Source organism: Salinispora cortesiana, assembly GCF_000484695.1.
Lineage (GTDB): Bacteria > Actinomycetota > Actinomycetes > Mycobacteriales > Micromonosporaceae > Micromonospora > Micromonospora cortesiana.
This window is the reverse complement of record NZ_AXVR01000042.1, coordinates 1-43,893: the sequence shown is the minus strand read 5'-3', so window position 1 is coordinate 43,893 and position 43,893 is coordinate 1. Positions and strand designations below refer to the sequence as shown.

The following is a 43,893-nucleotide window of genomic DNA, read 5'->3' as shown; positions in this document are numbered from 1 at the left end:
TCCCAGTCGTCCTTGTGGTCGCGGTGGTCCTTGTGGTCGTAGTCCTTCTTGTGGTCGTAGTCGCCCTTGTAGTCGTGGCGCTTGTCGTCCCAGTCCTTCTTGTCGTCCCAATCGCCCTTATGGTCGCGACCCTTGTCCCGGTCGTGCGCTGGCTTGAGCTTGACCTTGCCGGTCACCTTCGACCAGACGTAGGCGTGCTCCTGCGGCGTCGGGCAGAACTGGATCAGCTTGACCTCGTGGCCGGCCTTGACCTCGTGTGGCTTGGCTACGACCTTGCCCTCATCTTTACGGTGGTGATCGTCCGCGACCGCGATTCCCGGTGCGCACACGAGCAGGGAGGCACCGCCGAGGGCCGCACCTGCCACGACCTTCCCGAGCAGCTTCTTTGCCATAACGTGCGTCACTCCATCCCCTGTTGTCCTGAACTCGGCGACAACCGAGCTAGGGCAGACGTTAGTCCGTTTCACAACTTATGAAGGGGAAATTTCGCCTTTCCCGCTTTAGGGGTTATGTAGGGGTTGGTGGCTTGCGGTCTTGACTGACGGGTGTAGGCCCTTCCTGTGTTGCGGCGCTCTTGTTGCTGCTCGAGTCGGTGGAAGGGGTTCGGTCGGCGCGATCCCGTCGAGGGATTGCGATGGAAGCGCTCCCATGGGAAAATCGACCTACATGGTGAGCCGCACCACGCAGCGGCAGGGGCGTCGAGGGCAACCGGTTCGCCGGGCGATCATCCTGCCGATCCGACCGACCTGCTTCACAGCTCTGCAAAGACCACCACCACCCGGTCCAGGACGGCCCCGGAAGCATCCGCTGGCATCGGTGGCTGCCCACGTCGGCATTCACCGGGTCAGTAGGCCGGGCCGTCCGCGGAACGGTCTCGCCCAAGGAGATCTGTGGCATGAATGTGTGGAGAAGACTCGCCGGCCCGCGCCCGTCCCTCGCGCTGGCTGGCGCGGGCATCCTGGTCGTAGGTGGGTTGGTGACCCTGCCGGTCACCATGGCTCACGCCGCGACCCAGTGTGAGGTCTCGTATACCACGAATGACTGGCCCGGCGGTTTCACCGCCTCCCTCAGTATCAAGAACACCGGGGAGGCGCTCGACGGCTGGACGCTTGGCTTCACCTTCCCGAACAGCAGCCAGCAGGTTGTGCACGGCTGGTCGGCCCGGTATAGCCAGTCCGGGCAGAACGTCACTGCCCAGAATGAGTCGTACAACGGTTCGGTAGCCAGCGGCGCCACCGTTGAGATCGGCTTCAACGGCTCGTGGAGTGGCAGTAACCCCAAGCCGGTGTCGTTCACCCTCAACGGAGTGGCCTGCATCGGCGGCGGTGGCCCCACCACGGCACCGCCGACGACCCCACCTCCCACCACGGCACCACCGACGACCCCACCACCCACCACCGCGCCTCCCGGAGGCCGAGTGGACAACCCGTACCTGAACGCGGTGGGCTACGTGAATCCGGAGTGGAAGGCCAAGGCCGAGTCAGTTCCGGGCGGTGACCGGGTGTCGAACACGCCGACCGCCGTCTGGATCGACCGGATCGCGGCCATCGAAGGCACCGACGACAGTCAGTCCAACGGCCCGATGGGCGTACGCGATCACCTGGATGAGGCGCTGAGCCAGGGTGCGGACTACATCCAGTTCGTCATCTACAACCTGCCCGGTCGGGACTGCGCTGCGCTCGCCTCGAACGGTGAACTGGCGCCGGACGAGTTGCCTCGCTACCAGGCCGAATTCATCGACCCAATCGCGGCGATCCAGAGTGACCCGGCGTACCAGGACCTCCGGATCATCAACATCATCGAGATCGACTCACTGCCGAATCTGCACGCCAACACCGGCAGCAACCCGGGTGCCACTCCGACCTGTGACCTCGTCAAGCAGAACGGCGCCTACGTCAACGGCATCGGCTACGCGCTGGCCAACCTGGGTGCGATCAGCAACGTCTACAACTACGTGGACGCGGCCCACCACGGCTGGATCGGTTGGGACACCAACTTCAGCCCGGTCGCCCTGCTCCTGAAGGAAGCCGCTACCGCCTCCGGCAGCACGGTCGATGACGTGCATGGCTTCATCGTCAACACCGCCAACTACTCGGCACTGCGCGAGCCCTACTTCCAGATCACCGACACGGTCAACGGTCAGACGATCCGCCAGTCCACGTGGGTGGACTGGAACCAGTACGTGGACGAGCTGACGTTTGCGCAGGCATTCCGGGACGAACTGGTTGTGAAGGGCTTCGACTCGGAAGTGGGAATGTTGATTGACACCTCCCGCAACGGCTGGGGTGGCAGCGCCCGACCAGCTGGCCCCGGACCGATGACCGACGTCGACAGCTACGTCGACGGAGGCCGGGTTGATCGACGAATCCACGCCGGCAACTGGTGCAACCAGTCTGGCGCGGGCCTGGGCGAGCGGCCGCAGGCCGCGCCGGAGCCGGGCATCGATGCCTACGTCTGGGTGAAGCCGCCGGGTGAGTCGGACGGCTCCAGCGAGGAGATCCCGAACGACGATGGCAAGGGCTTTGACCGGATGTGCGACCCGACGTACGAGGGCAATGCCCGTAACGGCTTCAACCCCACCGGGGCCCTGCCCGATGCGCCGATCTCCGGTGCCTGGTTCCCGGCGCAGCTCCAGCAACTCATGCAGAACGCCCACCCGCCGCTGTCCTGATTTTGGCGCCCAGCCGCTGGGGTTGTGAGGCGCTTGGGCGGCGGGTTCCCCGAGTCCCGGACCCGATCAGCTCGATCGGGTCCGGGGCGCCGGCGGCTACGTGGTCAGGGGACCGTACGTTCGATCGCCGCCCGGCCCTTCTCGACCAGGTCTCGGCGGGCCCGCTCAACATTCTCCGGTGTCAGGTCCTGACCGCGTGCCGCCACCAGATCCTCCGGCTCCCACGGCTGCTCCGCTCCGGTGTGGACGGCGTCCCCACCGGCTCCGGCGCCGTACGGGTCGCCAAGGAGGTCCTCGGTCGACGCGCCGCCGTCGGCCTGCTCCCCAGCGGCGGCGAAGGCGGGGGTGTTCCGGTCGCCACCCCCGCCGGTCATCAGCTGGGGGACGCCGGTGTCGTCCTCGACCGCCGCAGCTGCCTCAGCGCTCTCCTCCAACGGTCGGTACCGGTCCCGATCGGTCATGGTGTCGCCCTCCCGTCCGTACGTGCGCTACCTTCCCGCGTACCCCGTGCATCGGGTGCCATGCCACCCGCATCGGGCCGTTGCTCGGCGGCGGAGCCGACGGCCTGGGTCGCGCCGTCCCCCCGCTGTTCGCGGTGGGTCTCAGCGGTGGGGGGCTCGGCAGCTGTCGAAGCTCGCTCGGCCCGTCGCTGCACCCACCCCGGGCCACCGCGGAACTCGGCCGTCGGGTCCGCCCGCCAGCCTTCTCGCGCAACGTCAACGGCACCGTCGCCGGGCCGGGCGGTTGATTCGTCGCGCACGTCCGGAGCCTTCTCTGCCCCGCCGGCCAGCGCGGACGCGGCGACCGCCCCGCCCACCGAGGGCGCACCGAGGGCGCTCGGGACCGGACCCGGCCGGTGGAATTCGGGCCGGTCGTCGTCCCGGTCCCCGTCCACGGCGACGCGCTGGTCGTTCTCGTCCACGGTCGTGGGTCGACCACCCTTCGGTCGTGCTGGTACGGCTGCGAAGGGTGCGCCCTCCGGGCGTTCGGTGTCGGCCTGCTGCTCGTCCTGGCGCATTCTCGTCTCCTCAACCTGGCTCCTCCGCTGCCTTGGGTATTCCCACCTGAGGCAGCTCATCAATCCCGGTCGGGCGCACTTTTCGGTGCCGCGTCGAGGAATCGTTCATTATGGTTGTTTGCTGACAAAGAAGCCGGACAGCGGGAAAGCGGACGGGCGACGCATGGAGGTCCTAGCGTCGAGGGTGGCCTTCCGGGCAGGGTGCCATGGCTGTGCTCTTTCTGCTGGCGGTGGAGCGGACGTTGGCCGTTGCGTCGCTCGGGCGAACGGTTTCCGTCCTATGTGTTCGGGACCGAGACGGGCGGTAGTGGAATTGGCGTGGATTCCGTATCCTGCCCAAGGCGACCGTCGATGACGTCCTGGCCCGACTTTGGGGCGCGCTCCGGCGGGTGCTGTCCGGCCTGCGCCGGCGTCCCCCGCAGCTCCCACCAGCTGGACGAGGTCCTGATTGAACACCCACGACTGGCCGATCCGCTCCAAGCTGACCGCACTGGTCGTGGCGCCGGTGTCCGCGCTCATCGCACTTTGGATCTTCGCCACCACGCTCACGTTTGGGCCCGCGCAGAGCCTGCTCTCCGCCCGCACCCTCCTCAATGAGTTCGGGCGGCCCGGCGAGGCGGTCGTTGCCGAGCTGCAACGCGAACGTCGCCTCTCGGCTGTGTACCTGGCTGCCGAGTCCGCCGAGGTTGGCCTCGACGAACAGCGGAGGCACACGGACGAGGCGATCGCCGAACTGCGTCGTCGAGCTGCCGGTGATGACCTTCGGGATGCCACCAGCGACCTGTTGGATGTTCGGTTGGACCGCCTCCTCGTCGCCCTGGACGCGCTGCCGGCCGGGCGTGGTCAGATCGACCGGAGGGAGGTGGGCCAGTCCGACGTTGTTGATCTCTACAGCGGAATGGTCTCGTCGGCCTTCCAGGCCTTCGCGGCGCTGTCAGCGCTGCCGGACCCGGCGCTGCACCGGGAGGCGTTGGCGGTAACCGCGCTCGGCCACTCCCGCGAACTGCTCGGTCAGGCCGATGCCCTGCTGGCCGGAGCATTCGTCTCAGGTGGCATGGCCGAGGGCGAGCGCCGGAAACTCGTGCAGACGATCGTCAACCAGCGCTTCCTCGCCGATTCGGCGGTAGCCGACCTACCGGCGGCGGAACGTAGCGCGTATCAGCAGCTGACCGAGCAGGCGGAGTTTCGCCGACTGGATCAGATGCAGGAACTCCTGATCGAGAACTCCGCCGATCAGCTGCCGATCGTGGCTGCTACCTGGCAGGCCGACTACAACGCGGTCCAGCAGGCGATGCGGGACTACGAGTTGGACCAGGCCGATGGCTTGGCCGATCGGTCGAAACCCCTGGCCATACGCGTTTTTCTGCTGCTCGCGTCCGCCGGGTTGCTGGGTCTCGTCGCAGTCGTGGTCTCCCTGGTGGTGGCGGTTCGGGTCGGCCGTTCCCTTGCGAGCCGGCTGGCCGGGTTGCACACCGTACTCGAACGGGCGGAACGCCAGCTGCCCGAGCTGGTGGCGCGGATGCGTCACGGTGAGACGGTGGATGTGGAACGGGAGGCGCCGTCGGTCGATTTCGGTACGGACGAGATCGGCCAGCTGGGGCGTGCCTTCACCGAGGTGCGGCGGACCGCTATTCGGTCTGCCGAGGATGAGGTGAAGCTGCGCCGTGGCCTCAACGAGGTCTTCCTCAACATCGCCCGGCGTAGCCAGGGGCTGGTGCACCGCCAGCTCACCCTGCTCGACCGGATGGAGCGACGCGCCGAGAACCCGGACGAACTGGCGGACCTCTTCCAGGTAGACCACCTTGCCACCCGGCTGCGGCGGCACGCGGAGGACCTGGTGATTCTGGCTGGCTCGGCTCCGAGCCGGGGCTGGCGCAACCCGGTCGCCATGGTCGACCTGATTCGGGGGGCGCTCTCCGAGGTTGAGGCGTACAAGCGGGTTGACATCGGCGGCGTGCAGTCGGCGGGCCTCGTCGGCCGGACCGTGGGTGACCTGATCCACCTGCTCGCCGAGTTGATCGAGAACGCCACCCGGTTTTCGCCACCAGGGACCCGGGTCGAGGTCGCCGGGGTGCGCAGGGCCGACGGATACATCTTCGAGATCACCGACCAAGGCCTCGGTATGAGCACCGATGCCTTGGCAGACGCCAACTCGTTGTTGGCCTCGTCGCCCGAGTTCGACCCAACCCGGACCGACCGGCTCGGGCTCTTCGTGGTGGCCCGGCTGGCCGCCCGGCACGGGGTAGGAGTCCGGCTGCGTCGGTCCGAGTCGGCTGGTCTGACCGCGGTTGTTCGTATCCCGGACGAATTGGTCGCCGAGGAGCCGTTGCCCTCGGGTCTGGCCCCCGGTGCGCAGGAGTGGTTGGGATCTCCGGCAGCCCGGTGGGAGACACCGGGTCGGCTGGCCGCAGGGTCGGAGCCGTTGGTGCTCGCCGACAGCCCGTCGGTCCCGACTGCCGGCGAGTCGGCCATGGCCGATGTCGGCCCGGCACCAGTCGAGGTGGCCGGCGAGATCGATGGGCTGCCGCGGCGGGTCCGGCGTCGCCCGGGGGCGGGACCGCGGAGCCGGGTGGGTGCGACGGTGCCGCCCGCTGGCGTCGCTGGGGAGCCGGGGCAGGAACGACTGACCAGGCCAGAGCCGGCGGGGGCAGCCGGAGCCGGCGCGCACGGCGGGTCTCACTCCACGAACGGTCCAGACGTGGCGGCCACCGAGGCCCGGCGGTCTGGGCCGGCCGTGGATGGGCCGACGGTGCAGCAGCCAGCCGTGGGCGGTCGGCAGTCACCATCGTCGGAACCGACCCCCCGCTCACCGGAGGAAACCCGCCGGATCATGGCGGAGCTACAAGCCGGCACGACGAGGGGACGTCGGGTTGCCGCCGCCCGAGTATCAATGTCCGAGGCCGGAACCGGCCCTCGGTCGATCGATCCGTCGGACGATCTCGAATCCCCGACCGCAACTGAGAGGGACGCGTGATGCTGCAATCTACCAGGCAGAATGTTGATCTCGACTGGTTGCTCGACGAACTGGTGGAGCGGGTGCCGCCCGCCCGGCAGGCGGTGGTGCTCTCCGCCGACGGGCTGCTGCTGGGGGCCTCCGCCGGGCAGGAACGGGACGACGCGGAGCACCTGTGCGCTCTCGCCTCTGGCCTCTCTAGCCTGGCCCGGGGCACGAGCCGGCATGTGACCGGTGGTCCCGTCCGGCAGACTGTCGTCGAGATGGAATCGGCATTTCTGTTCGTGACCACGGCCGGCCAGGGCGCCTGCCTCGCTGTGGTTAGTGATGCAGACGCCGACATCGGGCTGGTGGCGTACGAGATGGCGATGTTGGTGACCCGGGTGGGCGAGACGATGAGCATCCCGGCTCGGCCAACGGCGGGCACCGGCGATGTGGGCTGAGTCCGGCACGCCACATGAGTGGCTGGACGCCGACGCAGGTCCGGTGGTGCGCCCCTACACGCTGACCGGGGGGCGCGTGCGGGCTGCCGGCGGCTTCGACCTGGTCGCGTACGTCCTCGCCGACCGGAACGCCCAACCCGCCGTACATCTCGACCTGCACCCCGAGCACCGGCGGCTGGTGGCGCTGGCTGCCCGGCCGGTCCCGGTGGCCGAACTGGCGACCGGCCTCGACCTGGCGGTTGGCGTCGTCCGGGTGCTGCTCGGTGACTTGGTGGACCGAGGCCTGGTGACGGTCCACCAGCCCTCGGCCGGCCCGTACCTGCCCGACAACGACATCCTCAAGGCGGTGGTCAGTGGACTCCGTGCGCTCTGAACTCCCAAGAACCGGTGCCCACATCCCGATCGCGCTCAAGATCCTCATCGCCGGGGGTTTCGGCGCGGGGAAGACGACGCTGGTGAGCGCCTTGAGTGAGGTTCGTCCGCTCCAGACCGAGGAGATGCTGACCGACGCCGGGATCGGCACCGACGATCTCGCCGGCGTGGAGGCGAAGTCCACCACCACCGTGGCGATGGACTTCGGTCGAATCACCATCAACGAAGATCTCCTGGTCTATCTCTTCGGCACGCCGGGACAGGATCGGTTCTGGTTCCTCTGGGATGAGTTGGCCTTCGGGGCGTTGGGCGCGGTGGTGCTCGCCGATACCCGGCGACTGGCCGACTGCTTCCCGTCCATCGGCTACTTCGAACAGCGGGGTATTCCGTTTGTGGTCGGGGTCAACTGTTTCGACGGGGCCCGCCGGTTCAGCCTGGAGACCGTACGCGAGGCGTTGGACCTGGACGCCGACGTGCCGATGCTGCTCTGTGACGCCCGGGAACGGCAGTCCGCCAAGCAGGTGTTGATCGCGCTCGTCGAACATGTGGCCCGGCAGCATGGGGAGCGGGTCCCGGCCTGACCCGTGTCAGCCGGGGCGGGCACCCGCCTCGCCGCGGGTGAGCTACCGGCCAGCGTGGTGGCCGGCTCCGGGCGTGGAGCCCCGCGGTGGCGTTCCGGTGTGCTGCGCCGCGGCGTGGGCGAACCTCTGGTTGGATCGGAGGAGTCGGCGCGGAGGGTGGTCCGGTGGCGGTTCAGGGTGCGTTCGTCTATCTCGGTTGTTACACGGCGGGTGCCGGGGGCCGCGGCGAGGGGATCGTCGTCGCCCAGCGGGAGCCAGATTCGGGTGCGCTTATACCGCTCGGCACGGTCGCGGTCACCCCGGCACCGTCGTTCCTCGCCCGGCATCCGGACCTGCCAGTCCTGTACGCGGTCAACGAGGTGACCGACGGCGGGGTCAGCGCGTTTCGAGTCGCCGCAGACGGGGATCTCACCACGCTGGGCAGCCGGCCCACCGGTGGCGCCGATCCTTGCCATCTCGTGGTCGCCGACGATGGTCGGCACCTCTTCGTGGCCAACTACGGCGACGGGAGCGTGACGGTGTTTCCGCTTGACGGGCAAGGGGTGCCCGGGGAAAGCACCGACCTGGTCCGGCATGAGGGCCACGGTCCGGACCCACAGCGGCAGGAGCGGGCGCACACCCACATGGTCGCTTCGGGCGGAGACGGAGGGCCGCTGCTCGTGGTCGACCTCGGGACCGACTCGGTCTACCGGTACGAGCTCGATGCCGTGACGGGGCGGCTACATCCGCGGGTTCCACGGGTGCGCACCGCCGCTGGTGTCGGGCCCCGGCATCTGGCCCGTCATCCGGATGGACGACGCTGCTGGCTGGTCGGGGAGCTGGACGGCTCGGTCCTGGCCGGGGAGGTCACCACGGACGTCTCCCTGCGCTTGAGTGGCCGGGTTGCGGCCAGCGGGCGGCCGGGGCAGGTGCAGCCTTCGGAGGTCGCGGTCGGGCCGGAGGGGAGGTTCCTCTACGTCGCGAACCGGGGTGTCGGCACGATCGCCGTCTTCGCACTCGACGGCGAGCTGCCGGTGCTGGTCGACGAGGTGGACTCCGGCGGGAAGTGGCCCCGGCACTTCGCCCGGATCGGCGCCAACCTGTACGTCGCGGACGAGCGGGCCGACCTGATCAGCGTGTTCCGGGTCGACCCGGCGACCGGTGTGCCGGCACCGGCCGGTGAGCCGGTGCGGGTCCCGAGCCCCACCTGTGTCCTGCCCTGGACAGAGCGTCCGAACGCATCGCGTTCCCTGTCTCACGGAGCGTAGTTGAAGCTGGGGCCGGCGGTTGCGTCTGCGTAACTTCGTCCGAACGGGCGTAGCCGTTGCTTGGCCGGGTCCGGAAGATGGTCCCGTGTCTCCAGGCCGCCATCGCATCCGATCGAAGACCCGCGCCGCCGGTGTCGCCGCAGCTGTCGGTGTGCTTTTCATTGCTGCTGGTGGATATTTCGGCTACCGGCAGCTGGCCTCGCCAGGCTGCTCCGGTCGGGTCGAGCTGGCGGTCGCGGTCGCGGCGGAGCTGGCGCCGGCGGTTGACGCCGCGGCGACCGAGTGGGAGAGCGAGGGCGCGGCGGTTGACGGCACCTGCGTTGAGGTAAGCGTGACCGCAGCCGAGCCGGTCGAGATCGCCGCCACCGTCGCGACCAAACACGGTGCCATCCTGGCCGGGGTGGGCCGGGTCAGCGGCGCCGCGGTTAGCCCGGATGTCTGGGTGCCCGACTCGTCGGCATGGCTGCTCCGGCTGAAGAGCGGTGGCGCGACCGCCTTCGACCCGGGTAACGGAGCGTCGATCGCCCGTAGCCCGGTGGTCGTGGGGGTGCCCGAGCCGGTTGCCTCCCGGCTCGGCTGGCCGGCGCAGGAGCTCACCTGGTCTGCGTTGGTCGGCCAAGTCAACAGCGCTGAGCCACTCAAGGCCGGCACCGTGAACCCGACCCGGGATGCCGCCGGCCTCTCCGGTCTACTCGCGTTGAGCGCCGCCGCCGCGGCGGTTGGGGGGGACGGGCAGGCGGCGACTGTCGGCGCGTTGCGTGCGTTGTCGGCCAGCAGCGCGGAGCTGCGCCAGGAACTGCTCGCACAGTTCCCCACCTCCGCAGATGCCACCACGCTGGCCGGTAGTCTCGGCGCGGCGGCGTTGTCTGAGGAGGATCTGCTCTCCTACAACGCGCGGAAGCCGGCGGTGCCGCTGGCCGCGCTCTACCCCAAGCCGGCGGCGACACCGTTGGACTATCCGTATGCGGTGCTGCCGGGTATCGGTTCGGCCAAGGTATCGGCTGCCCGGATGCTGTTCGACGTGCTCACCACGGCCAGCTTCAAGGATCGGTTGGCGTCGTTGTCGCTGCGGGCGCCGGATGGTACCTGGGGTGCCGGTGCGCCCGAAGGGGCGTCGAGCCCGGCGGCCGATGATGGCAGCGCCACCGTCGAACTGGATCCACTGGCGGTCGAGCGAGCGGTCTCCAGTTGGTCGATCGCCACCCAGTCCGGCCGAATGCTCTGCGTCATCGACGTCTCCGGCTCGATGCGGGAACCCGTGGCGAGCGCCAACGGCGCGAGCCGTCAGCAGGTCACCCTGGAAGCCGCGGGGCGTGGGCTCCACCTCTTCGATGACAGCTGGGAGATCGGGCTGTGGGAGTTCTCGACCAACCTGGGCAGCGGGCGGGACTACCGGCGGCTCGTCGAGATCGGTCCGCTGAGCGGTCAGCGGAACGAGCTTGAGGCGGCGTTGACCCAGATCCAGCCGACCCGGGGTGACACTGGTCTTTTCGACACGGTGCTCGCGGCGTATGAGGCGGTCCAGGAGGACTGGGATCAGGGGCAGGTCAATTCGATCGTCCTCTTCACCGACGGTAAGAATGACGACGACAACGGCATCAGCCAGCAGCAACTGATCGCCGAACTGGAGCGGATCAAGGACCCGGAGCGGCCGGTACAGGTGGTTCTGATCGGGATCGGCGCGGATGTCAGCAAGGCCGAGCTGGAGTCGATCACGAAGGTCACCGGCGGCGGCTCCTTCATCACCGAGGACCCGACCAAGATTGGCGACATCTTCCTGAAGGCCATCGCGCTGCGCGATACGGACTCCTGACCCGAGGCTCAGCATCGAGTCCGCCGCTGGCGCCGAGCCGATGCGGCGGGCCGGAGTCGGCTGGGCGGCGGCCGCGCAAAGTGACGGCAATACGTCGGAAAGAATCCGTGTCCATAATGCTCGGGGCAGGATGTCGTTGTTCCGGCGGGAACCAGGCCATCCTTGGCTCGGACCACCGGGCCGTTCTCCGGCCGTGACCACCGGGGGCGAGGTGAGGTGGGGAGGGGTCGGTGAACTCGGCGACGCTGTTGACCCCCGGCCGGTCAATGGCGGGCGGCCTGTCTCCGCCGAGGACGCGTGCCGCCCTGCGATCCTACCTCCGGGCCCTGTTGGTGCTCGACACCGCGGTGCTGAGCCTCGCCGTTCTCGCCGGGTACCTCGCCGGCTTCAGCATCGGTTCCCTCGACGCCATCGAGCTCCCCCACATTCTGTTGGCGCCCGGCCTGGTGCTGGCGTGGCTGGTCTCGCTCAAGACGTTTCGCTGCTACGACGATCGGGTCGTCGGCTATGGTGCCGACGAGTATCGACGGGTGAGTGTGGCCAGTCTGCGCCTCGCCGGGGGGATTGTGATCGCCGGCTGGGTCCTGGACGTCGGCGTGCCCCGGGGCTTCCTCGTCACCTCCTTCGCCGCCGGCGTTGTCGGGCTCGTGCTGGCCCGCTTCGCTGCCCGCAAGAGACTGCATCGCTTCCGCTCACGGGGCCGCGGTTGGTCTCGGAAAGTCCTTGCGGTCGGTGACACCGCGCACGTTCTGGAGTTGGTGCACACGCTGCGGCGCGAGCCGTACGCGGGCTACCAGGTAGTCGGGGCGTGTATTCCGGATGTGTTGCTCGCTCCGGTTCCGCAGCAGCTGGGGGAAGTGCCCGTGGTGGGCTCGTTTCGGGGCATCCCGGCGGCTGCCGCCGCCATCGGCGCCGACACCGTGGCGGTGACCGCCTCCGGCGAACTGACCGCCACCCGACTGCGTCGGCTTGGCTGGCAGCTGGAGAGCACGGGCGTTGATCTGGTGGTCGCCCCGGCACTGACCGATGTCGCGGGACCCCGGATCCACACTCGCCCGGTGGCCGGGCTGCCGCTGATCCACGTCGAGGCCCCGGAGTTCCGGGGCGCCCGTAAACTGGTGAAGGGACTGGTCGACCGCGCGTCCGCGCTCCTCGCCCTGACCCTGCTGCTGCCGCTGTTGGTGGTGATCGCGTTGACTGTGCTGGCCGACAGCCGGGGACCGGTGTTGTTTCGGCAGACCCGCGTCGGACAGGGGGGCCGGGAGTTCGGGGTGTGGAAGTTCCGCACGATGGTGGTCAACGCCGACGCCCTGCTGGCGGAGTTGGCGTCGCGGAACGAGACCGACGGCCTGCTGTTCAAACTGCGTGACGACCCCCGGGTGACCCGGGTCGGACGACTGCTGCGCAAATGGTCGCTGGACGAGCTGCCACAGCTGGTAAACGTCCTTTTCGGGCAGATGAGCCTGGTCGGCCCCCGCCCGCCGTTGCCCTCGGAGGTCGCCCGGTATGACGGCGATGTCGCCCGGCGGCTGTTGGTTAAGCCGGGCATGACCGGCCTCTGGCAGATCAGTGGCCGGTCTGACCTGAGCTGGGAGGACGGCGTCCGGCTCGACCTCTACTACGTGGAGAACTGGTCCCTCGCTGCCGATCTGACCATCCTGTGGAAGACCTTCGGCGCGGTGCTGAACCGCCGCGGCGCGTACTAGGAGTGCTTCGGCGGCCATCGGGACCTTCGCGCGCTCCGTCGATCTCGTCGACGAGGTTAGCGGCGAGGCTGATCTGGTCCCAAACGCTCCCTGTCTACCTGGGCCGTGGGCGGGACGTCGCCGGCATCTACACCAGCCCCGTACCACTTCCCTTGAGGAGTACCTGTGAGCACTGAGATCGACGTCCTTGTCCTGGGCGGCGCTGGCGTGGATACCATCGTCTACGCACCGCAGCTGCCCCTTCCGTTCGCCGACAGCTACCTGGTGCCGGCGATCACGACCCGCGCGGGGCAGACCGGCGACTTCGTGGCGATGGCGGTCCACGCCCTGGGCCTGCGTACCCACCACATCGATGTGATCGGCGACGACCATGAGGGCGACTTGGTCCGTGCCCTGCACGCCGAGCGGGGTATCCCGCTCACCGTCTTTCCGCTGCGGGCCGGTACCCGCCGTGCGGTCAACCTCGTCGACCCGGACGGACGGCGGCTGTCCCTGTACGACAGCAGTCGATCCGTGGCGGGGGACCGGCTCCCGGTGGAGACGGTCACCGCCCTCGCCGCGGCGAGCCGGCACGCCCACGTGTCGATCACCTATCCGTGCGCCTTCGCCCTGCCCACGCTGCGCGCGGCGGGCGTAACCATCTCCACGGACCTGCACAACTGGGACGGCAACGAGCCTTACCACGAGGACTTCGCCTACGCGGCCGACCTCGTCTTCGTGTCGTCGGCCGCACTGGCCGACCCCGAGCAGACGATGCGGCGCATCGTCGAACGCGGCCGGGCCCGCACGGTCGTGGCCACCGCCGGAGCCGAGGGGGCGTACCTGCTGGTCGACGGCGAGTTCAGCCATGTTCCGGCGGTCGATCCGCCGGCGCCGGTGGTGGACTCCAACGGTGCGGGCGACGCCTTCGCCGCAGGCTTCCTGCTCGGCTGGCTCGCAGGAGAGCCGGCCCGGCGGTGCGCCCGGTACGGCGCGATCTCCGGGGCCTACGCCTGTACCGTGGCGGCGACGAACATCGACTGCATCGACCGGGGCGCGCTGCTCGCCCGTGCGGCGGAACTGGACCCGCCCGCGGGTCGAGTGTGGACCGCGCCAAAACCCGTTTACCGGCATTGAATGGTGTTTTGGAGGTCGTGTCAGGCTGCCCGGTGGTACTCGTTGATCAGCCCGTACGCAAAGACCTTTCCCTCGTGGCTTCTGTGGTGTGTGTCGTGGGCGTATCGGCCTCGGTCTGGTAAACCAACCACAGAACATGGCGGACGACACCCCGGAGGCTGGCATGGCGCCCCATCCCACTCCTGCCGACAAGTTCTCCTTCGGCCTCTGGACGGTGGGCTGGCAGGCCCGGGACCCGTTCGGCGACGCCACCCGACCGGCGCTGGACGCGGTCGAGGCGGTGCACCGCCTCGCCGAGTTGGGGGCGTACGGCATCACCTTCCACGATGACGATCTGCTCCCCTTCGGGGCGGACGCTGCCACCCGCGACGCCCACCTCACCCGGTTTCGTCGGGCCCTCGACGAGACCGGCCTGGTGGTCCCGATGGTCACCAGCAACCTCTTCACCCATCCCGTGTTCAAGGACGGCGGCTTCACCAGCAACGACCGGGATGTCCGGCGGTACGCGCTCCGCAAGACGCTGCGCGCCGTGGACCTCGCCGCGCAGTTGGGTGCGCGCACCTTCGTCCTGTGGGGCGGTCGGGAGGGTGCCGAGTACGACGTCGCCAAGGATGTCCGCGCCGCGTTGGACCGCTACCGCGAGGCGGTTGACCTGCTCTGCCAGTACGTGGTGGCGCAGGGATACGACCTGCGGTTCGCGATCGAGCCCAAGCCCAACGAGCCGCGCGGCGACATTCTGCTGCCGACCGTCGGGCATGCGCTCGCCTTCATCGCCACCCTGGCCCGCCCGGAGCTGGTCGGTCTCAACCCGGAGGTCGGCCATGAGCAGATGGCCGGGCTCAACTTCGCCCACGGCATCGCTCAGGCGCTCTGGCAAGGCAAGCTGTTTCACCTCGACCTCAATGGCCAGCATGGGGTCAAGTACGACCAGGACCTGGTCTTCGGCCATGGTGATCTACTCAATGCCTTCGCCCTGGTCGACCTACTTGAGAACGGCGGTCCGGGCGGCGGGCCAGCTTACGACGGTCCCCGGCACTTCGACTACAAGCCGTCTCGCACCGAGGACCGGACCGGGGTGTGGGCCTCGGCCGTGGCGAACATGCATACCTACCTGCTCCTCAAGGAGCGGGCCGCGGCGTTTCGGGCCGACCCGGAGGTGACTGCGGCGCTGGCCACGAGCCGGGTGGATGAGCTGGCAACACCAACCCTCGCCCCCGGCGAGACCCACGCCGGGCTCCGCGCCGACCGTACTGCCTTCGAGGAGTACGACGTGACTGCTGCCGGCGCCCGCGGCTACCACTTTGTTCGGCTCAACCAACTCGCTGTCGAGCATCTGCTCGGTGCGCGCTGAAGGCGGGCCGGAGTGCCGCTCGTCGCCGGGGTCGACTCTTCGACCCAGTCCTGCAAGCTCGTCGTTCGAGACGCGGAGAGCGGTGTCCTGGTCCGCCAGGGTCGGGCGCCGCACCCGGACGGTACCGAGGTCGACCCGGCGGCTTGGTGGTCGGCGCTGGACGAGGCGGTGTCGGCCGCCGGCGGGCTCGCCGACGTCGCGGCGGTCTCGGTCGCCGGGCAGCAGCACGGCATGGTCTGCCTGGACGATGCCGGCGCGGTGGTCCGCCCGGCGCTGCTCTGGAACGACACCCGCTCCGCCGGCGCCGCCACCGACCTGGTGGCCGAGGCGGGCGAGGGCGACACCGGGCGGCGGTTCTGGGCGGACGCGGTGGGCGTGGTGCCGGTCGCCAGCCTCACCGTCACCAAGCTGCGTTGGCTGGCCCGGCACGAACCGGGCAACGCCGCCCGGGTGGCGGCGGTCTGCCTGCCGCACGACTGGCTAACCTGGCGGCTCGCCGGCGCCCCCGGTCTGGCGGCGCTGAGCACCGACCGCAGCGACGCCAGTGGCACCGGCTACTGGTCCCCGGCCAGCGCAACGTACCGCCGGGACCTACTCGAGCAGGCGTTCGGCCGGACGGTGGCCGTGCCCCGGGTACTCGGTCCGGTGGAGTCGGCCGGCCGACTCCACCTGGCTGTGCTCGCGGGAGCCCCGGGGCTGCCGGAAGTCTCGCTCGGTCCGGGGGCTGGTGACAATGCCGCCGCCGCGTTCGGGGTCGGCGCGGGCCCTGGCGACGTGGTCGTCTCGATCGGCACCTCCGGAACCGTGTGCGGCGTCGCGGAGCAGCCGACGGCGGACCCGACGGGTAGCGTCGCTGGCTTCGCCGACATCACCGGTCGATATCTGCCGTTGGTCTGTACGCTCAACGCGGCCCGGGTGCTCGACGCCGCCGCCGCGCTGCTTGGAGTCGGCCTCGCTGAGCTGGCCGACCTGGCGTTGTCCGCGCCACCCGGGGCGGACGGCCTGGTTCTGGTGCCCTACCTGGCGGGGGAGCGGACCCCGAACCGGCCGGACGCCAGTGGCGCGGTGCACGGGTTGACGCTGCGTACCGCCACTCCGGCGCACCTGGCCCGCGCGGCCGTCGAGGGAATGCTCTGCGCGCTCGCCGACGGCCTGGACGCCCTCGTCGCGCAGGGCGTCGCCGTCCGGCGAGTGATCCTGGTTGGTGGTGGTGCCCGCTCCGCCGCCGTACGACGGGTCGCTCCGCAGGTTTTCGGTGTTCCGGTGGTCGTGCCGCCCCCGGGCGAGTACGTCGCCGACGGTGCCGCCCGCCAGGCCGCCTGGGCGGTCCTGGGCGGGGTGCAGCCGCCGAGGTGGACCGTGGCCGCGTCGCGAACCTACGAGGCGGACCCGGTGCCGGCGATTCGGGCCCGGTATGCGCAGGCCCGGGAGTACGTCCTCGACCAGGGGAGCGCACCGTCGCCACCCCGGTGACCGGTCGGTGAGCCGGCCCTGGTTGGCTGCCGGCATGACCTTGGCCACCGGTGGTCCGGTGCGGGCGTGGGGTGGCAGCCCGGCGCACCGGTTCTACAGCGTCGTGGTGTTTGTGCTGCTCGCCTCGCTGGACAACGTGGCGATCGGCCTGGTGCCGCCGTTGTATGGCTCGATCGCCGACGCGCTCGATGTGTCGCGGCACCTGCTCGGCCTGGTCACCGCGGCCAACTTCCTGGTCAGCGCGGTGGCGGCGGTGGGCTGGGCCTACGTCGGGGATCGCACTAACCGCAAGCCGCTGCTCATGGTCGGCACGCTGATCTGGGCGTTCGGCACTGGTGGCAGCGCGGTGGCGGGCAGCTATCCGACCTTTCTGGCTGCTCAGGTGGTCGGTGCGGTGGGGCTCGGCGCCGTTGGCTCGGTGGGCTTCTCGGTGGTCACCGACTTGATCTCACCCCGCCGACGGGGTCTGGTGATGAGCTTCTGGGGGCTGTCCCAGGGGGTCGGCACCCTGGCCGGCACTCTGGTGGGCGGCCTGCTCGGGGCGGCGGACTGGCGACGTCCGTTCCTGGTGCTCACCGTCGTGGGGCTCGGTGCCACCGCGGCCTACCTGTTCACCTTTGATATTCGGCGGGGTCAGAGCGAACCGGAGCTGGCCGACCGATTGGCCGGCGGTGCCGAGTACGACCACCGGATCAGCCGGGCTGACCTGCCGCGGATCCTGGACCGACGGACGAATCGCTGGCTGATCCTGCAGGGGGTTACCGCGCAGGCCGCGTTCGGCTCGCTGGTCTGGCTGCCGGTGCTCTTCATCGAACGGGCCGAGGCGCAGGGCTACTCGGCCGCGACGGCGGTCGTGGTGGGCAGCGTATTCGCCACCCTGTTCCAGCTCGGCGGGGTCTTCTCCATCGTCGGCGGGTTGGTCGGCGATGCGCTGCAACGCCGTACCCCGTCCGGCCGGGCGACGGTCGCCGCGGTCGGGATCCTCGCGGCGCTGCCGTTCTATCTGGTGCTCTTCTTCGTGCCGATTCGCATTGACGTGCCCGACGGAGCCGACTCGGGCACCATCGTCCGGGCGGTGCTGGCGAGTGTGCTGACCGAGCCGACGGTCGGGTTGAGTCTGCTCACGGCGTTGCTGGCGCTCGCCCTGACCTCGGCCAACTCGCCGAACTGGTTCGCCTTGATCGCTGATGTCAACCCGCCGGAGCATCGTGGCACTGTGTACAGTCTCGGCAACCTGGCCAACGGGGTCGGCCGGGCGGCCGGGAACGGGGTGGTCGGGGTGGTGTTCGATGGGCTGCGGGTGGCCTTCCCGCCGCCATTGAACTACGCGGTCGGGCTCGCCGCATTCCAGCTGTTCTTCGTGCCAACCGGGGTTATGTACTGGCTCGCCGCCCGTAGCTCCCCGCGGGACATCGCCGCGGTGCGGGTCCTGCTCCGCAGCCGTGCCCGGCGCATGTAGTACGGGGCGGGGTTCACCCCTTGATGCTTCCGGCGAGTAGTCCGCGGACGAAGTAGCGCTGCAACGACAGGAAGACGAGCAGCGGCACGACGATTGCGACGAACGCGCCGGAGGTGAGGCGTTGCCACTCGTTGCCCCGGGTTCCGGCCAGTTCGGCGAGGCGGACGGTGAGTGGCGCGGTTTCGTCCCCGCCGCCCGCGAAGATCAACGCGACCAGCAGGTCGTTCCAGACCCAGAGGAACTGGAAGATGCCGTACGCGGCCAGCGCTGGGGTGATCAGCGGCAGCACGACCGTACGGAAGATCCTCGGGTGGGTGGCACCGTCGACCCGAGCTGCTTCCATCAGGTCCCGGGGCAGCTGGGAGACGAAGTTGTGCAGCAGAAAGACACCCAGGGGAAGCGCGAAGCAGGTGTGGGCGAACCAGACCTGGATGAAGCGCTGCTCGTCCTCGAGGTTCCAGGCGGGCAGGAGGTCGATGCCGCCGACACTGACGCCCTGGGAGAAAAAGCTGAGCAGTGGGACCAGGGCCATCTGTAGCGGGACGATCTGCAATGCGAAGATTCCGATGTAGATCCAGTCCCGCCCCCGGAAGTTGATCCACGCCAGCGCGTACGCGGCCAGCGCCGCGAAGGCCAACGGGAACAGCACCGACGGCAGCGTGATGACGACCGAGTTGAGGAAGTAACTGGCCAGCTGGCCGGCCGACGAGGAGCGGCCGAAGAGTACCTGCTCGTAGTTCTCCAGCGTCAGCTGTGGGTCGGCGAAGAACGTCCACCAACCGGTCGTCTTGATCTGGTTCTCGGGCCGGAAGGACGAGACTAGGAGCCCGAAGGTCGGGATGGTCCAGACGATCGCGATCACGATCGACACGGCGGTGGCCCAGCGGGTGTTGAGCCGCCTGCGGACGCGGCCGGCGATCGTCGGCGGCGCCGTGGCTCCGGCCCGCGTCGGGGTGGTTGTGGTCACGGGGTCATACCTCCCGCTGCCGGCGCAGGCTGCGTACCTGGTAGATGACGATGGGGATGACCAGGATGAACAGGACGACAGCGAGGGCTGACCCCTGGCCGGTCTGCCCGTAGCGGAACGCCTGGTTGTACATCTCGGTCGCGATCACGTTGGTGTTGAAGTTGCCGTTCGTCATCGTGCGGACGATGTCGAAGAGCTTCAGCGTGGCGATCGAGATGGTCACCACCACCACGACCAGGGCGGGCCGGATGCCCGGCAGGGTGATCCGCCAGAACTGCTGCCAGGCGTTCACGCCGTCGATGCGAGCAGCCTCGATCATGTCGGTGGGGATGGCCTTGATGGCGGCCGAGAGCACCACCATGGCGAAGCCGGCCTGGATCCAGATCATCACCACGATCAGTAGCAGGGTGTTCAGCGGTGGGTTCGCCAACCACTGCTGGGGCTCACCACCGAGCCACACCCAGATCTGGTTCAGCAGGCCGATCTGGTCCGCCTCCGCGGGCCGGAACGCGTAGACGAACTTCCAGATGATGCCGGCGCCGACGAACGAGATCGCCATCGGCAGGAAGATCAGGGACTTGGCCAGGGCCTCGAGGCGAGCGCGGTCGACGAGCACTGCGTAGATCAGGCCGACCGAGGTGGCGAGCAGCGGCACCAGCAGTACCCAGAGAGCGGTGTTCCACAGGATGTCGACGATCTCGGGCCGGTCAACCATCCAGCCGTAGTTGCGCAGCCCGACCCATTGCGTGCTGTCACCGTTCCTGAGTGACAGCACGAGGGTGCGGATCGCGGGGATGACCAGCCCGATGCCGAGCATCAGGACCGTGGGTAGCAGAAAGAAGAGGGCGAACAGGCCCTCGCGGGAGCGGCGCCGCCCCGGCTCGATCGGCGTCCCGGCGGCGACGGCCGCGGCGATCCGGGCCTGCCGACGGCGGGCGAGCCGGGCGGGGACGACGTCGAGTAGCAGCAGGAGGCCACCGACGACCGCCACGAAGGCGACCACCCCGTACAGCAACATGGCGAGTTTCGGTGCCTCGTCGGCGAAGTCGAAGTTCATCCGCCCTCCGGGGACGCGTGGGCTGGCGGTGGCCCGGCCGTCGGGCCGGGCCACCGGGGCGGGTTGATCAGCTGGGCCAGGAACTCTCGATGGCGGCCAGGGCCGCCGCGGTGTCCTTGCCGCTGATCCAGGACACCATCTCCTTCCAGAACGTTCCGGCGCCGACGGCGGCGGGCATCAGGTCGGAACCGTCGAAGCGGAAGACCGTCTGCTCGTCCTGAAGGAGTTCGACCGAGAGCCGGTCGATCGGGTTGATCACGTTCGAGAGGTCGAGCTTCGTGTTCGCCGACACCCAGTTGCCCAGCTTGGCCCGGCTGTTGGCGTACTCGCCGGAGGCGAGGTACGTCTGCACCGCCTGGACCTCCGGGCGGTCGTCGAAGGCGACGGTGAACTCGCCACCCCCCAACACCGGTTTGCCCTTCGCCGGGTCGATGGGCGGGAAGTAGAACGCGAAGACGTCGCCGTCCTCGGCGACCCGGCTCTCCTCGGGCCACTGGTTGGCGTAGAACGACGCCTGTCGGTGCAGGGCGCACTCGTCCTGGAGGATCGGCAGGCCGCCTTCCTGGAACGAGGTGGTGGCGATGCTCTTCACTCCGCCGTAGCCGCCGTTGACGTACTTGTCGTTTCGCAGGATGGTGCCGGCGCGATCGACGGCGTCCACGACGCGCTGGTCGTTGAAGGGAATGGCGTGGGTGGTCCACTGGTCGTAGACCTCGGGGGTCTGCGTCCGTAGCAGCACGTCCTCGATCCAGTCGGTGGCTGGCCAGCCGGTGGCGTCACCGGACTCGATGCCGACGCACCATGGCGTGATGCCGTCGGCGGCGGCCCGGTCACTGAGTTTGATCAGCTCGTCCCAGCTGGTCGGCACCGACCAGCCCTGCTCCTGGAACATCTTCGGCGAGTACCAGACGAATGACTTGACGTTCGAGCCCAGCGGAGCACCGTAGAACTCGCCGTTGACGGTGCTGTACCGCAGCCAGTCGGCAGCGTAGTTCTCCTCGGCCATCGCCTTGGTCTCGGCCGACGCCGGCTTGAGCTTGCCGGCCTGCGCGAAGCGGTTCAGCAGGCCCGGCTGTGGGATGAAGGCGATGTCTGGCGCGTTGCCGCCGTCAACCCGGACCTGGAGCTGTGCCTCGAATTCGCCGCTGCCCTCGTAGTCGATCTCAATGCCGGTGCAGTCGGCGAACTGCTCCCAGGACTGCTCGAGCAGGTCCGCCTCGGCATCGCGGATGGACGCGTAGATGGAGACCTCGGTGCCGCCGTTGCCCTGGTACTGCTCGTATACCGCGCATTCTGGGGAATCGGCCCTGCCGTTGGCGCTGTCGTCGCTACCGCAGGCGGTGGCGCTGACAGCCAGGCCGAGCACGCCAGCTATTGCGAAGGCTTGGCGTGGTCTGGCGAAGACCGCCATGCCGTCCTCCTTCCTGGTCGGCGCGGGTCAGTGCGACAGACCTGGCGCCGGTCCGATGGGCGTGCCCACACAAAAGCGTTTGCAGCTGGTGTGGTCCACCCCGAAGACGACACGAGCGGGTAACGATCTGAATAATTCGATGTCAGGGCCGGGCCGGTCAGGCGTTGAGCCGCCAGATGGCCAGGTTGAGCAGGGCGGCGTAGGAGACCCAGGCCCAGTACGGCAGCAGCAGCGTCGCGGCGACCCGGGAAATCCGGCCGGAGAGCAGGACAGTCCCGCCGATCGCCGACCACAACAGAACAATGTTGGCGAACGCCAGTCCATACTGACCGGCTCCGAAGAATAGAGGGCTCCACACGGCGTTGAGCACCAGCTGCGCGCCCCACGCCCAGAACGCGGCACCGAAGCCGCCACGTCTCCAGACCAGCCAGCCGGAGGCCGTGATCATCGCGTATAGCACCGTCCAGACCGGGCCGAACACTCCCGCCGGAGGAGCCCAGGCAGGCAGCTCGAGGTCGGTGTAGTCGGCGCTGCTGTCGCGGGCCGCCAGCCCGCCGACCACGGCAGCGCAGCAGACGGCCGCGCCGAAGCTGATCAGGGCCCACCACCGGCGTCGGCCGCCGGACCCCTCGGAGCTACGCGCGCTCTGGCGCACCCGGAAGTGGTTCCGCTCCACGTCAGCTGATGACGTTGACCCCGCCCGGTCCGACCAGCAGGCCACCGACGATGAGGACGACTCCCCAGAGGATCCGCTGCCGGAACAGGGCGAGAATGCCAGCCACCACCAGGACGACCGAGATCAGCCAGAGAATCAGCTCCACGCCGGCCGAGTACCCAGGCTGCCCATCCGGGAAACCTCGCCCGGTTCGAGGTGCTCACCCAGGTGGAAGACGCTGTACGCCTGCTTGATCACCGGGTGTGCCACGTTACGCACCCGTACTCCTCCGGGTGTGGTGCCGCGTTCGGTCCCGTGATGCGCATGTCCGTGTAGGGCGAGTGTGGTGGGGGCTGAGTCGATCGCCTGGCCCAGCTGGTAGCAGCCGAGGAAGGCATAGATCTCCGGCGGCTCGCCGGCGAGCGTGTCGGGCACCGGGGAGTAGTGGGTCAGCGCCACCAGCAGGTCGCAGTCGAGGGAATGCAGGGCGGCTTTGAGCGCGTCCGCGCTCTCGGTGCTGGCCCCCACGAACGCCTTCATCTCCGGTTCGCCGAAGTCGGCGGCGCACCGCCCGGCGAAGCCACCACCGAACCCCTTCACCCCGGCGATGCCGAGCCGGCTGCCCGAGCAGTCCAACACCGTCCCGTTGCCCTCCAGCACGGTGATTCCCGCCTCCTCAAGCACCTCTACCACCTGCGGCACCTCGTCGCACTGGTAGTCGTGGTTGCCGAGTACGGTCACCACCGGCACTCCCAGGCCACCGAACTCGCGTGCCACGCACCGCGCCTCGGCCTCGGTGCCGTGGCGGGTCAGATCACCGGCGAGCAGCAGCACGTCAGCGTGGTTCGGCAACTCCTCAAGGGCCGGCCGGAAGCGGCCAACCACGTCCTCGTCTAGATGCACGTCGCCCACGGCGGCGATTCGGATCACCATCGGGCCTCCCTCAGGGCAGTTGTTCGATTTCTGTGGGCGGCTGTGCACGGACTACCCCGATGTCGCTGGTGACCGCCAGCTCCGGGAAGTGCTCGGCGACCCGCCGGAGAATCTCGTCCCGGCGCTGCGCGCTCTCCACCTCGCCATGCAGTACCAGGCCGAGTTCCCGGCGGACCACGGTGATGCCCTGCTCGGCGACCTCGGGGTCCTCGGCGAGGAGCCGGTGAATCTCGGCTGACACGTACGCGTCGGTCGCTCGTCGCGTGTCAACGTCGCGGTGCTCGGTCACGGTGTCCCCTTTCGTTCCGGTGTGCCGGCGTACGCCACTACCTCAAGCCGGTCCAGCAGCACCAGGAACGCCTCGGCGTACGGCGAGTGGCGCGTGTCCCGGCATACCCGTTCCCAGTCGATCTGCTCGCGTAGCGAGCGAGCCAGGGGCAGGCCCCGGGCGAAGTCGCAGTAGTGCTGCGAGAAGCTGAGCAGTTTGTGCACCATCAGCTGGGTTGCCGAGAGCACCGGCATGTGGATCGCGTCCACCGGTCGGACGATGGTCTCGACGAAGGTCGTGTCCGTCACCGGGGTTTCGACGGGTCGGTGGATCAGGTCCACCACGCGGTCGTCGTCGAAGACCTTGACCAGCCAGTCCTCGGGCGGGCGCTCGGCGAGGAAGCCGGCCGCGACCAGGGCGCCCAGGGCCTGGTCGACGTCTGCCTCCCGGATCAGGAAGTCGACGTCGTGTTCGCTGGAGTGGCCGCCGTGCGCGTATACGGCGAAGCTGCCGCCGAGCGCGAAGGGGATATCTTCCTGTTTGAGCACGGCGACGACCTTTTTCAGCGTGTGCACCAGGGTCTCGGCCCCGCGCTCGGCCATCTGGCTCTCCGTTCCTGGCGGTCGGGCGGAAGTGTCAGGTCGGTACCCGGCATCGTGGTCTGCCACACCTAGCGCAGCGCGCGGGAAGAACGTCAACCACCACCAAAGGTCGTGGATCGGCCGATTGAGCGGGAGCGTGGGTCGGATAGCGTGTGCAGGGTGGCCGATTCCAAGGGGGCACGACGCGGCAGGGCCCGACTGCGACGCGGCAGGGCTCGAACGCCACGTGGCAGGGCCCGACTGCGTGCTGTCGCCCTGATCGGCATCGACGGTTCGGGTAAGACGACGCAGGCCCACCGGCTGGCTGCCGAGCTGACCGCGGCCGGGCTTCCCGCCACCTACCATCGCAATGCCGGTGGCCGGCGTTTCCTCGGCCGGGTGGCGCGGCGGCTGGGTCGGCGGGACGCGCAGCGGCTCCTCGGGCGGGCCGGTCTCCTGGTCGCAGAGTCCGTTCTGCGGTGGCTTGCCATCGCCGCCGCCCTGCTGGGGCGCCGGCTGACCGGCCGGGTCGCGGTGATGGACCGCTACTCCGCCTGCCAGTACGCGAGCATTCGGGCGCATGGCGGTCACCGGTGGGAGCGGCTGACCCGGCTCGGCTACCGGGTCTTTCCCCGGCCACAGGTAACGTTCCTGCTGGCGGTCAACCCCGCTGAGGCGTACCGGCGGATCGAGCGGCGCGGCACTGACCACGAGAGCATGCGGTACCTGATCGCGGCGGATCGCGCGTACCGGAGTCTGCCGGAGCACCCCACCTTCGTGCTGGTGGATGCGGACCGTCCGGCCGACGAGGTGAGCCGGCAGATCAGGGAGCACCTGCACAGTTGGTTGGGCGTGGCGCCGGAATCGGCGGACGAGCCGGCTCGGGTTCCGGTGCACCAATGATCGGCGCGAATGGTGGGGGTGGCCCGGCTGGCCTCGGGCCCGGCATGGAACCTGTCTGCGGATTGTTCACCCTGGCGCGGGGTATCACCACGGGTGTGGATGAACCGGCCGGGCCGCCGTGGCACATCCGGGCGTGACCAGGATCGCAGTTCGGTGGTGACCCGGGTCGCTGTGCCCTTGGTCGGGGTGGTGTTGCCATTGACCGGGTCGGCGGCAGTCGATCCACCTAACGGACGTCGTGCTCAGCTCAGGGCCGCCACCTGAGGTGCTGACAGCAAATATGGACCGTGCTCTCAGCTAATTATCAGGCATTCGTGACACGTTCGACTCACGATATGGAATCCCTGACGCGTCTCAACTGTTGTTCAGGTGTCAGCGCCGATGAGCAACAGCGGAAGGTACGGGGAGGGAGCTGGCGGACGTGGGGATGGCAAGGAACCGGGCAACCGGCGCGAGCGAGGGGACCGTGGGCAACGTGGACAAGAATATCGGCATGCGGACCGACGAGGTCGCCGAGGAGCGCGATCTGGTCGGCGTCTACCTTCACGAGATTTCCCGGACGCCGTTGCTGGACGCCGCCACGGAGGTCGATCTTTCCAAGGCGATCGAGGCTGGCCTCTACTCCGAGCATCTGCTCGACGAGGACCGCGTCCCGGCCGGCGTCGAGAGGGCGGAACTCCAACGGCTGGTCGCTGAGGGGTCGCGGGCCAAGGATCTGTTCATCCGGGCCAACCTGCGACTGGTCGTGTCGATCGCCCGACGGTATGTCCGTTCCGGGATGCCCATGTTGGATCTGATCCAGGAGGGCAACACCGGTCTGGTCCGGGCGGTGGAGAAGTTCGACTACGAGCGTGGCTTCAAGTTCTCCACCTACGCGACCTGGTGGATCCGCCAGGCGATCAGCCGGGCGATCGCCCAGCAGGAGCGCACTGTGCGACTGCCGGTGCACCTGGTGGAGGATGTCAACCGGATGCGGAACGTGGCCCGGCAGCTCACCCGTGAGCTCGGCAGCGACCCGGAGCCAGAGCAGATCGCGACGGCGCTCGGTGTCACCGTCGAGCGGGTCAACGAGCTGGTTCGCTGGTCGCAGGACACCGTGTCGTTGGATACCCCGGTCGGTGACGACGGCGACACCAACCTCGGTGACCTGGTCGCCGACAGCGACGCACCGTCACCGGAGGACATCGTCCTCACTGGCCTGGAGCGGCAGCGCATCGAGGGCCTCCTCAGCCACCTGGACGACCGGTCGGCGGGCATCATGCGCGCCCGATACGGCCTTGAGGATGGTCGGGAGCACTCGCTGACCGAGGTGGCCTCACGCTTTTCGCTCTCGCGGGAGCGGATTCGACAGCTGGAGATTCAGGCGCTCGGCCGGCTGCGCGAACTGGCCCGCGCCGAGGGGCTCCAGGCAGCAGCCTGAGCGGTACCGAGCCGGCGTCCGCTGGGACGCCGGCTCGGCCCTTCTCGGGCGGGGTTGGTCAGCGGACCCGGCCGTACCCCACGATCGGCATGATGTTCATGTCGCGCTTGAGCACGTTGCGCCCGGCGGTGGGGGCATCGATGATCTGACCATTGCCCACGTAGAGGGCGACATGCCCGAGCCCGCGGTAGAAGACCAGGTCGCCGGGGCTCAGGTCGCGGCGCTTGATGTGCGTCACCACCCCCCACTGCCGGCGGGTGCTGTGCGGTAGCGACTTCCCGGCCGCTCGCCACGCCGCCGAGGTCAGGCCCGAGCAGTCGTAACCGGCGCCGCCGTCCCCGCCCCACCGGTAGGGCTTGCCCAACGCGCCGTACGCGTACCGCACCGCCACCCCGGCCGCGCCGGAGACTGATGGTGCCGCTCGGCCCTGGTCCTGGTTGGCAGCGGTGGATTGTTCGGTTGCCCGGCCGTACGCCTGCCGGCGCAGCTCGTACAGGTCGGCCAGGTCGCGCTCGATCCGCTTGCGGGTGCTGGCCAGCCCTTGGGCCTGCGCGGTCGCCTTCTCCACGGTTGCCTCCAGCCGGCTCCGTTGCGCGAGGAGTTGGCGCTGGTCGTTGGTGAAGGCGGTAATGCGTTTCTGCCGCTCCTGGGCGAGTCGGTCGACGGCGGTGAGCCGGCCGGCAAGGGTCGTGGCGTCGTCTGGGCTCAGTAGTGCGGCGGCGGTGCCGAGTTCACCGGTCTTGTAAGCGGCCACCGCCAACTGGTTGACCTCGGCCCGGCTCTGCGCGACCTGCTCTTCTAGCGGGCCCACTCGGGCGGTCAACTGGGTCAGGGTGGCTTTGTTCGCCTTGAGGTCTTCGGCAAGGGTGTTGTGCGCCTCCACGACCTGCTCCAGCTCGGCGGAGGCTTTCTCGATCTGCCGGGTCAGCTCGGCGGGGGAGGGCTCGGCCTGGGCGGGTGCGATCGGTGCGACCAGCGTGGCCGAGATCACCGCGACGGCGAGGGCGGGAAGTCGTTTCCGGATGGACGACAAGTGCGACGGCTCCTTCTCCCCACCAGCCACCGGGTAGGGGGAAGCCCAGCGGCACCGGACCCGTGCCCTCCGGACGGACGGCGTTGCGCGGGCCGACCCGGACAAGGTAACCCGGGACAGGAGTGAACCGCAGGGGAAGTCGAGGCGATTGTTGTCGAACGGAAGTATGTGAACTTCTATCGGACGGGGGTGTTGGGCGCGGGCTCCGGGGTTGTGGCCTGGCCGGTCACCCACCCGCTCACCCGCCGCTCGGCGAAGAAGGAGACGAACGGAACGGTTCCCGCCAACATCACCAGGATCATGCGGGACAACGGCCAGCCGGCTCGCCGGGACAGGTCGAAGGCGGCCACCAAATAGACCATGTAGAGGAAGCCGTGGGCCTGGCCCACAGTCTCCACCACGAGCGGGTAGTCGAAGCCGTACTTGAGCGGCATTCCGATCACCATGAGCAGGATCAGCACCACGCCGACGATCCAGGCGATCACGCGGTACCGGGTCAGGGCTGCGCCCACCGTCGTCCGTCCTTCCGACCCGGCCTAGCCGGGGTAGTCGCCGGGCCGAGCACCCGGATTGTCGGTCAACCACCGCAGGTAGCGGTTGTAGGCGGTGAGCTCCGGATCGTCACCGTCCGGCCCGGTGGCCGCCGTACGGCTGATCCGTACCGGCCGGCGCACCGCCAGCCGGGTCGGCTCGGCGGCCGTGGACGACTCGGTGGTCTCCGCGACGGGGCCCGGCGCCTCGGGCCCGCGGAGTTCCTGGCGGACCTCCCGCCACCAGACGAAGACGACGAAGCCGGCGAAGACCGGCCATTCCACGGCGTATCCCCAGCTGATCGGATTGCCGCCGGCCGCGCGGCTGAGCTGCCACCAGCCGAGCCCGAGGAAGCCCACGACGAGCACGACCATGGCCACATGGCGCACGATCCACGCCGGGGTCCAGAGCCGCTTCATGGCCTTGAGGGTACCGGGGGCGGGGGCGCCTTCCGACAGCCGTGTCCTGGCGGCGGGCTGGTTTGCCGGCACCGCGGGTGGGCATCCGGCCAGACGCCAGCCCAGAACAGCGAAGGGGGCGACGATGACCGGATCCGTGCGGCGGGATGAGTACCCGAGCCCGGAGCAGCGGATGCCCGAATGGGATGGAGACCATCTGCACGACCGGGCCTCCGGCACCGCGGACGCCGACGGCGAGGTGCTCGGCATCGACCCTGCCGAACTCGGCGATGCCGACCTGATCCGTGAGTTGCACAGCCTGCACCGAACGCGGCTGGACACCCTGCGGCACGCCGCCGACGCGGCGCTCGCCACCCACCTGCGTCGGACCGCTGAGCTCGAGACCGAGTACCTCGCCCGGCGCCCGGGGCGGGAGGTCGACCCGAGCCGACTGCGGGAGTTGTGATGGCGTCAGCCGAGCGGGGTATGTCGGCACCCCCGGAGGTCGTGTTCAACACGGCAATCGACCCGGACCGGATGTCGGCGTGGCTCCCCGAGCCGCTGCGCGCCGACGGCCGGCCGGCTACGGACATCCGTCCGGCGGAGCTGACGGCCCGCTGGCGGGCCAGCGGGGACTGGACCGCCGAGATCCGGGTTGACCCAGCCGACGCCGGTGGGGCGTGGATCCGGCTCGACCTGACCGGTGGCACCGCCGACCGGCTGGTGGACGAGGCGTTGGAAGATCTCGCCCAAGCGGTGGCCGACAACCTGCAGGCGGGCTGAGCCGGGCGCAACGTCGAGCCGTTCGGCTCGGCGACCAGACCGAGGGAGCGGTGACCGAGTTGAAGGCGAAAGTGACCCGTCTGCGTCGGGCCTACGCGCCACACGAGTACCGGCCGCTCGGCGGCTATCTCGTGGCCATGGGTGCCTACGCCGGGGTGACGGCCGCGCTCGCCGGGCTGGTGAAGGCAACTCGGCGGCCGCTGCCGGAGCGGCCCGCGACGGCCGACGTGGTCCTGTTGGCCATCGCGACCCACAAGCTCAGCCGGTTGCTCTCCAAGAAGGCCGTGACCAGCCCGTTGCGGGCCCCGTTCACCCGCTACGCCCGGCCGATCGGCAGTGGCGAGGTGATGGAGGAGGTGCGCGACTCGGGCAGCTCCACCCGGCACGCCGTCGGTGAGCTGCTCAGCTGCCCGTTCTGCCTGGCCGTCTGGGTGGCCACCGGGCTCACCGGTGGGCTGGTGCTGGCGCCGCGTCTGACCCGTCTCGTCGCCACCGCTCTCACCGCCATGACGGCGTCGGACTTCATCCAGCTGGCGTACGCGAGGGCGCAGCAGGATGCCGAGCGGAGCGAGGGCTAGTCAGCCGGCCAAGCAGGACATCCGTCGGGCGATCGCGGGTGGGGCCGGGCTAGCCCGGCCCCACCCGCGATCGCCTGGGTTCGGTGCCTGTGCCGAGCGGCGCGGGCACTCAGCTCTCCTCGCCCGACCAACCTCGGGGAGACTCCTCCTCCCGCTCGTCGGCGTCCGCGCCGGTGATGATGTCTCGATCAACCGCGGTGACATCGTGCTCCCGGGCGAAGTCCGGCTCCGGTAGCGTGTCCCGGCCCTCCGGCGGCTGGCCGAGAGCCGCGAGCTGTTCCTGCTGCTCCGAGCGCCGCTGGCCGGGCTGGGACATGTCACTCTCCTTCACGTCGGATCACCGGGCTGCGCGCCCGGGCTCCGGGCGTCACCGGTCGCCGCGGACCGGCTCGTCCGCGGCGGCCCGGTCAGGCGGCCGACCCGCCCAGCAGGTCGGCCGCCTCGTCCACGGAGTACTCGCCCTCGGGTAGTCCGCCGATGCGGGTGAGTAGCCCCGCCGGCATCTGGGCGGCGACCGCCCGCCGGTAGATGTCGCCCTGGCTGATCCGTTCCTGGCCGCGGTAGAGATCCTCGAGGAGGTCGTCGAGACGGCGCAGGTCCGACTCGGTCTCGGGCACCGCGGTTACGGGTGGGTTGTCGGTCACGGCGCCCAACTACCCGGGGCCGTACCCGGTAAACCACCCGCCCGGGGGTCAGGCCGGGGTGACCGCCGGAGCCCGACGCCGGGTGCGCACGGCGGCGGCCAGGTCGGCCAGGACCTCCTCCGTGGTGTCCCAGCCGATGCAGGCATCGGTGATCGACTGACCGTATGTCAGCTCGCGGGTCGGGTCCAGGTCCTGCCGACCCGGGAGGAGGAAGCTCTCCAGCATGACGCCGACGATGCCGTGCTGCCCTCCGGCGAGTTGGGCGGCCACGTCGGCGGCGACGAGCGGCTGGTTGCGGTGGTCCTTGCCGCTGTTGGCGTGGCTGGCGTCGATGACCAGTCGTTCCGGAAGCCCGGCGGCGCGCAGCAGCGCCAGTGCGTCGTTCACCGACTCGGCGTCGTAGTTCGGCTGGTTGCCGCCACCGCGGAGCACCAGGTGGCCGTCGGTGTTACCGCGGGTATGCATGATCGCCGGGGTGCCGGAGGCGTCGATGCCGGGGAAGACGTGCGGCACGCCGGCCGCCCGGATGGCGTCCACCGCGGTGGAGATGCTGCCGTCGGGACGGTTCTTCATTCCGATCGGCATCGACAGGCCGGAGGCGAGCTGGCGGTGCACCTGGCTCTCCACTGTCCGGGCGCCGATCGCGCCCCAGGCCACCGTGTCGGCGATGTACTGCGGGGTGATCGGGTCCAGGAACTCGCAGCCGACCGGAAGCCCCAGGCGCAGCACGTCGATCAGGAGCGCCCGGGCCCGGCGCAGGCCGGTGTTCACATCACCGGAGCCGTCCAGCCCAGGGTCGTTGATTAGCCCCTTCCAGCCGACGGTCGAGCGCGGCTTCTCGAAGTAGACCCGCATCACCACGAGCAGGTCGTCGGCGAGCCGGTCGGCGAGATCGCGGAGTCGGTGCGCGTAGGCGAGGGCGGCGACCGGGTCGTGTACCGAGCAGGGGCCGACCACCACCAGGAGGCGGTCGTCGGCGCGGTCCAACACTCGGCCGACGGCCCGTCTGCCCGCAAGCACGGCCGAGGTGAGCGGATTGTCCAGGGGGAGCTCGTGGTGTAGCAGGGCCGGGGTGGTCAGCGGCACCACGCGGTCGATCCGCTGGTCGCTGATCCGGTTGGTCTCGGAGGTGGTCACGGTGGGCATCCCTTCGCCGACCGTGCCCGGGGCCGGTGCCCGGGAGAGCCGGCTGCTCGTACGCAAAAAGGCAGGAGCGGAAGCTCCTGCCTTGCCGGCTCGTGCGGGTGACGTCAGCTCACGATGAGGTCACCGGCGGGAGAGCCGGCTGCCTAAACCATCGATACGAGCGTGTCACGTCGGCGAGTCTACCCGACTCGACGGCAATGGCCACCCGCTCGTTCGGAAAAGCTCATCTGATTTTTACCAGCGTCGATGGCGGTATCGATAGGTTTGTGATGCCAACGACCGACCACTCCCTCTCCCGGAGGTTTTCGATGGATCGTCGTACCCTGCTCCGCGCCGGCGTCGCCGGTGGCGCCGCAGCCTTCTCCGGCAGCCTCTGGGCTGGCGCCGCGCTGGCCGACCCCGCCCAGCCGGGGGAGAGCCCCTACGGACCCCTGCAGTCGGCCGACGCCCTGGGCATCCAGCTACCCGTGGGATTCACCAGTCGGATCGTGGCCCGTTCCCGAGAGGCCGTCACCGGTACCGCGTACACCTGGCACGACGCGCCCGACGGCGGTGCCTGCTTTGCCGCCGGCGTCGGCTGGATCTACGTCTCCAACTCGGAGATCACCCCGGGTGGCGGCGCGTCGGCGATCCGGTTCAACGCCGACGGCAGCATCGCCTCGGCCTACCAGATCCTGTCGGGCACCCGGCAGAACTGCGCGGGTGGGGCGACGCCGTGGGGGACCTGGCTCTCCTGCGAGGAGGTCAGCCGGGGCTACGTCTACGAGACCTACCCGGCCGGTGGCGCGAGCGCCCTGCGGCGGGACGCGATGGGTCTGTTCAAGCACGAGGCCGCCGCCTGTGATCCAGGGCGTCAAGTGATCTACCTCACCGAGGATGAGAGTGACGGCTGCCTCTACCGGTTCCGGCCGACGACCTGGGGTGACCTCTCGGCCGGAACCCTGGAGGTGCTGGTGGCTGGCACCGCCACCAGCGGCCCGGTGTCCTGGGCCCCGGTGCCAGACCCGGACGGCTCGCCGACGTACACCCGAGACCAGGTCTCCGGGGCGAAGCGGTTCAACGGCGGGGAGGGCTGTTGGTACGCCGACGGGACCTGTTGGTTCACCACGAAGGGGGACAACCGGGTTTGGGCGTACGACGCGGTCAACGAGCGCATCGACCTGGCGTACGACGACTCGTTGGTCTCCGGCACCGCACCGCTGACCGGGGTGGACAACATCACCGGTACCGCCGCCGGTGACCTCTACGTCGCCGAGGACGGTGGCAACATGGAGGTCAACATCATTACGCCGGACGAGGTCGTCGCTCCGTTCCTGCGGATCACCGGTCAGTCCCGATCGGAGATCTGCGGTCCGGCGTTCTCCCCTGACGGCACCCGGTTCTACTTTTCCTCCCAGCGTGGCACCTCCGGATCGTCCTCCGGCGGCATCACCTACGAGGTACGCGGCCCGTTCCGCTGAGCGAGCCGGCGGGGCCCACGGGCTGAACCAGCGCGTCGGGCCCCGTCTCCTGGCGCACCGTCCGCGCGTCGGGCCCGTCCCGCGGCGCACCGTCCACGCGCGCCCCGGAGATCGGATAGCGTCCTCCCATGCCCGACAGCGGTTTTCCCTGGCCCATCGAGACGACCCGACTGGACAACGGCCTGCGCGTGGTGGTGAGCGAGGACCGCACCGCCCCAGCCGTGGCCGTGAACCTCTGGTACGACATCGGCTCCCGGCACGAACCGGAGGGGCAGACCGGCTTCGCCCACCTCTTCGAGCACCTGATGTTCGAGGGCTCGACAAATGTGGCGAAAACCGAGCACATGAAGCTGGTCCAGGGGTGCGGTGGGTCCCTCAACGCCACCACCAATCCAGACCGCACCAACTACTTCGAGACGGTCCCCGCCGAGCACCTTGAGCTGACCCTCTGGCTCGAGGCCGACCGGATGGGCGGGTTGGTGCCGGCGTTGACCCAGGAGACGCTGGACAACCAGCGGGACGTGGTCAAGAACGAGCGGCGGCAGCGCTACGAGAACGTCCCGTACGGCGATGCGTGGCTGCGGCTGCTGCCGCTGCTCTACCCGCCCGGCCACCCGTACCACCACGCGACGATCGGCTCGATGGCCGACCTGAACGCCGCCGACCTCCCCACCTTCCAGGCATTCCACACCGCGTACTACGCGCCGAACAACGCCGTTCTCACGGTCGTCGGCGACACCTCCGCCGTCGAGGTGTTCGCCCTGGCCGAGAAGTACTTCGGCGCGATCCCCTCCCGACCGGAGATCCCGGCCGCGCCGGACGGCCAGTACGTTCCCGGCGCCGGCGTGGCGACGACGGAGACGGTCGTCACCGAGGTTCCCGCGCCCCGGGTGTACGTCGCGCACCGTACCCACCCGTTCGGCACCGCCGGTTACGACGTGACCAGCGTGCTCGCCACCGTCCTCGGCAGCGGGCGGGGCAGCCGGCTCTACCAACGGCTCGCCGACGGGGAACGGATCGCGCAGCCGGACCTGGTCGGGGCGTACGGCGTGGACCTGGCGTACGCCCCGGCGCCGTTGATCGCCACCGCCACCGCCCGCCCCGGGGTACCGGCCGAGCGGTTGGCCGCCGGGTTGGGCGAGGTTGTCGACGAGTTGGCCACGGTGCCGGTTACCGCCGCGGAGCTGGACCGGGCCAAGGCGCTGCTCAGCACCGCCTGGTGGCGGCAGATGTCGACGGTGGAGGGTCGGGCCGACACGCTGGGCCGATACGCGACACAGTTCGGCGACCCGCGCCAGGCGGCCGAGCGGCTGCCAGCGTGGCTGGGGGTGACCGCCGAGCAGATCGCGGCGGTGGCCGCCGAGGTGCTCGCCCCCGCCGACCGGGTGACTCTGACCTACCTGCCCGAGGAGAGCTCATGACGCTGATCAGCACCCGGCCCGGTCCGGGCGCCGCCCGACCGTACCGGTTTCCGAAGGTGGTTCGCCGCGGTGTCGCGGGTGGGCAACTGGTCGCCGCGCACCTGCCGGGGCAGTCGTTGGCGGTGGCGCTGTTGCTGCTCGACGCCGGCGCCGGCCGCGAACCACAGGGGCGGGAGGGGCTGGGCGGGGTGCTCGCCAAGGCCCTGGAGGAGGGGACGGCGCAGCGGGACGCGACCGCGTACGCGTTGGCCATCGAGGCGCTCGGCACCGAGCTGGTGGCCGGCCTGGATTGGGACTCCTTCCAGGTGAGCGTGCAGGTTCCGGTGGATCGGCTGCCCGCCGCCGTGGAGCTGTTGGCCGAGGCGGTGCGCACGCCACGGCTGGACCCGGACGATGTTCGGCGGGTTCGCGACGACGAGGCGACCGCCCAGCGCATGGATTGGGCGAATCCGGGCCCGCGGGCCGACGCGGCGCTGCGGGCGGACCTGTTCGGCGCCGAGAACCGCTGGGGCCGGCCGCTGTACGGCGATCCGGAGACGGTGGCCGCGTTGGAGGTCGAGGACGTCCGCATCTTCCACTCGGAGTGGTTCCTTCGGCCGGGCACTCTGATCGTCGCCGGGGACCTGGAGCGACTCGACCTGGACGCGCTCGCGGCGACGGCGTTCGCCGGCACCGGTGGCGGCGCGGTGGACCGGGGTGGCCCGGTCGAGGTCACCCCGCGCGACGGCCGCAAGATCATTTTGGTGGACCGGCCGGGTTCGGTGCAGTCGACGCTGCGGCTCGGGCACCCGTCGCCGCACCGCGCGCATCCCGACCATGTGCCGATGCGGCTCGCCGGCACCGTACTCGGCGGCGCCTTCACCTCCCGGCTCAACCACCTGATCCGGGAGGTGCGGGGCTACACGTACGGGATCCGGGGCGACTTCGTGTCGTCGCGTCGGTTCGGGCGGTTCGCGGTCAGCTCCGGCGTGCAGACCGCGGTGACCGCGCCCGCGTTGGTCGAGGCGGTCGGCGAGATCACCCGTACCCAGCAGACCGGGGTGACCGAACCGGAGCTGGCGGTGGCCCGCTCCTGGCTGGCCGGCCAGCTCTCGGTCGAGTTGCAGACGCCACGGGCGATCGCCGCGGCGCTGACCACGCTGGTCGTCCACGACCTGCCCGACGACTACCACGCCCGGCTGCGTGCGGCGCTGCTCGCCGCCGAGGTCGAGGAGGTGTCGGCGGCCGCCGCCGCGCACCTGCACCCGGCGGGGTTGACGCTGGTCGTCGAGGGGGATGCCGCCCAGATCCGGGCCGAGCTGGCGGCGACCGACCTGGGGGAGGTCGTTACCAGCACTCGCTGACCGGCCGCCGCCCGGATCGCCAGGTCCGGGCGGTGGGAAGGATTCTTGGTTGGCGGGCTCGGCTGGGTAGCCTCGCGGGTATGAGGATCGGCATTGTGGGGGCCACCGGCCAGGTCGGTGGGGTAATGCGGCAGGTGTTGGCGGAGCGGGAGTTCCCGGCGGAACAGGTTCGGCTGTTCGCCTCCGCGCGGTCGGTGGGGCGGACCCTGCCGTGGCGCGGCGGCGAACTGACGGTGGAGGACGCCGCCGTCGCCGACTACTCGGGGTTGGACGTCGTGCTCTTCTCGGCCGGCAAGGAAACCGCCCGGGATCTGGCCCCCCGGGTCGCCGAAGCCGGAGCTGTGGTGATCGACAACTCGTCGGCCTTTCGGATGGACCCGGCGGTGCCGCTCGTCGTCGCCGAGGTGAATCCCCACGCTGCCCGGCAACGGCCCCGAGGGATCATCGCCAACCCGAACTGCACCACGATGGCCGCGATGCCGGTGCTGCGTCCGCTGCACGCCGAGGCGGAGCTGGTGAGTCTCGTCGTCTCGACCTACCAGGCGGTCTCCGGGGCCGGCCTCTCCGGCGTGGCTGAGCTGGACGAGCAGGTCCGGAAGGTGGCCGAGCACGCGAGTGGCCTCACCTTCGACGGCGGGGCCGTGGACTTCCCGGTGCCCCGGTCGTTTGCCCAGACGATCGCGTTCAACGTGCTCCCGCTCGCCGGTTCGATCGTTGACGACGGGTCCGAGGAGACCGACGAGGAGCAGAAGCTGCGGAACGAGAGCCGCAAGATCCTCGAGATCCCCGAGCTCAAGGTCTCCGGCACCTGCGTCCGGGTACCCGTCTTCACCGGCCACTCACTTCAGGTCAACGCCCGCTTTGCCCGGCCGATCACCCCGCAGCGGGCCCGGGAGTTGCTTGCTGACGCACCCGGCGTCGCCCTCTCCGAGGTGCCCACGCCGTTGCAGGCCGCCGGTCAGGACCCGACCTATGTGGGCCGAATTCGCGCCGACCAGACCGTCGAACACGGTCTCGCCCTCTTCTGCGCCAACGACAACCTGCGTAAGGGGGCGGCGCTCAACGCCGTACAGATCGCCGAACTGGTCGCCGCCGAGCGCGCCTGAGCCGGACCGTCAGCGCCGCCCTCACCCCCGGGGCGGTGCCGACGTGTTTGGATTGTGGGTGGACCCGACGAGGGAGGCAACCGTGACCGACCAGAGCCAGGCGCCGCTGCTCGAGCTCCTCGCGGAGCACCGGATGGGTGTGTTGGCGACGCTGCGGCGGGACGGGCCCGCGCAGCTCTCCACCGTGCTCTACCAGTACGACCCGGCGGCCGGGCTGATCCGGATCTCGGTCACCGACAACCGGGCCAAGGTCGCCAACCTGCGCCGGGATCCGCAGGCCAGCTTCCACGTCAGCAGCGGCGCCGGCTGGGCGTACGCGGTCGCCGAGGGGCGGGCCGAGCTGACGCCGGTCGCCGAGCGCGGGGACGACCCCACGGTCGAGGAGTTGGTCACCCTCTACCGGGCGATGCAGGGTGAACACCCGGACTGGGACGAATTCCGCCGGGAGATGGTGGCGCAGCGCCGGCTGGTGTTGCGGCTGCACGTCGAGCGCGTCTACGGCCTTCCGCCGCATGGCTGAGCGGCCACCCCATCGCTTCCGGGCTCGTTACCTGCCCGCCTGGTGGGGGTAGTCCGCGGTGCCGACAGCGAGAGGGGAGCACCATGACAACGGTCGGAGAGTTCATGACGACCCGGTTGGTGACGATGGACGGCAACGACACGCTCATCGCGGCCGCCCAGGAGATGCGGGACTGCGCCATCGGCGACGTCGTGGTCACGGATGGCGACGACGTAGTTGGTATCGTGACAGACCGTGACATTACCGTGCGGGCGGTGGCGGAGAACATGAACCCCGCCTCGACCCGGTTGAACGAGATCACCACCCGGGATGTGATCACGGTCAGCCAGTACGACGACGCCGTGGCCGCCGCCGACCTGATGCGGACGTACGCGGTGCGTCGCCTGCCGGTGGTCGAGAACGGGCAGCTGATCGGCCTGGTGTCGATGGGGGACCTGGCGGTGGAGCGCGAACCGCAGTCGGTGCTCGCGGACATCAGCGCGGACGACCCGAACAACTAGCGCGGCTCGGCCAGGTTCACCCGATCCGGGCGAGGTTGACCCGGTCCGGATCGGGGGACCCGTGCGCGGAGGTGATGGCACGACGTCGGGATGTGCCACGGGTAGCCCAGTCGCGTGTGCGGACGGGGCCGGCGGGAGGGGAGACCCATGTCGGAAGCGACCACGGCCTTCTTCGAGGACCTCGACCGGCGGGGCTTTGAGCCGCTGCTGATGCGGACCACCGCGACGGTCCGGTTCGACCTGCATGAGGGGGCGCACACGACGCACTGGTTCGTCCGGATCGACCGCGGGCGGTTGCGGGTGGGCCGGGAGGACCTCGAGGCCGACGCGACCATCGGACTCAGCCCGGCGCTCTTCGAGGAGTTGGCCGCCGGGCGGGAACACGCCATCGCGGCCAGCCTGCGGGGGGACCTGAGGGTCAGCGGCGATCCACGGCTCTTCGTCCAGGTGGAGAGGCTCTTCCCGGGTGATCCGCGCTCGCGTGGGCCGCGCCGAGCCTTCGGGCGGGAGGTTCGTTGATGCCGGGCAACACGGTGCGCATTCTCGACGGCAACACCTTCGTGGTCTCCGCGGAGAGCGGGGACATCGAGGCGACGCCGAACGAGCCGACCGGTCTCTTCTCCCTCGACACCCGCTTCCTGTCCACCTGGGTGCTGACGGTCAACGGCGAACGGCTCAACCCGCTCTCCTATGACGACCTGCAGTACTACGAGGCGCGGTTCTTCCTGGTGCCGGGGGCGGCGACACACTATGTGGACGCCAAGCTCTCGGTCATCCGGGAACGGGCGGTGGGGGGAAGCTTCCGGGAGACGCTCACCATTCTCAATCACGATGAGAATCCGGTCGAGCTGGAGGTCCGGATGGCGGCGGCAGCTGACTTCGCCGATCTGTTCGAGATCAAGGACGACCAGCTGAGTAAGCAGGGCGAGACCTACACCGAGGCCGAGTCGGACCGGCTTCGGCTGGGCTACCGGCGCGGCAACTTTCGACGGGAAACCATGATCACCTCGTCGGTGCCGGCGCGGTTCGACCAGGGCGGCTTCACCTACACCCTCCACCTGGCGGCGAATGAGCAGTGGGTGGCGGAGATCGACGTCCGGACCATGACCCTCGGCCCCGGCGGCCGGGACCTGCGCAGGGGCCTGCGTGCGCATGGCGACGAGCGGCTCGCCCTGGAACAGGACCTCAAGGATTGGATCGCAGACGCTCCCAAGGTCAACAGTGAACGCGAGGATCTGACCGCGACGTACCGCCGCTGCCTGGTCGACCTGGCGGCGCTGCGCTTCGTTCCGTTCTCACTGGGTGGGGCGGCGCTACCGGCCGCCGGCCTGCCGTGGTTCATGACCATGTTCGGTCGGGACAGCATCCTGACCTGCCTGCAGGTACTGCCGTTCGCCCCGGAGTTGTCCAAGACGACGCTACAGATCCTCGCCGCCCTCCAGGGCACCCGGTTCGACGACTTCCGGGAGGAGGACCCGGGCCGGATTCTGCACGAGATGCGGTACGGCGAGACGGCGGCCTTCGAGGAGCAGCCACACTCGCCGTACTACGGATCGGTGGACGCGACCCCGCTGTTCCTTGTGCTCCTCGACGAGTACGAGCGGTGGAGTGGGGACGCTGATCTGGTGCGGGCGTTGCAGGTCGAGTGCCGGGCCGCGTTGAAATGGATCGATGGATATGCCGACCTGGTGGGCAACGGCTACATCTGGTACGAACGACGCAACACCGACACCGGGCTGAAGAACCAGTGCTGGAAGGACTCCTGGGACTCCATCTCCTACCGCGACGGCTCCCTGCCGCCGTTTCCCCGGGCCACCTGCGAGGTGCAGGGATACGCGTACGACGCAAAGGTGCGGGCGGCTCGGCTGGCCCGCGAGTTCTGGGACGACCCGGCCTACGCCGAGCAGCTGGAGCGGGAGGCGGCCGACCTAAAGGAACGGTTCAACCGGGAGTGGTGGGTGGAGGACGGCGGGTACTACGCACTCGCCCTGGACCCGGACGGTCGGCAGTGCGACGTGCTCAGCTCCAACATCGGGCATCTGCTGTGGAGCGGAATCGCTACCGATGAGCGAGCCCCGAGAATCGCCGAACACCTGGTTGGGCCACGACTCTTCTCCGGCTGGGGGGTTCGGACGCTGGCCAAGGGGGAGGCCCGATACAACCCAATCGGCTATCACAACGGCACCATCTGGCCGTTCGACAACTCGTTCGTCGCCTGGGGCCTGCGCAAGTATGGCTTTGCGGAGGAGGCGGCGACGGTCGCCAGCGGCATCCTCGACGCCGCCCGCTACTTCGACGGTCGGCTGCCGGAGGCGTTCGGCGGCTACCCACGGGAGCTGACCAAGTTTCCAGTCGAGTACCCGACCGCGTGTACGCCCCAGGCCTGGTCCACCGGCGCCCCGTTGTTGCTGCTGCGGACGATGCTCGGGCTGGAGCCACACCAGGGCCACCTGGTTGTCGAGCCGCGTCTACCAGCGGGGATGGGTCGGATCGAGGTGCTGGACATTCCGGGCCGGTGGGGTCGGGTGGATGCGTTCGCCCGTGGCCGGCTCGACCTGCGCCAGCGCGGCGACTGAGGGGCGCGGGTCCCGCCCGTCGGCTCGCGGTCGGGCCCGCGGCCCGCAGTCGGGGCCCATAGCCGGAACCGGCAGTTGGTACCGGCAGTCGGGACAAACACGGCTTCCACCTACCGGGCGGTCACCTTACCCGGGGTAGGGTCAGCGGATGCCGGAACTCGTGTATCCGCCCGTGATCGCCGCCGCCCAGACGATGTTCCGGGTACTCGACCTGAAAATCACCATCGAGGGTGCCCACCACGTTCCCCGTACCGGTGGTGCTGTCCTGGCCAGCAACCACATCAGCTACCTCGACTTCATCTTCTGTGGCCTGGGCGCGCGCGAGTCGAAGCGGCTGGTCCGGTTCATGGCCAAGAAGTCCGTGTTCACGCATCGGATTTCCGGGCCGCTGATGCGGGCGATGCGACACATCCCGGTCGATCGCCGGGCCGGCAGCGGCTCCTACGTCGAGGCGGTCACCGCGCTGCGGCAGGGCGAGGTGGTCGGGGTCTTCCCCGAGGCGACGATCAGCCGGTCGTTCACCGTCAAGCACCTCAAGAGCGGTGCGACCCGGATGGCCCGGGAAGCCGACGTGCCGGTGCTGCCGGTGGCGATCTGGGGAACCCAACGGCTCTGGACCAAGGGACGGCCACGCACCCTCAGCCGGCGGCACACCCCGATCTCCATCCTGATCGGGGAGCCGATGAATCCGGCTGCATACCCGGACGCGAACGCGATGAACACCGACCTGGCCGAGCGGCTGAGCGCTCTGGTTGACCGGACCCAACGCGAGTACCCGGAGCGTCCGGCCGGCCCCGACGACAGTTGGTGGCTCCCGGCGCATCTCGGCGGCGGCGCACCCACCCCCGCCGAGGCGGCCGTCCTGGATCGCTCCTGAGCCGCTCCGGGCTCAGCGGGTTCTGTCGAGTTCGTAGTCGGCGAGCATGGCGCCGGAGGGGGTTCCCTCCAGCCGCAGCAGCTTCCACTGCCGTAGCTGCTCGTCACCCTCGCCGAGCAGTCGTCGCCCGGAGCCCAGCACCGCCGGGGCGATGACGAGCCGGAGCTCGTCGATCAGATTGTCCGCCAGTAGGGACTGGGCGAGGCGAATGCTGCCGTGGACGCCGATGTCGCCACCCGGACGCTCCTTGAGCCGGCGCACGAGATCGGCGACCGGGCCTGAGTCGACCGTGGTGTTGGCCCACGGCACCGTCGGAGTCGCCGAGCTGATCAGGAACTTCGGCACCGCGTTGATGAAGTCGGCGAAGGGCTGTTCCTCCGCCGTCGGCCAGTACGGCGCCCACTCGTCGTAGGTCCGTCGGCCGAGCAGCACGGTGTCCTGACTCTTGATCGTCCGGGCGAGGTTGGCGTACATCACCTCGTCGAAGTTGAAAATGTAGCGATCGGGTGCCCCCACCACCCCGTCCATCGACATCAGTGTGTAGAGCACGACCTTGCGCATGGAAACTCCCCTGACTGTCGTCTCGGTCGACCGAGTGTCGAACTCCGGTATGACAAACGGCTCCGGGGCGCATGGGTAGCGGAACCGCCGATGCTGCCTGCGGCACCCCGCATCCGGCGGCCGGCAAACGGATCGGTCATCAACTACCGAGGCCCACCCCCGCGTCCCGAGTGGCGGAAGCTCTCCGCGAGGGTGCCGACGAACTGTCGTGGGATGAACGGAAACGTGTCGGTGAGGACGTAGTAGTAGGTGCCGTCGGGGTACTCGGGCGTGACCCCGTGTCGACCATTGGCCACGTCCAGCACGCCGTGGCCCGGCACAAACTCGAAATCCTCGGTGTATGTGCCGTCGTATGCGCCGCCCGGTCCATTCGGGCGCAGGCCGGAGCGCAGCCGATACGAGGAGGTCAGCCTGGTGATGCCGGAGGTCGGGTCCATGGCGTCGCGGTAGCCTGACCCTGCGTAGATGGGGAAGCCGTCGCCGGCCCAGCCGAGCAGCGGGGAGTGGCGGCTCGGATCCCGCTGATCGGCGAGAGCCGTAGGTAGGCCGTGGTAATGGTAGGCCCCGGTCGGCTGAACGTGGGCGTTGTTGTCGTCCAGGCCGAGGGTTGCCTTGGGCCCGATCGCCTCGATCGTCCAGCCGGAGGCCGGGTCCCGTCGGTACCACTCGGCGGCGAGGGGGTCGAAGAGGACCCCGTTGATCGCGATGCCGAAGGGCTGTGGCAGGACAAACCTGGTGGCGCGACTGGCCTGGGTGCCCTGCAGCGGTAGCTGAAACTCGTACGCCTGGGCCGAGACGGCGTGGGGGTTGTTCGCGTTCGGGAAGCTGCCCCTCGGGTGGTTCGGCAGTCCGTTGGCGCGGATGATCCGACTGTCCCCAGTGACCGTCACGTCGATCTGCGTCCCGGTGGCGCTGTCGGCGATCGAGTAGCTGCCCGTCAGCTCGGTCGTCACCGCGCTGGTTGGTGTGTCGATGGAGGCGGCCGACGCTGAGGGGCCGTCGACCCCGGTGACCGTCGTCCGGCCACATGCCGAGACCCCGAGGGCGGCGGCGAGCCCACCGAGCAGGAAGACACGGCGGGTGGGTCGACCAGCGCCGGATCGAGGAGAAGTCATACCAGCACTGTGGCCGCTGATCTCAGGTGTTGGCTGTGCGCTATCTGTGAACCAGCTGAAAGCAACTGGTGTCGCCGATCAGATCACCAGCATGGCACTGGAGCGCCGGCGTTGAACCAGGCCCAGTCCTCCCGCCAATGACCGCAGCGGGCGGTGGCACCCGTCGGCGGCTGCGGCTGTGTCCGGTCGAAGGCATGGACCTGGGTCGGCAGCAGCTGATCACTGCCCGGGTGTCGGCGTTGTCGTGGCGGCAAACCGTTCTGCTCACTTGGTTGTCGGCAGGGCGATTCAACGACGAGGTTGCCTTCACCGTACAAAAATTGCTTTACCGCTTCTTTCGGACAATACCTCCTAATAACGAACTTCCCGGTAGTGGCCGGTGGGCTGGCTAACGGTAAGCCGTATGTGGGTTTGCTTGAGGTAAGCCCACAAAACGAGAAAGGTTCTCATACAGTGCTTCTGGGGGCTACAACCGATTTGTGGCAGGGATATTCACTTTTACGTGATATGTCCCTTTCTGGTATGAGGAGAGGGCAGAGAGCTCAATGTCCAACTACCAAGCTCAGAACAATGCCGTGAACCCGCAGGCCGCGTCGAAGCGGCGACGCAAGCTCTGGATCGCCGCCGGGCTCACCGGGGTGGTCAGCATCGCCGCGGTTGGTCTCACCGGGGTCGGAGCCGGTGCCCGGGACCTGGCCCAGAGTGCGGCTCAGGTCGCCAAGAGCGGAGGTCAGGGCGCCGACGCGGGCGGCGAGGGCTACGAGGGCCGTGAGGGCCGCGAGGGCCGCGAGGGTGGCTGGGAAGACAGCCGCGAGGGCGACTGGAAGGACAGCCGTGAGGGCGGTTGGGAAGACCATCGCGGGGGTGACTGGGACGGCAAGCGAGACGAGGGAGATCGGGGGA

The 43,893-nt window shown here is 69.4% G+C and carries 44 protein-coding genes and 2 pseudogenes; 27 read left to right on the top strand and 19 right to left on the bottom strand.

What is annotated here, in order from left to right; translation table 11 throughout:
* Window positions 1-392: pseudogene (locus K228_RS0117675) on the bottom strand (hypothetical protein); the annotation flags it as partial.
* A gap of 503 nt (window positions 393-895) precedes the next feature.
* Here K228_RS0117675 and K228_RS0117670 point away from each other — a divergent pair.
* Window positions 896-2,671: a glycoside hydrolase family 6 protein gene (locus tag K228_RS0117670; RefSeq protein WP_025619637.1), complete on the top strand. Its 1,776-nt coding sequence runs from the start codon at window positions 896-898 to the stop codon at window positions 2,669-2,671.
* A 104-nt stretch (window positions 2,672-2,775) separates the two neighbouring features.
* On the opposite strand, the gene K228_RS0117665 is transcribed toward K228_RS0117670, so the two are convergent.
* The gene (locus K228_RS0117665) at window positions 2,776-3,132 is read right to left on the bottom strand and encodes a hypothetical protein (RefSeq protein WP_025619636.1); all 357 of its coding nucleotides are present in this window, start codon (window positions 3,130-3,132) and stop codon (window positions 2,776-2,778) included.
* Window positions 3,129-3,689, bottom strand: coding sequence for a hypothetical protein (locus K228_RS0117660; RefSeq protein WP_025619635.1), 561 nt, complete (start codon window positions 3,687-3,689; stop codon window positions 3,129-3,131). The genes K228_RS0117665 and K228_RS0117660 overlap by 4 nt, the downstream gene beginning before the upstream one ends.
* Window positions 3,690-4,137: 448 nt before the next feature.
* On the opposite strand from K228_RS0117660, the gene K228_RS0117655 reads away from it, so the two are divergent.
* The 11 genes from K228_RS0117655 to K228_RS0117605 all read left to right on the top strand — a co-directional run bounded on the left by K228_RS0117655 (window position 4,138) and on the right by K228_RS0117605 (window position 18,203).
* Window positions 4,138-6,663 (top strand): sensor histidine kinase, encoded by a 2,526-nt coding sequence (locus tag K228_RS0117655; RefSeq protein WP_025619634.1) that lies wholly within the window; start codon window positions 4,138-4,140, stop codon window positions 6,661-6,663.
* Entirely contained in the window at window positions 6,660-7,085 is a 426-nt protein-coding gene (locus tag K228_RS0117650) for a roadblock/LC7 domain-containing protein (RefSeq protein WP_025619633.1), read from the top strand. Before K228_RS0117655 ends, K228_RS0117650 begins: the two co-directional genes overlap by 4 nt.
* Window positions 7,075-7,458, top strand: coding sequence for a DUF742 domain-containing protein (locus K228_RS0117645; protein WP_025619632.1), 384 nt, complete (start codon window positions 7,075-7,077; stop codon window positions 7,456-7,458). The genes K228_RS0117650 and K228_RS0117645 overlap by 11 nt, the downstream gene beginning before the upstream one ends.
* Window positions 7,439-8,038 carry a GTP-binding protein gene (locus tag K228_RS0117640; protein ID WP_025619631.1) on the top strand — a complete coding sequence of 200 codons (600 nt, stop codon included), beginning with the start codon at window positions 7,439-7,441 and terminating at the stop codon, window positions 8,036-8,038. The genes K228_RS0117645 and K228_RS0117640 overlap by 20 nt, the downstream gene beginning before the upstream one ends.
* Window positions 8,039-8,202: 164 nt before the next feature.
* Complete coding sequence (locus tag K228_RS0117635; RefSeq protein WP_025619630.1) at window positions 8,203-9,285, top strand: lactonase family protein; 1,083 nt, start codon at window positions 8,203-8,205, stop codon at window positions 9,283-9,285.
* Window positions 9,286-9,370: 85 nt separating this feature from the next.
* Entirely contained in the window at window positions 9,371-11,098 is a 1,728-nt protein-coding gene (locus K228_RS0117630; RefSeq protein WP_025619629.1) for a VWA domain-containing protein, read from the top strand.
* A gap of 230 nt (window positions 11,099-11,328) precedes the next feature.
* Window positions 11,329-12,804: a sugar transferase gene (locus K228_RS0117625; RefSeq protein WP_025619628.1), complete on the top strand. Its 1,476-nt coding sequence runs from the start codon at window positions 11,329-11,331 to the stop codon at window positions 12,802-12,804.
* Window positions 12,805-12,969: 165 nt separating this feature from the next.
* Window positions 12,970-13,920, top strand: coding sequence for an adenosine kinase (locus K228_RS0117620; RefSeq protein ID WP_025619627.1), 951 nt, complete (start codon window positions 12,970-12,972; stop codon window positions 13,918-13,920).
* A gap of 163 nt (window positions 13,921-14,083) precedes the next feature.
* Entirely contained in the window at window positions 14,084-15,271 is a 1,188-nt protein-coding gene (gene xylA, locus K228_RS0117615) for a xylose isomerase (RefSeq protein WP_025619626.1), read from the top strand.
* Window positions 15,272-15,283: 12 nt separating this feature from the next.
* Entirely contained in the window at window positions 15,284-16,744 is a 1,461-nt protein-coding gene (gene xylB, locus K228_RS0117610) for a xylulokinase (protein WP_025619625.1), read from the top strand.
* 34 nt (window positions 16,745-16,778) lie between these two features.
* Window positions 16,779-18,203, top strand: coding sequence for an MFS transporter (locus tag K228_RS0117605; protein ID WP_025619624.1), 1,425 nt, complete (start codon window positions 16,779-16,781; stop codon window positions 18,201-18,203).
* Between the two features lie 13 nt (window positions 18,204-18,216).
* On the opposite strand, the gene K228_RS0117600 is transcribed toward K228_RS0117605, so the two are convergent.
* The 8 genes from K228_RS0117600 to K228_RS0117565 all read right to left on the bottom strand — a co-directional run bounded on the left by K228_RS0117600 (window position 18,217) and on the right by K228_RS0117565 (window position 24,096).
* Window positions 18,217-19,170 (bottom strand): carbohydrate ABC transporter permease, encoded by a 954-nt coding sequence (locus K228_RS0117600; RefSeq protein WP_025619623.1) that lies wholly within the window; start codon window positions 19,168-19,170, stop codon window positions 18,217-18,219.
* A gap of 4 nt (window positions 19,171-19,174) precedes the next feature.
* Complete coding sequence (locus K228_RS0117595) at window positions 19,175-20,227, bottom strand: carbohydrate ABC transporter permease (protein ID WP_025619622.1); 1,053 nt, start codon at window positions 20,225-20,227, stop codon at window positions 19,175-19,177.
* Between the two features lie 67 nt (window positions 20,228-20,294).
* Complete coding sequence (locus K228_RS0117590) at window positions 20,295-21,638, bottom strand: ABC transporter substrate-binding protein (protein WP_025619621.1); 1,344 nt, start codon at window positions 21,636-21,638, stop codon at window positions 20,295-20,297.
* A gap of 157 nt (window positions 21,639-21,795) precedes the next feature.
* Window positions 21,796-22,314, bottom strand: a complete 519-nt coding sequence (locus K228_RS0117585; RefSeq protein WP_025619620.1) for a TspO/MBR family protein — start codon at window positions 22,312-22,314, stop codon at window positions 21,796-21,798.
* Window position 22,315: 1 nt separating this feature from the next.
* Window positions 22,316-22,459 (bottom strand): GPGG-motif small membrane protein, encoded by a 144-nt coding sequence (locus K228_RS28905; protein WP_018222899.1) that lies wholly within the window; start codon window positions 22,457-22,459, stop codon window positions 22,316-22,318.
* Window positions 22,450-23,226 carry a metallophosphoesterase family protein gene (locus K228_RS0117575; protein ID WP_025619619.1) on the bottom strand — a complete coding sequence of 259 codons (777 nt, stop codon included), beginning with the start codon at window positions 23,224-23,226 and terminating at the stop codon, window positions 22,450-22,452. Before K228_RS0117575 ends, K228_RS28905 begins: the two co-directional genes overlap by 10 nt.
* Window positions 23,227-23,236: 10 nt before the next feature.
* Window positions 23,237-23,515 carry a hypothetical protein gene (locus K228_RS0117570; protein WP_025619618.1) on the bottom strand — a complete coding sequence of 93 codons (279 nt, stop codon included), beginning with the start codon at window positions 23,513-23,515 and terminating at the stop codon, window positions 23,237-23,239.
* Window positions 23,512-24,096, bottom strand: coding sequence for a nucleotidyltransferase family protein (locus K228_RS0117565; RefSeq protein WP_025619617.1), 585 nt, complete (start codon window positions 24,094-24,096; stop codon window positions 23,512-23,514). Before K228_RS0117565 ends, K228_RS0117570 begins: the two co-directional genes overlap by 4 nt.
* Window positions 24,097-24,255: 159 nt before the next feature.
* Here K228_RS0117565 and K228_RS0117560 point away from each other — a divergent pair, with 159 nt between their 5' ends.
* Both K228_RS0117560 and K228_RS0117555 read left to right on the top strand, forming a co-directional pair.
* Window positions 24,256-24,978 carry a dTMP kinase gene (locus K228_RS0117560; RefSeq protein WP_025619616.1) on the top strand — a complete coding sequence of 241 codons (723 nt, stop codon included), beginning with the start codon at window positions 24,256-24,258 and terminating at the stop codon, window positions 24,976-24,978.
* A gap of 427 nt (window positions 24,979-25,405) precedes the next feature.
* Window positions 25,406-26,398 carry a sigma-70 family RNA polymerase sigma factor gene (locus K228_RS0117555; RefSeq protein ID WP_025619615.1) on the top strand — a complete coding sequence of 331 codons (993 nt, stop codon included), beginning with the start codon at window positions 25,406-25,408 and terminating at the stop codon, window positions 26,396-26,398.
* A gap of 58 nt (window positions 26,399-26,456) precedes the next feature.
* On the opposite strand, the gene K228_RS0117550 is transcribed toward K228_RS0117555, so the two are convergent.
* The 3 genes from K228_RS0117550 to K228_RS0117540 form a co-directional block, all read right to left on the bottom strand.
* Window positions 26,457-27,431, bottom strand: a complete 975-nt coding sequence (locus K228_RS0117550) for a C40 family peptidase (protein ID WP_025619614.1) — start codon at window positions 27,429-27,431, stop codon at window positions 26,457-26,459.
* A 176-nt stretch (window positions 27,432-27,607) separates the two neighbouring features.
* Window positions 27,608-27,943, bottom strand: coding sequence for a DUF3817 domain-containing protein (locus tag K228_RS0117545; RefSeq protein WP_025619613.1), 336 nt, complete (start codon window positions 27,941-27,943; stop codon window positions 27,608-27,610).
* Between the two features lie 24 nt (window positions 27,944-27,967).
* Window positions 27,968-28,381 carry a hypothetical protein gene (locus K228_RS0117540; protein ID WP_025619612.1) on the bottom strand — a complete coding sequence of 138 codons (414 nt, stop codon included), beginning with the start codon at window positions 28,379-28,381 and terminating at the stop codon, window positions 27,968-27,970.
* Between the two features lie 124 nt (window positions 28,382-28,505).
* Between K228_RS0117540 and K228_RS0117535 the strand changes: the two genes are divergently transcribed.
* The 3 genes from K228_RS0117535 to K228_RS0117525 are packed head-to-tail and all read left to right on the top strand — an operon-like array spanning window position 28,506 to window position 29,721.
* Window positions 28,506-28,826: a DUF6158 family protein gene (locus K228_RS0117535; protein WP_025619611.1), complete on the top strand. Its 321-nt coding sequence runs from the start codon at window positions 28,506-28,508 to the stop codon at window positions 28,824-28,826.
* Window positions 28,826-29,143, top strand: coding sequence for a hypothetical protein (locus K228_RS0117530; RefSeq protein ID WP_025619610.1), 318 nt, complete (start codon window positions 28,826-28,828; stop codon window positions 29,141-29,143). The genes K228_RS0117535 and K228_RS0117530 overlap by 1 nt, the downstream gene beginning before the upstream one ends.
* A gap of 50 nt (window positions 29,144-29,193) precedes the next feature.
* Window positions 29,194-29,721 (top strand): DUF1360 domain-containing protein, encoded by a 528-nt coding sequence (locus tag K228_RS0117525; RefSeq protein ID WP_025619609.1) that lies wholly within the window; start codon window positions 29,194-29,196, stop codon window positions 29,719-29,721.
* Window positions 29,722-29,830: 109 nt separating this feature from the next.
* On the opposite strand, the gene K228_RS0117520 is transcribed toward K228_RS0117525, so the two are convergent.
* The 3 genes from K228_RS0117520 to K228_RS0117510 form a co-directional block, all read right to left on the bottom strand.
* A complete protein-coding gene (locus tag K228_RS0117520) occupies window positions 29,831-30,037 on the bottom strand; it encodes a hypothetical protein (RefSeq protein ID WP_025619608.1) in 207 nt (68 codons plus the stop codon).
* A gap of 91 nt (window positions 30,038-30,128) precedes the next feature.
* The gene (locus tag K228_RS0117515) at window positions 30,129-30,374 is read right to left on the bottom strand and encodes a hypothetical protein (RefSeq protein WP_025619607.1); all 246 of its coding nucleotides are present in this window, start codon (window positions 30,372-30,374) and stop codon (window positions 30,129-30,131) included.
* 39 nt (window positions 30,375-30,413) lie between these two features.
* Window positions 30,414-31,511 carry a 3-deoxy-7-phosphoheptulonate synthase gene (locus K228_RS0117510; protein ID WP_025619606.1) on the bottom strand — a complete coding sequence of 366 codons (1,098 nt, stop codon included), beginning with the start codon at window positions 31,509-31,511 and terminating at the stop codon, window positions 30,414-30,416.
* A 308-nt stretch (window positions 31,512-31,819) separates the two neighbouring features.
* Here K228_RS0117510 and K228_RS0117505 point away from each other — a divergent pair, with 308 nt between their 5' ends.
* From K228_RS0117505 to K228_RS0117465, 9 genes are all read left to right on the top strand, one after another.
* Entirely contained in the window at window positions 31,820-32,971 is a 1,152-nt protein-coding gene (locus K228_RS0117505) for an alkaline phosphatase PhoX (RefSeq protein ID WP_025619605.1), read from the top strand.
* A gap of 128 nt (window positions 32,972-33,099) precedes the next feature.
* The gene (locus K228_RS0117500) at window positions 33,100-34,392 is read left to right on the top strand and encodes a M16 family metallopeptidase (RefSeq protein ID WP_025619604.1); all 1,293 of its coding nucleotides are present in this window, start codon (window positions 33,100-33,102) and stop codon (window positions 34,390-34,392) included.
* Complete coding sequence (locus tag K228_RS0117495) at window positions 34,389-35,735, top strand: M16 family metallopeptidase (protein ID WP_025619603.1); 1,347 nt, start codon at window positions 34,389-34,391, stop codon at window positions 35,733-35,735. Before K228_RS0117500 ends, K228_RS0117495 begins: the two co-directional genes overlap by 4 nt.
* 80 nt (window positions 35,736-35,815) lie before the next feature.
* Window positions 35,816-36,841, top strand: coding sequence for an aspartate-semialdehyde dehydrogenase (locus tag K228_RS0117490; RefSeq protein WP_025619602.1), 1,026 nt, complete (start codon window positions 35,816-35,818; stop codon window positions 36,839-36,841).
* Between the two features lie 82 nt (window positions 36,842-36,923).
* Window positions 36,924-37,361, top strand: a complete 438-nt coding sequence (locus tag K228_RS0117485) for a PPOX class F420-dependent oxidoreductase (protein ID WP_025619601.1) — start codon at window positions 36,924-36,926, stop codon at window positions 37,359-37,361.
* 83 nt (window positions 37,362-37,444) lie between these two features.
* Complete coding sequence (locus K228_RS0117480; protein ID WP_025619600.1) at window positions 37,445-37,861, top strand: CBS domain-containing protein; 417 nt, start codon at window positions 37,445-37,447, stop codon at window positions 37,859-37,861.
* Between the two features lie 147 nt (window positions 37,862-38,008).
* The gene (locus tag K228_RS0117475; protein ID WP_025619599.1) at window positions 38,009-38,380 is read left to right on the top strand and encodes an SCP2 sterol-binding domain-containing protein; all 372 of its coding nucleotides are present in this window, start codon (window positions 38,009-38,011) and stop codon (window positions 38,378-38,380) included.
* A complete protein-coding gene (locus K228_RS0117470) occupies window positions 38,380-40,437 on the top strand; it encodes an amylo-alpha-1,6-glucosidase (RefSeq protein WP_025619598.1) in 2,058 nt (685 codons plus the stop codon). Before K228_RS0117475 ends, K228_RS0117470 begins: the two co-directional genes overlap by 1 nt.
* 148 nt (window positions 40,438-40,585) lie before the next feature.
* Complete coding sequence (locus tag K228_RS0117465) at window positions 40,586-41,314, top strand: lysophospholipid acyltransferase family protein (protein WP_025619597.1); 729 nt, start codon at window positions 40,586-40,588, stop codon at window positions 41,312-41,314.
* 12 nt (window positions 41,315-41,326) lie between these two features.
* On the opposite strand, the gene K228_RS0117460 is transcribed toward K228_RS0117465, so the two are convergent.
* Both K228_RS0117460 and K228_RS0117455 read right to left on the bottom strand, forming a co-directional pair.
* The gene (locus K228_RS0117460; RefSeq protein ID WP_025619596.1) at window positions 41,327-41,875 is read right to left on the bottom strand and encodes a dihydrofolate reductase family protein; all 549 of its coding nucleotides are present in this window, start codon (window positions 41,873-41,875) and stop codon (window positions 41,327-41,329) included.
* Window positions 41,876-42,018: 143 nt separating this feature from the next.
* Complete coding sequence (locus tag K228_RS0117455; protein WP_025619595.1) at window positions 42,019-42,990, bottom strand: YHYH protein; 972 nt, start codon at window positions 42,988-42,990, stop codon at window positions 42,019-42,021.
* A 545-nt stretch (window positions 42,991-43,535) separates the two neighbouring features.
* On the opposite strand from K228_RS0117455, the pseudogene K228_RS0117450 reads away from it, so the two are divergent.
* Window positions 43,536-43,893 (top strand): annotated as a pseudogene (locus tag K228_RS0117450) (hypothetical protein); the annotation flags it as partial.

Excerpts from the sequence above, each read along its gene's own strand:
- K228_RS0117670 (WP_025619637.1), top strand. The coding sequence starts at position 896 with ATGAATGTGTGGAGAAGACTCGCCGGCCCGCGCCCGTCCCTCGCGCTG.
- K228_RS0117665 (WP_025619636.1), bottom strand. The coding sequence starts at position 3,132 with ATGACCGATCGGGACCGGTACCGACCGTTGGAGGAGAGCGCTGAGGCA.
- K228_RS0117660 (WP_025619635.1), bottom strand. The coding sequence starts at position 3,689 with ATGCGCCAGGACGAGCAGCAGGCCGACACCGAACGCCCGGAGGGCGCA.
- K228_RS0117645 (WP_025619632.1), top strand. The coding sequence starts at position 7,075 with ATGTGGGCTGAGTCCGGCACGCCACATGAGTGGCTGGACGCCGACGCA.
- xylA (WP_025619626.1), top strand. The coding sequence starts at position 14,084 with ATGGCGCCCCATCCCACTCCTGCCGACAAGTTCTCCTTCGGCCTCTGG.
- K228_RS0117605 (WP_025619624.1), top strand. The coding sequence starts at position 16,779 with ATGACCTTGGCCACCGGTGGTCCGGTGCGGGCGTGGGGTGGCAGCCCG.
- K228_RS0117595 (WP_025619622.1), bottom strand. The coding sequence starts at position 20,227 with ATGAACTTCGACTTCGCCGACGAGGCACCGAAACTCGCCATGTTGCTG.
- K228_RS0117590 (WP_025619621.1), bottom strand. The coding sequence starts at position 21,638 with ATGGCGGTCTTCGCCAGACCACGCCAAGCCTTCGCAATAGCTGGCGTG.
- K228_RS0117575 (WP_025619619.1), bottom strand. The coding sequence starts at position 23,226 with ATGGTGATCCGAATCGCCGCCGTGGGCGACGTGCATCTAGACGAGGAC.
- K228_RS0117565 (WP_025619617.1), bottom strand. The coding sequence starts at position 24,096 with ATGGCCGAGCGCGGGGCCGAGACCCTGGTGCACACGCTGAAAAAGGTC.
- K228_RS0117555 (WP_025619615.1), top strand. The coding sequence starts at position 25,406 with ATGGCAAGGAACCGGGCAACCGGCGCGAGCGAGGGGACCGTGGGCAAC.
- K228_RS0117540 (WP_025619612.1), bottom strand. The coding sequence starts at position 28,381 with ATGAAGCGGCTCTGGACCCCGGCGTGGATCGTGCGCCATGTGGCCATG.
- K228_RS0117535 (WP_025619611.1), top strand. The coding sequence starts at position 28,506 with ATGACCGGATCCGTGCGGCGGGATGAGTACCCGAGCCCGGAGCAGCGG.
- K228_RS0117530 (WP_025619610.1), top strand. The coding sequence starts at position 28,826 with ATGGCGTCAGCCGAGCGGGGTATGTCGGCACCCCCGGAGGTCGTGTTC.
- K228_RS0117520 (WP_025619608.1), bottom strand. The coding sequence starts at position 30,037 with ATGTCCCAGCCCGGCCAGCGGCGCTCGGAGCAGCAGGAACAGCTCGCG.
- K228_RS0117510 (WP_025619606.1), bottom strand. The coding sequence starts at position 31,511 with ATGCCCACCGTGACCACCTCCGAGACCAACCGGATCAGCGACCAGCGG.
- K228_RS0117505 (WP_025619605.1), top strand. The coding sequence starts at position 31,820 with ATGGATCGTCGTACCCTGCTCCGCGCCGGCGTCGCCGGTGGCGCCGCA.
- K228_RS0117500 (WP_025619604.1), top strand. The coding sequence starts at position 33,100 with ATGCCCGACAGCGGTTTTCCCTGGCCCATCGAGACGACCCGACTGGAC.
- K228_RS0117495 (WP_025619603.1), top strand. The coding sequence starts at position 34,389 with ATGACGCTGATCAGCACCCGGCCCGGTCCGGGCGCCGCCCGACCGTAC.
- K228_RS0117490 (WP_025619602.1), top strand. The coding sequence starts at position 35,816 with ATGAGGATCGGCATTGTGGGGGCCACCGGCCAGGTCGGTGGGGTAATG.
- K228_RS0117480 (WP_025619600.1), top strand. The coding sequence starts at position 37,445 with ATGACAACGGTCGGAGAGTTCATGACGACCCGGTTGGTGACGATGGAC.
- K228_RS0117475 (WP_025619599.1), top strand. The coding sequence starts at position 38,009 with ATGTCGGAAGCGACCACGGCCTTCTTCGAGGACCTCGACCGGCGGGGC.
- K228_RS0117470 (WP_025619598.1), top strand. The coding sequence starts at position 38,380 with ATGCCGGGCAACACGGTGCGCATTCTCGACGGCAACACCTTCGTGGTC.
- K228_RS0117465 (WP_025619597.1), top strand. The coding sequence starts at position 40,586 with ATGCCGGAACTCGTGTATCCGCCCGTGATCGCCGCCGCCCAGACGATG.
- K228_RS0117460 (WP_025619596.1), bottom strand. The coding sequence starts at position 41,875 with ATGCGCAAGGTCGTGCTCTACACACTGATGTCGATGGACGGGGTGGTG.
- K228_RS0117455 (WP_025619595.1), bottom strand. The coding sequence starts at position 42,990 with ATGACTTCTCCTCGATCCGGCGCTGGTCGACCCACCCGCCGTGTCTTC.